The organism is Nostoc sp. FACHB-190, from assembly GCF_014696905.1.
GTDB lineage: Bacteria > Cyanobacteriota > Cyanobacteriia > Cyanobacteriales > Nostocaceae > Nostoc_B.
Window position 1 is genome coordinate 57,672 of sequence record NZ_JACJQW010000003.1, and the last position, 57,671, is coordinate 115,342.

A 57,671-nucleotide genomic window follows, 5' to 3' on the forward strand; every position below is an offset into this window, starting at 1 on the left:
AACTATTTGCCATTGCCTTACGGCATTCACAAAATATTTTCGATCAAGCTGATATTTATGCAGATATAATGATGCTAAAAATCACCCAAGGTGAAGATTTTAATGCTGCCATTACGGCTGGTTTAAAAGCTTTGGATACCTTGGGAATGAGTCTACCAACTCTATCCGTAGCAATTCAATCTGCCATTGATATTGAATTAAATAAGTTAGCCTCATTCCGTGCAACGGAGATTTATTATAATCTGCTGAATTTGCCTGTAATGACTGATCCTAATAAAAAAGCTTGTATGAAGCTTTTAAGTGTTTTATGTTCTATCACTTATCTCACAGGTAGCCATCAAATCAATCAATTAATCCGCTTATTAATGCTCAATACGTCCTTTGAGTATGGCAATTGTGAAAACTCTGGTATTGGTTACTGCTTTTATGGAATGGCACTGATTGAACAAGGAGAATATCAAACCGCCTATCAATTTGGCAAGCAAGCTCTAGAGCTTGATCAAAAGTTCAATCATCCGCAATATCTTGCCCAAAATATTAATATATTTTGCCATACGATTAATCCCTATATGAAACCGTTAAAAACTAATTTACCTCTCTATCAACGTTCATTTGATATTTGCAATGAATGTGGAGATTTAGTATTTGGTGTTTGGGCGGTTTTGTTCATGATTTGGACGATGTTAATTCAAGGCAAATGTTTAGTAGATATTCATACTGAAATGGAGAAATATACAGATTATGTAGAAAAAGTAAATGATATCAATATATTACAGGGGTTTCTCCAACAGCAACAATTTTTATCACATCTACAAGGGAGGATACATCACACTGAATTACTAGCAAATTGGGACAGTGAAGATATTAACTGTATTCAAATTTGGCGGAAAAATAATTTTCCTTCTGGCATCAATTGGTACTGTTTTTTGAGAATTCAGCTATCTTATATTTATGGTGATTATGTTGATGCAGTCAAAACTGCGATCGCTAATCAACAAACTCTGACTACTAATGGTAGTAGTTTCCCAATTATTCAATATCACTTTTATTATCCTCTGAGTCTCATTGCTCTTTACCCCCAAGCAACACCCGAAGAACAAAAATCTTACTGGCAAATTATTCTTCAACATCAACAACAGATTAAAATATGGGCAAATAATTGTCCCGAAAACTTTCTGCATAAATATAATTTATTAGCAGCAGAAATAGCGCGGCTATCTGGTAATATTTGCGAAGCTATTGACCTTTACGATCGCGCGATCGCAGGTGCAATTGAAAATGAATATCTCCAAGAAGCTGCACTGAGTAACGAACTCGCTGCTAAATTTTACCTCGACTGGGGTAAAGAAAAAATTGCTTCAGTTTATATGCAAACCGCTTACTATTACTATGCCAGTTGGGGTGCGATCGCCAAAACCGAAGATTTAGAATATCGCTACCCTGACTTGTTACGTCCCATTCTTCAACAGATTAACCCTACTCTCAACATCTGGGAAAATATCGAAAATTTGTTTGTCCCGAATCTCTCAATTCACTCTTCTACACAAGTCAATCAAGCTTCTAGCTCTAGTATTAATACTGCCCTAGATTTTACCGCCATCATCAAAGCTTCTCAAGCATTATCTAGCACAATTGATTTAGATGAACTGTTACAAAAACTCACAGAGATTATTTTGCAAAATTCTGGTGGCGATTACTGTGCTTTAATCTTGCCTGATAGCGATGGTAATTGGCATCTCAAAGCCATCGGCACACCTGAAAATACCCAAGTTTGTTTTGAACCTCTAGAAAATAATCATCATTTACCAATTAAACTGATCAATTATGTCAAAAATACTCAAGAAGTTGTCGTATTTGATAATCTGCAAACGGATTTGCCTGTTATTAGTGAATATTTAAATATCCACCGTCCAAAAAGTGTGTTGTGTTTACCAGTACTCAATCAAGGAAATTTGATTGGGGTTTTATATTTAAGAAACCAGTATACTAGTGAAGTATTTACACGCGATCGCATTCTCATTCTGGAAATTCTTTGCACCCAAGCAGCGATTTCTCTAGAAAACGCCCGCCTCCACGCCCAAGAACGAGAAAAATCTGAGCGTTTAGAAAAATCTCAACAAAGATTGCAAATCATCATTCAACAAACTCCAGTCGCTATCTTCGAGTGGAATACTCAGTTTGAATGTCAACATTGTAATCCAGCCGCCGAAAAATTGTTTGGCTATACACAAGCAGAAATTGTCGGCAATAATTTGCGGATAATTATCCCGGAAGAACATCATGTTTATGTAGATGATGTGACTGCTTCGATTTTAGCTGAACATGGTGGTTCTCACGCAATTAATGAAAATATTACTAAAGATGGTCGACGGATTATTTGTGAATGGTTTAATGCCCCAATGTTAGATGCTAATGGTCAGGTTTGTGGTGGAGTTTCAATTGGTTTAGATATTAGCGATCGCCAAAAAACAGAAGCAGCAATTCATAAAAAATCCCAAGAATTAGAAACAGCTTTACAAGAACTCAAACAAGCCCAAATTCAGATGGTACAAAATGAAAAAATGGCTTCTTTGGGTAATTTAGTCGCGGGGGTAGCCCATGAAGTTAATAATCCCATTGGTTTTCTCAATGCTAGTATTAACAATGCCCAAGAATATGTGCAGGATTTAATTGGGCATTTAGAACTTTATCAGCAATATTATGCCCAACCTGTTGAGGCAATTCAAGAAAATGCTGAAGACATTGATTTAGACTTTTTAGTTGCAGATTTACCTCATTTGCTAGATTCGATGACGGAAGCCATGCAGCGCATTAAATCAATTAGTATGAGTCTGCGGACGTTCTCTCGTGCTGACACCGATAGCAAAGTCATGGCTAATATTCACGAAGGTTTAGATAGTACCTTATTAATTTTAAAATATCGCTTAAAAGCTAATGACAAACGTCCTACTATTGATGTTCAAACAAATTATGGCAATATTCCTTTAGTTGAATGTTTTCCGGGTCAGTTAAACCAAGTATTTATGAATGTTTTGGCTAATGCTATTGATATGTTTGATGAAATGGCCCAAACGCACACATTTGCGGAATTACAAACTCATCCCCAACAAATTACCATCCGCACTCAAGTTGTTGCCCATCAAGTTTATATTCATATTCAAGATAATGGCAAAGGTATGGGTGCAGAAGTACAAGAGAAAATCTTTGAGCATTTATTTACTACCAAAGGAGTCGGTAAAGGTACTGGGTTAGGATTAGCGATCGCGCGGCAAATTATCGAAGAAAAGCACGGCGGTCAAATCACAGTCAGTTCTGTTTTGGGGGAAGGGACAGAATTTATCATCCAACTGCCAGTGTAAATTTTTACGTTACTATTGAGTAAGGTTGAGCGTTTGGGAATACTAAATCAAGACATTTTCAAGATTTAGATATTATGATTGACACGCTTGTGAAGATTCCCGGATATCGCATTAGTGAAGAACTCTACAATGGTTCGAGAACGCTGGTTTACCGCGCAGTCAGAGAAAGCGACTCAATACCAGTAGTCATAAAACTGCTGAAAAATCCTTATCCCAGCTTTAGCGAACTGTTGTTATTTCGCAATCAATACACTATTGGCAAAAATCTCAACTCACCTCTGATTATCCAAACCTATAGCCTTGAACCCTTACATAATGGCTATATGTTAGTTATGGAAGACTTTGGGGGAATTTCTCTCAAGGATTATTTCAGCAAAAATCAGGGTCTTGCATCTTTAGAAGAGTTTTTAATTTTAGCGATCGCACTCTGCGACACTCTCAACTTACTCTACCACGAGCGAATTATTCATAAAGATATTAAACCCAGCAATATCTTAATTAATCCTGAAACCAAGCAAATCAAATTAATCGACTTTAGTATTGCATCACTCCTACCCAGAGAAACCCAAACCCTAGTTAACCCCAACGTATTAGAAGGCACACTCGCTTATATATCTCCCGAACAGACAGGGAGAATGAACCGGGGTATTGATTATCGCACAGATTTTTATTCCTTGGGTGTGACTTTTTATGAATTCCTCACAGGTGAGTTACCATTCTCATCTAATGATGCGATGGAATTGGTACATTCTCACATTGCGAAAATTCCCCCATTATTACACGCAATTAATCGAGATATCCCCTCAGTTATCTCAGAAATCGTCAGTAAGTTGATGGCGAAAAATGCTGAAGATAGATATCAGAGTGCATTAGGATTAAAATTTGATTTAGAAAAATGCTTAACTCAACTAAGAGAAACTGGTGAGATTCAGAGTTTTGCAATTGCGAGTCGGGATTTGTGCGATCGCTTCATCATTCCTGATAAACTCTATGGCAGAGAAGGCGAAGTACAAACCCTCCTAGAAGCATTTGATAGAGTCAGCCAAGGCGCAACAGAAATGATGCTGGTGGCTGGATTTTCAGGAATTGGTAAAACAGCCGTTGTTAACGAAGTACATAAACCAATTGTTAGACAACGCGGCTACTTTATTAAAGGTAAATATGACCAATTTCAACGCAATATTCCCTTTTCGGCATTTGTACAAGCATTCCGCGATTTAATGGGGCAATTATTGACCGAAAGCGATGTACAAATCCAGCAATGGAAACATAAAATAGTAGAGGCTGTCGGGGAAAATGGACAAGTCATTATTGAAGTCATTCCCGAATTAGAAAACATTATTGGCAAACAAGCACCAGCTAAAAAATTATCAGGAGCCGCCGCCGAAAATCGCTTTAATTTATTATTTCAAAAATTCACCCAAGTCTTTACAACCCCTGAACATCCCCTAGTGATGTTTCTCGATGATTTGCAATGGGCTGATTCCGCATCATTAAAATTAATGCAGCTATTAATGGCTGATATTGGGTATCTTTTTATTATTGGTGCATATCGTGATAACGAAGTCCATTCAGGACATCCATTATTGTTGACATTGGGTGAAATCCAAAAGACACAAGCAACAATTAACACAATTAACTTAGTACCACTCAGTCAAGTGCAAGTGAATCAGTTAGTTGCTGACACACTCAAATGTTCAGAAGCTTTGGCATGGAATCTTTCTGTATTAATCTATCAAAAAACTCAAGGTAATCCATTTTTCGCTACCCAGTTTCTCAAGGCATTACATCAAGATAGACTGATTCAATTTGATTTTGAATTAGGTTGTTGGGAATGTGATATTTCCCAAGTAAAGGCGCAAGCGGTTACAGATGATGTTGTAGCTTTTATGAGTTGGCAATTGCAGAAACTGCCGCCCTCAACACAAGAAATCATCAAACTGGCAGCTTGTATTGGTAATTCTTTTGATTTAGCAACTTTAGCAATTGTTGCAGAACAATCTCAAATTGAAACAGCAGCTTGTTTGTGGAAAGCATTACAAGAAGGGTTGATTATACCCATTGGTGATGTTTATAAGTTTTATGTTGGGCAAGAAAATCTTGTAAGTATATCGGCAAATCAACAGACTGTTAATTACAAATTTATACACGACAGAGTACAACAAGCCGCTTATTCTCTAATTCCCGATGACCAAAAACAAGCAACTCACTATCAAGTCGGTCAACTGCTATGGAAAAACACAGATGTTGCAGCCATAGAACTCAAGATTTTTGATATTGTCAATCAGTTGAATAAAGGTATTGACATTATTATTCAGGCATCAGAATGCTATGAGTTAGCTGAATTAAATTTATTGGCTGGCAAGAAAGCCAAAACTTCAACCGCTTATAAATCAGCCGTTAAGTATTTGGAAGTAGGCATTAAACTATTATCGATAGATAGTTGGCAAAATCACTATCAACTTACTTTTGATTTATATCGAGATTGTGCAGAATGTGAATATTTTAATAGCAATTTTGCTCAGGCAGAAAAGTTATATGATATTGCTTTGCAGAATACTCCAGATGACATTCATAAAGCAGAGATTTATGCTAGTTTGTCAACTCTGCGGATTGTTCAGGGTGAAAATTTGGCAGCAGGTTTTGCAGCTGCACAGGAAGGATTAAGAGTGTTAGGTATTACAGTACCCGATCGCACTGCGCTGCCAACTGAGATTCAAGCTCAACTCGAAAAAGTACAAGCAAAATTAGCAACAATCGAACTTTCATCTTTGCTAGAACAAGCAAAAATGACCGCGACGCTGCAAAAAGCCCAGATGAAATTACTGTTGGGTATGTGTACTGCTGCTTACTTAATCGGTAATGAGGAACTTGGCTTTTTATCCAACCTCCTCATGTTGGATTTGTCATTGAACTATGGCGCAGCAGAAAGTTCTGGTTTTGCTTACTGTTTTTATGGGATTAGTTTGGTGAATCAAGGGGAGTATCAAAAAGCTTATGAGTTCGGTCAATTGGCCTCTGCGCTTGATCGTCAATTTGAGGCGTTACCGTTTATTGTCAAAAGTAACAATCACTTTTGTCATGCAATTAATCTTTATAGCAGACATATTAAGACAAATTTACCGATTTATGACGAATCATTCCGAATTTGTCAGGAAATAGGCGATCTGCTCTATGGTGTTTGGTCAGTTGTGTTTATTACTTGGACTCATCTGATTAAAGGCGACCCGCTCAACGAAGTATACGCTGAAACCGAGAAATATCACAGCTACGTCGAGCGAGTCAACGATCAAAATATGCTGTATATGTTTAGCTTGCAGAGAGAATTTCTGCTGCATTTGCAAGCTTTAACAGAAGTTACCGATTTGTTGGACGATGGGTTAGTAGATCGAACAACTCCCTACATTGAAGTTTGGCGACAAAAGCAGGTAACATATTGTATCAACTGGTATAACCAACTAAAGATTCAGTTACTCTACCTCTACGGTCGTTATACTGAGGCGATCGCTTCAGCAGCAGAAATTGAGCAAACGATGGGCGCGGCGGGAAATTTTTTCCCGATTATTCAATATCACTTCTACTACCCGCTCTCCTTAGCTGCTTTGTATCCTACAGTCACCGCAGAGACAAAAATCCAGTATTGGGGCATTCTACAACAACAACAGCAACTCTTAAAACGTCAGTCCGAGACTTGTTCTGCGAACTTTCTACATCGATATCTACTGCTTTCGGCTGAAATGGCGCACATTTCTGGTAATCCTTTAGAGGCGAGCGATTATTACGATCGTGCCATCTCATTGGCTCAAGAAAACGACTACCTCCAAGAAGAAGCACTAGCAAACGAACTAGCCGCTAAATTTTATCTAGATTGGGGCAAACAGCGTATAGCTCAAGAATACATGATTCAAGCCTACTATTGTTATGCCCGTTGGGGAGCAAAAGCCAAAGTTGCCGACTTAGAAAAACGCTATCCCCAACTACTTGCACCCATATTACAGCAAACTCGTGCGGCTTTTTCTACGAACGAAACTATCTTCACTTTGGGGACTGTCACATCTACACGTTCTTCCAGTTCTAGCACCAGTGTCTCAGATACCCTAGATTTAACCGCAATTCTTAAAGCCTCTCAAACTATCTCTGGGGAAATTGAACTAGAAAAACTACTTGCATCGTTGCTTTCCATCGTGATTGAAACTGCTGGGGCTGATAAATGCGTGTTAATGCTATTGCAAGACAACCATCTATTAATTCAAGGTGCAATTACCCAAGGAACAAACCCAGTCGTCTTGCAAAGTCTTGCGATTGAAGACAGCCAAGATATTCCCCAAAAACTCATTTACAAAGTCAAAAACAACCAACAAACTGTTGTTTTATTGGATGCGATCGCAGATATCACTTTCGCCAATGACCCCTATATTATCCGTCAACAGCCAAAGAGTATTTTGTGTAGTCCGATTTTAAATCAAGGTAAGTTGCTGGGGATTTTATATCTAGAAAATAATTTAGCAAAGGGGGCGTTTACGAGCGAACGCGTTGAACTACTCAACCTACTTTGCGCCCAAGCTGCTATTTCCCTAGAAAATGCCCAACTTTATCAACGTTCTCAGGAATATGCCCAACAGTTAGAACAAGCATTACAAGACTTACAACAAGCCCAATTACAAATGGTGCAAACTGAGAAAATGTCAGCCTTGGGTAACTTAGTCGCTGGTGTCGCCCACGAAATGAATAATCCTTTGGGCTTTATTGCAGCTACTCTCAAACAAGCTAAACCCACCTTTGCCGATATTATCGAACACTTAAAAATCTATCAAGAAACCTTACCCGATAAAACTGAAGAAATCCTCGACCACGAGGCAGAAATTGATTTGGATTATACCATAGAAGACTTGCCTAAAATGCTGGATTCTATGACAATGGCTTGCGACAGATTAAAAAATATCAGCACTTCCCTACGCACTTTTTCCCGTGCTGACAGAGATTACAAAGTACCATTTAATCTTCACGAAGGCATTGATAGTACAATTTTAATTCTCAAACATCGTCTCAAAGCCAACGAACAACGTCCGGCGATTGAAGTAGTAACTAATTACGCTAATTTACCTCAACTTGAATGTTTCCCTGGGCAATTAAATCAGGTATTTATGAATATTTTGGCGAATGCCATTGATGCTTTAGATGAATCAAATCACGGACGGAGTTTTGCAGAAATTCAAGCTCATCCTAACCAAATTACAATCACCACATCAATAGCAGATAAATTTGTCAAAATCTCCATTGCTGATAATGGTAAAGGAATGAGTGCAGAGGTAAAACATAAAATATTTGACCATTTATTTACTACCAAGGGAGTCGGCAAAGGTACGGGCTTAGGATTAGCGATCGCGCGGCAAATTATCGAAGAAAAGCACGGCGGTAAAATTACGGTTAATTCGATTTTAGGTGAGGGAACAGAATTTATAATTTCCCTGCCGATTATATAAAAAGGAATCAGAAGACAGAATTGGTGAATACTTCACTCATAAGATACACCTAGCTTGTCTAAGGATTCACTGATCTGTGTTGTTCACATCTCAAATAGGAATACCATATTGTCTGATTAATAAATTCAGTAATTCATAATCTCTTTAACTAATTATTAGTGATTAAACCTCTCACAAATGGGAATACTAAGTTTATCTAAACTTGCTGCGCGTGGTTTCATCCATGTAGAGAAGCAACCACCCAAAGAAACTAGAGGTATATATCAATGACTACTGAGTTGCAGACACCCGTCATTCCTGGATATCAAATTAGTTCTCAATTGTATGCAGGTTCTAGAACCATAGTATATCGTGCTATCCGTCAAGTTGATCAACTGCCAGTAGTCATCAAACTTCTCACTTCCGAATATCCGAGTTTTCACGAGTTATTGCAATTTCGGAACCAATACACAATTAGTAAAAATCTGCAAATTTCGGGTGTTATTCGTCCCTTGTCATTAGAAACTTATGGGCATGGTTATATATTAGTGATGCCGGATACGGGAGCGATCGCTCTAAGAGAATATATCAAAACCACGACTCTTTCTTTAGCGGAATTTTTAGCGATCGCGATTCAACTCAGTAATATTCTCCAAGATTTACATCAACACCGTGTAATCCACAAGGATATTAAACCTGCGAATATCCTGATTCATCCCCATAGCAAACAGATACAATTAATTGACTTTAGTATTGCTTCTTTATTACCGCGAGAAACTCAAGAAATCAAAAGTCCCAATGTTTTAGAAGGGACACTTGCTTATATTTCTCCAGAACAAACCGGGAGAATGAACCGGGGTATTGATTACCGCAGTGATTTTTATTCTTTGGGTGTGACTTTTTATGAACTGCTGACGGGGACTTTACCGTTTATCTGCGATGATCCAATGGAGTTAGTGCATTGTCATATCGCCAAAACTCTGATTTTGGGTAATCAAATAGATATTCCCCAGGTAATTGCAGATATTGTGCTGAAATTAATGGCGAAAAACGCCGAAGATAGATATCAAAGTGCTTTGGGATTAAAGCATGATTTAGAAACTTGCACTCAGCAATTACAAGATACTGGTACAATTACCAATTTTGCCATTGGACAACGGGATATTTGCGATCGCTTTCTCATCCCCGAAAAACTCTACGGACGTGAAGCCGAAGTTATCAGCCTGTTGCAAGCCTTTGAACGTGTCGCCAAGGGTACATCTGAAATGATGCTGGTTGCGGGATTTTCGGGAATTGGGAAAACCGCCGTCGTCAACGAAGTGCATAAACCCATCACCCGCCAGCAAGGCTACTTCATCAAAGGAAAATTTGATCAGTTTAACCGAAATATTCCCTTATTGGCTTTTGTCCAAGCTTTGCGCGATTTGATTGGGCAGTTATTATCAGAATCAGATACCCAATTAAATCAATGGCGCAGTCAGATTCTCGCGGCTTTGGGCGATAATGGACAAGTTTTAATTGAAGTGATGCCAGAACTCGAAAGAGTCATTGGTAAACAACCACCTGCACCAGAATTATCAGGAACAGCCGCCCAAAACAGATTTAACTTATTATTTCAGAAATTTATTGCCGTCTTTACGACCGCCGAACATCCATTAGTGATGTTTATTGATGATTTGCAATGGGCAGATTCCGCATCTTTGCAATTAATTAAACTGCTAATGGCAGATAAAAATTATCTGTTATTGTTGGGGGCTTATCGAGATAATGAAGTTTCGCCAACTCACCCGTTAATCTTAACAGTTGCGGAACTCCAGCAAGTTGGTAGAACTGTAAATACAATTACCCTTGCGCCTTTGACTTTGAGTGACACCAATCAGTTAATTGCCGATACACTGCATTGTACAACTGAGCGATCGCTTCCTCTCACAGAATTAATTATCCGTAAAACCAAAGGTAATCCCTTTTTCATTACCCAATTTCTCAAAGCCTTACACGAAGATGGGGAAATTAAATTTAACCGTGAACAAGGCTATTGGGAATGTGATATTGCTCAAATTAATGCCTTATCTCTCACCGATGATGTGGTTGAGTTTATGGCACAGCAGTTACAAAAGTTACCTGATGAAACTCAAAATGTTCTCAAGTTAGCTGCTTGCATTGGTAATTCTTTTGATTTAGCTACCTTAGCAATTGTTTCCGAACAATTACAAATGGAAGCAGCAACAGCCTTGTGGAAAGCTTTACAAGAAGGATTAATTCTGCCCCAAAGTGAAGTTTATAAATTTTATCTCAGCCACGAACAAGCCAATCAAAACACTCACAAAATTGAGAATTTAACTTATAAATTTTTACACGATCGCGTCCAACAAGCTGCTTATTCTCTCATTCCTGACCGCCAAAAACAAGCTACTCACCGCAAAATTGGGGCATTACTTTTAAATAATACCTTAGAATCAGAGTTAGACAACCGAATTTTTGATATTGTCAATCAACTCAATATCGGTATTGAATTAATTACAGAACTATCTCCAAGAGAACAATTAGCCGAGTTAAACTTGCGGGCGGGACACAAAGCCAAAGTAGCTACCGCCTACGCGGCGGCTGTGAGTTATTTAAACACAGGTTTAACACTGTTAACCGAAAATTGCTGGCAAAATCAGTATGAACTGACTCTGCAAATGTATGAATCTTTAGCAGAATCAGAATATTTAAATACTAATTTTGCCCAATCTAAATATTTCATTGATCAAACTTTGTTGTCTGCGCGTCAACCACTCGATAAAATCAAAGTTTATGAAATTCAAATCTTAGCTTACACCGCCCAAAATCAACTGCTAGAAGCTATCAATACAGGTAGGGAGGCTTTGAATTTACTGGGTGTTGATTTCCCAGAAGATTGTGATTTTGAGACAATGATTGCCGAACACCAACAACTCAAAATTATTTTAGGCGATCGCCCCATCGAATCTCTCGCAAATTTACCAATTCTCCAAGCACCTGATCAATTGGCAGCAATGCGAATCTTAGTAGGTTTATTTGCATCTGTGTATTTAGCCAAACCACAATTGTTACCTTTAAAGATATTCACAATGGTGAAAATCTGCATTCGATGTGGTAACTCTCCCCAAGCCGCCATCGCTTATAGTTTATATGGCTTATTTTTATGTGCGACTGGTGAAATTGAACGTGGCTATCAATTTGGGCAACTGGCAACTACTATTTTAGAGCAATTGCAAGCCAAAGAATTAACTAGTAAAGTAAATCTGACTTTTGCTTTATTTATTAAACATTGGCGAGATTCTTTACGTTCCACATTACCTGTATTTTTATCTGGTTTAGCCAGTGGTTTGGAACATGGTGATTTAGAATATGTTGGTTATTGTGCCAACTGCTATTGCCAATTTTTATTTTGGACAGGTGAACATCTAGAAATTGCCGAAGCAGAAGCCGATAAATATTGTCTGCTCATTGAAGATATTAAGCAAGAAGCTTCGTTAATTTGGGCAAATACTTGGCGACAAACAGTGATTAATCTGCGTGGCAAAGCCGAAAACGTGATGACGCTGGTTGGTACAAGTTTTGATGAAACTGTGACTTTACCTGCCTTAATTCAAAGTCGCAATGTCAACGGTATTTGCTATGTTTATCTTGCTAAACTCTTACTCTGTTATTTGTTTGGTGATATTGAAACTGCGAGAGAATACGCCAGCAAATTTGAAGAATATGAACAAGGGGCGGCGGGTTTATTAATTACTCCCCTGAAGAACTTTTATCAATCTTTGAGTTTATTGTCAGAATATTCTAGCCCAGATACTCTCACAACAACTGTAGATTTAGAGAAGGTTGCCAAGAATCAACAATCTATGCAGATATGGGCTGATCATGCCCCTGCGAATTATCTGCATAAGTTTCAACTAATAGAAGCAGAAACTTATCGGGTATTAGGCAAATATTATGAAGCCGGGGATTTGTACGATCGCGCGATCGCCCTCGCCCAAGCCAACGGCTACCTCCAAGAACAAGCCCTCGCCTATGAACTGGCTGCTAAGTTTTACCTCGCTTGGGGTAAAGAAAAAATCGCCACAACTTATATGCAGGAAGCTTACTACGGTTATGCCCATTGGGGTGCAGAAGCCAAAACCAAAGATTTAGAAAGTCGTTACTCTAATTTACTGCGTCCCATTTTTCAGCAAGCTACAGCAACTCTCAACCCCTTAGAAACCCTGGCGGCTGTGACGAGTTCTAATGTTTCATTTCATAGTGCCACTACTGCCTCTTCTAACACCAGTTTGAATCTAGCTTTAGATTTTGCCGCTATTATCAAAGCCTCGCAAAGTCTTTCCAGCACCATTCAATTAGATGATTTGCTGTCTCAATTAACACAAATTATTCTGCAAAACTCTGGTGCTGATCACTGCGCCTTGATGTTACCCAACCGTGCGGGAATCTGGCAAGTCAGGGCGATCGCCACAACCGACACCACAGAACTTTGTGCGGAACCTTTGGAGAACAATCCTAATTTGCCAGTCAAGCTGATACAGTACGTCAAAAACACCCAAGAAGTCGTAGTAGTTGACAATCTCAAAACTGATTTGCCTGTCATTGGTGAATATTTAACTCTGCACCAACCAAAGAGTGTATTGTGCTTACCAATTCTCAATCAAGGCAATTTAATTGGGATTTTGTACTTAAAAAATCAGTCTAGCAGTGGGGTGTTTACAAGCGATCGCATCTTGATTCTCAACTTTTTGTGTACTCAAGCCGCCATTTCCCTAGAAAATGCCCGCCTCTATCACCAAGCCCAAGAATATGCCCAACAGTTGGAACAATCCCAACTCCAAATAGTACAAAATGAAAAAATGGCATCTTTGGGTAACTTAGTCGCCGGGGTTGCCCATGAAGTTAATAACCCCATTGGCTTTCTTTACGGTAGTATCCGTAACGCCCAAGAATACACCCAAGATTTAATCGGACATCTAGAACTGTATCAACAACATTATTCTGAACCTGCTGCCCCAATTCAAAATAACGCCCAAAATATCGACTTGGAATTTTTAATCGAAGATTTACCCAAGTTGCTGCATTCCATGACAGAAGCAACGGAACGCATTAAATCTATTAGCAACAGTCTGCGTACCTTCTCCCGTGCCGATACAGTCAATAAAGTCATAGCTAACATTCATGATGGTTTGGATAGCACATTAATGATTTTAAAATACCGCCTAAAAGCCAATGAACAGCGCCCCGCCATCAATATTCAACAAGAATATGGCCATATCCCAGAAATTGAATGCTTTCCTGGACAGTTAAACCAAGTATTTATGAATATCTTGGCTAATGCCATTGATATGTTTGATGAGATGGCGCAAACTCGCACATTTGCGGAATTACAAACCCATCCCCAAGAAATTACGATCCGTACTTATGTCACTGCCAATCAAGTTTATATCCATATTCGAGATAACGGCAAAGGTATAAGTGCAGATGTGACAAATCGCATCTTTGACCATTTATTTACTACTAAGGGAGTCGGTAAAGGTACGGGCTTGGGATTAGCTATAGCAAAGCAAATTATCGAAGAAAAACACGGCGGTAAAATCACAGTCAATTCTGCTCTAGGTGAAGGGACAGAATTTATCATCCAACTGCCAGTGTAAATTTTTACGTCATCATAGAGGAAAGTTGATCCTTTGGGAATACTAAATCAAGACATTTTGAAGATTTAGTGATTATGATTGACACTCTTGTGAAGATTCCCGGATATCGCATCAGCGAACAACTCTATGATGGCTCCCGAACACTAGTTTATCGCGCAGTCAGAGAAAGCGACTCAACACCAGTAGTTATCAAACTGCTGAAAAACCCCTATCCCAGCTTTAGCGAATTGTTATTATTTCGCAATCAATACACTATTGGGAAAAACCTCAATTCATCTCTGATTATCCAAACATATAGCCTCGAACCCTTACATAATGGCTATATGTTAGTCATGGAAGACTTTGGGGGAATTTCCCTCAAGGATTATTTTGCCAAAAATCAAAATGTTGCATCTATTGAGGAGTTTTTAGTTTTAGCGATCGCACTCTGCGATATCCTAGACTTACTCTACCATGAGCGAATTATTCATAAAGATATCAAACCCAGCAATATATTAATTAACCCCGAAACTAAACAAGTTAAATTAATTGACTTTAGTATTGCATCATTATTACCCAGAGAAACCCAAACCCTAGTTAATCCAAATGTATTGGAAGGAACATTAGCTTATATCTCTCCTGAACAAACAGGGAGAATGAATCGCGGGATTGACTACCGCACAGATTTTTATTCCCTGGGTGTGACTTTCTATGAACTATTAACAGGAGAATTACCATTCCAATCTCATGATGCGATGGAATTGGTACATTCTCATATTGCGAAAGTTCCCACACTCATACATGAAATTAATCCAGATATCCCTTCAGTCATCTCAGAAGTTGTCAGTAAACTGATGGCGAAAAATGCTGAAGATAGATATCAGAGTGCGTTGGGATTGAAATTTGATTTAGAAAACTGTCTAAATCAACTAAAAGAAATTGGCGAAATCCAAAGCTTTGAGATTAGACAAAGAGATTTGTGCGATCGCTTCATCATCCCTGATAAACTCTATGGCAGAGAAACCGAAGTTCAAACCCTTTTAGAAGCCTTTGATAGAGTTAGCCTTGGCGCAACCGAAATGATACTAGTAGCTGGGTTTTCGGGAATTGGGAAAACAGCAGTTGTAAAAGAAGTACATAAACCCATTGTCAGGCAACGCGGCTACTTTATTAAAGGTAAGTATGACCAATTTCAACGGAATATTCCCTTCAGTGCTTTTGTGCAAGCCTTCCGCGATTTAATGGGGCAATTGTTGACTGAAAGTGATGTAAAGATTCAGGAATGGAGAAATAAAATATTAGATGCTGTTGGGGAAAATGGACAAGTAATTATTGAAGTCATCCCCGAATTAGAAATAATTATTGGCAAACAACCAGCAGCAGTAGAATTATCAGGAACAGCCGCAGAAAATAGATTTAATTTATTATTTCAAAAATTCACCCAAGTCTTTACAACTAAAGAACATCCTTTAGTCATATTTTTAGATGATTTACAATGGGCTGATTCGGCATCATTCAAGTTGATGCAGCTATTAATGGCTGATACCAGGCATCTTTTCATCATTGGTGCGTACCGTGATCATGAAGTTTATCCAGCACATCCATTAATGTTGACTTTGAGTGAGATCCAGAAAACACAAGCAACAATTAACACAGTTACTTTAGCAGCACTCAGTCAATCACAAGTCAATCAGCTAGTTGCTGATACCCTCAAATGTCCAGAAGAAATGGTATGGGAATTTTCAGTATTGATACATCAAAAAGCTCAGGGAAATCCATTTTTTACCGCACAATTTCTCAAAGCATTACATCAAGAAGAACTGATTAAATTTGATGTTGATTTAGCCTGCTGGCAATGTGACATTATACAGGTGAGGACTCAAGCAGTTACAGATGACGTTGTGGCTTTTATGGCATTTCAATTGAAAAAACTGCCACAAGCAACTCAAAATGTATTGCAGTTGGCTGCTTATATTGGTAATCAATTCGATCTATCCACTTTGGCTATTGTTTCAGAACAATCCCAAATTGAGACTGCTGCTGCTTTATGGAAAGCATTACAAGAACGGTTGATTTTACCAATTGGTAATATTTATAAGTTTTATGTTGGGCAAGAAACTCTAGTCAGTACACCAGAAAATCAAGAGATTGTTACATACAAATTTTTCCACGATCGCATTCAACAAGCAGCTTATTCCTTGATTCCCGATGACCAAAAACTTGCAACTCACCTGAAAATTGGACAATTATTACTGCACAGTTCCTCGGAAGTAGAACTGGAAGAAAAACTGTTTGATATTGTCAGGCATTTAAACCAAGGAATTGAGCTAATTACCCAACCGCAAGCACGGGAAGCACTAGCCCAACTTAACTTAAAAGCTGGGCAGAAAGCTAGAAATTCTACAGCTTATGTTGCAGCCAGAGTCTATTTGCAAACAGGGATTGATTTACTGACAGTCAACTGCTGGCAAGATCAGTATGAATTGACGATGAATCTCCATATTGCTGCTACCGAAGTTGCCTATTTGAATGCAGATTTTGATGGCATGGAGAAAATAGCAGCACTGGCGTTAAAAGAAGCTGAGACAATTTTAGACAAAATCAAAATATACCAAATTCAAATCGTCGCTCAGACATCTCAGGGCAAGATATTAGAAGCCATTACAGTAGGAAGAGATGCCCTATCTCAATTGGGGGTTGAACTCCCCACAGCACCTGACGAAGCCAAAATTAGCAAAGCCCTAGAAACCCTAGCTAACCTTCAAAGCGGTAGAGAGATTGAAGAATTAGTCAATCTACCTGTAATGAGCGATTGCCATACTCAGGCAGCTATGCAACTCTTAGGAACATTATTTTCGCCGATTCTACAGGCAATGCCGGGATTACTGCCCATACTGAGTGCAACGATGGTAAGTTTATCACTCCAGTTTGGGAATACACCAGGATCGACTGTGGGGTATATGATTCACGGTATGGTGTTGTGTGCCTTTTTGGGAGAAGTGAAAACAGGCTATAGCTTTGGGCGATTAGCAATAAACTTGCTCGATCAATTTAATGTCGGGGAATTCAAATCTAAAGTTCTACTGCTGTTTTCAGCCTGGGTTCAACATCATCGGGAATCTCTCAGGGTAACAACGCTGACGATGAAAGATGGCTATGTAACTGGTATAGAAACTGGTGATTTTCTCAACGCTGGCTACAACTCGCTCAATTACTTTATTGCCAAACTTTTTGCTGGGATAGAACTGGATATTTGGGAACCCGAAATAGCAGATTACAGGGCTGTCTTAGTGCAGATAAAACAACATTCTGCCCTGACTTATTTGGATATGATGCAGCAGACTGTACATAACTTGAAGGAAACCCGGATTCTGTCAGATTGTTTAGTTGGCAGCGCCTATGATGAAACGGTGATGATTCCTAAGCACTATCAGGACAAGGATCTCACCGCGATCGCTATTGCTTACACTTACAAACTGATGCTGGCATACTTTTTTGGTAACTACACCTCTGCCCTAGAATATAACACCCAAGCCAAACAGTATTTAATGGCAGTATCAGGGATGATTTTTATTCCCATGTTTCATTTCTATACAGCCCTGACGCATTTGGCACTGTTGTCTACACAGCCAGAGTCAGAACTAGATGAATTTCTCGCCTTGGTTGAAACCCATCAAACCACGTTGCAACAGTGGGCGCATTTTGCACCCATGAATCATCTCCATAAATGGTATTTAGTTGAGGCAGAACGACAACGGATTTTTGGCAATAAAGCGGAAGCAATTGAATATTATGATCGCGCTATTTCTGGAGCTAAAGAAAATGGCTATATCCAAGAAGAAGGACTAGCTAACGAACTAGCAGCAAAGTTTTATCTCAATTGGGGTAAACAGCATATTGCTCAGGAATACATGACCCAAGCTTACTATGCCTATGCTCGCTGGGGAGCTAAAGCCAAAGTTGCCGACTTGGAAAGACGCTATCCCCAACTGCTTGCTCCCATCCTCCAGCAAACCCGTTTTTCCTTATCCACTAACGAAACTATCCTCGCATTAGGGAGTGTCTCATCCAGCAGTTCCTCTAGTTCTAGCAGCAGTGTCTCCGATACCCTAGATTTGAAAGCTATCCTCAAAGCATCTCAAAGTATCTCCGGGAAAATTGAACTGGAAAAACTGCTGTCATCGTTGCTTTCCATCGTCATTGAAAATGCTGGGGCTGATAAATGTGTGTTAATGCTGTTACGAGACTCGCGCCTGCTGATTGCTGGCTCAATTACTCAGAGGAATGAGCCTGTTGTATTGCAAAACCTGGCGGTTGAGGATAGCCAGGAAATTCCCTTAAAACTCATTTACAAAGTCAAGCGCAATAGTCAAACTATAATTCTGCTGGATGCAACCGCAGATATCACCTTAGCCAACGATCCATATATTATTCGTCAACAGCCTCAGAGTATTTTGTGCAGCCCGATTTTACATCAAGGGAAGTTGCTGGGAATTTTATATCTAGAAAATAATTTAGTGACGGGGGCGTTTACAAGCGATCGCATCGAACTACTCAACCTCATCTGCGCTCAAGCCGCCATTTCCATAGAAAATGCCCAACTTTATCAACGTTCTCAGGAATCCGCCCAACAATTACAGCGATCGGTTGACGAATTGAGCGCCAGCAATTCTCGCTTTCATAACTTGGTAGATAATCTTCCTGGGGCTGTTTATCAAGTCCATTTGTCTACTAATGGTGAACAATCTTTACCTTATATCAGTGCAGGCTGTTATAAATTATGGGAAATACCAGTCCAGCAATTCAATACCAATGTCAAGACTCTCATTGATATAGTTCATCCAGAAGATATTGTGACTTTCCAACAGGCGCTAGGAGGCGCAATGACAACTCTGACTTCTGGGCAATGGTCAGGTAGAATTTTGACACCTTCTGGAATTGTCAAGTGGGTTCAGGCGGAAGGCTACATCCGCAAACTTGTGGATGGAAGTTTTGTTTGGGATTGCATTATGTTAGATATTAGCGAACGCAAACAAGCTGAATTGGCTTTGCAACAAGCTCAATTACAAATCGTTCAAAGTGAAAAAATGTCTGCCTTGGGTAACTTAGTCGCTGGTGTCGCCCATGAAATGAATAATCCTTTGGGATTTATTGCGGCAACTCTCAAACAAGCTAAACCCACCTTTGCTGATATTATCGAACACTTGAAAATCTATCAAGAAACTTTACCCGATAAGAGTTCAGAAATTCTTGATCACGAAGCAGAAATTGACTTGGAATATAGCATAGAAGACCTGCCTAAAATGCTCGATTCTATGACAATAGCTTGTGATAGATTGAAAAACATTAGCACCTCTCTACGTACTTTCTCCCGTGCTGATCGAGATTATAAAGTGCCATTTAATCTTCATGAAGGCATTGATAGTACAATTTTGATTCTCAAACACCGTCTCAAAGCTAACGAACAACGTCCCGCAATTGAAGTAATCACTAACTACGGTAATTTACCCCAAATTGAATGTTTCCCTGGGCAATTAAATCAGGTATTCATGAATATTTTGGCAAATGCTATCGACGCATTAGATGAATCGAATCACGGACGTAGTTTTGAGTCAATTCAAGCTCATCCTAATCAAATTATAATTACCACATCGATAGCAGAGAAAACTGTGAAAATCTCCATTGCTGATAATGGTAAAGGGATGAGTGAAGAAGTAAAACACAAAATATTTGACCATTTATTTACTACTAAAGCTGTTGGTAAAGGTACGGGCTTGGGATTAGCTATAGCAAAGCAAATTATCGAAGAAAAACACGGTGGTAAAATCACAGTCAATTCTGTTCTAGGTGAAGGGACAGAGTTTGTGATTTTCCTTCCTATCTCATAAAAGCATTTTGAGTATAACCAAATACCTTCCGTTGTGGATTTTGCTAATCATTCACAATGATGTCGCTTTTGATTAATCCTTTTTGTAAAGCCATCATCACAGCTTGAGTGCGATCGCTCGCCTCTAACTTTTGTAAAATAGCATGAATATGCACTCGCACTGTTCCTGGTGCAATATATAGTGCAGCTGCAATTTCTTGATTGGTTTTACCTGCTGCTAACAGCGATAAAATTTCTTGTTCGCGCCCAGTTAGGGGATTGGTAGGCTTTAAGATATTGTCTGTCTGGGGTGATGGTTCAGCCAAAACAGAAGAACGAATTTCTTTAGTTGCAGTTTCATCCCACCAAGAAGCGCCAGCCGCCACAGAACGCAATGCTAAAACTAATTTTTCCGCAGCAATGCCTTTAAGACAATAACCTTGAGCGCCTGCTTCAATTAACTTGAAAATTAAAGACTTTTGCGAGTGGGAAGTGAGAATTAAAATTGGCAATGCCGGATTTTGCTGCTTAATTTGTCTACAAGTTTCAATTCCACCAATTCCCGGTAAACCCACATCTAACAACACAATATCTAGAGGATGTTCTTTGACTAACTCAATAGCTGTTTCACCATCTTCAGTCTCAGCAATAATTTCTAACCCAGGTTCTTGCTGCAACCGTACTTGCAAACCTAAGCGAAAAAGCTCATCATCTTCAACTAACAAAATTTTGATGGGGGTAGAAGACATTTCACACAGGTAAAGGGAATAGATAAGACTTCGAGGTAACCGTGACTTCAGCCGCTAGGCGCAAGATGTGGATAAACAGGTAGTTTAAAAGCAAACACAGCACCAGTCGGCACTTTGTTTTCTGCCCAGATTATACCCCCGTGGGCTTCAATAATTTGCCGAGATAAATAAAGCCCTAAACCTGAGCCTTTGGCTTGACGGGTGCTATGTCCTTGATAAAATCTTTCAAATAAGTGAGAAAACTGTTCTGGTTGAATACCCGCACCCGTATCTAAAATTTTCACGACTTGATAAGAAGTTTGGGGTTCTAAAAAAACTTCCACCTTCCCACCACGGCGGGAATGATTAATAGCATTGACTAACAGATTATTAAACACACGATGCAGTTGCAACGCATCACCATACACCCACAATGATTGTCGCCAATTAGAATCACCATAACCGACCGACAGATGAACACGACGATTTGCCGCTAATTCCATCAAATCACCAGCCGCCTCCTCTGCCAAGATAGTTAAATCCACTGGTGCTAAGTCCAGTTTTAAACCTTCGGTATCGTTGCGATAAACATCTAAAAGCGTTTCTACCAATTGTAAGGAAGTTTGATGACTGCGTGCCATTGTTGATAAAACTTGTTGCTGCATTGGTACAACTGGGCCGAATTTTTCTTGTTGAAAAGCTTTGATAGTTTCAATTGCTCCTAACAACGGTGTTTTTAAATCATGAGTCAGCGTCGAAGCAAAATCTTCTCGTACCTTCACCAATTCCGCTTGCGATTCTAACTTGGCGCGAGTGAGAGCGATCGCCTCTTGAGAACGACGCAGGCGATCGCTTAAAATACCAGTCACAATCAAAGCCATCACTGCAATTAAGCGACTAGCGACCGTGGAGACTTTCACTAATTCATTTCCAGGTACAACCAAATTCAACAACGTCAAACACACCGCCACCAAAGTCGCTAAAAAAGTTGCCCTGCCACCAAACCAATAGTTTGTTAATAAAATTGCGCCTGTATAAAGATATCCAAAAACATATTCTGTTGGTGTTTTAAACTCCATCACCATCACACCAACAAATAGACACAATATAATAATAAATCTGCCTAATTCATAGCGTTGACTATTCTTTTGAGCTACAAATTTATCTGCGTTCATCGGCGTTCATCCTCTGCTATCGGCGGTTAATTCCTTGTTCCTGTATCCTCAACTGTGAGCATGGATATATTCAATATAGTACTAACGCAATAACTCTCTAAAACTCTTATAACTTCGTGTCCTTTGCGTCCTTTGCGGTTCGTTTTTTCTTAATTTTGCGTAAGTACTACAATATATATTCTTGATTAATACCTCATGACAATAGTTTATCTTCTCTGCGCTCTCTGCGTCTTGGCGGTTCGTTTATCATAAATTAACAGCGTTTAGAAACAAACTAAACGCTAGATATAGAAAAAAATAAACGCTGTATAAGTATAAATTTATATCCTCTATCCCTTGTTTTTCCCTCATAAAAAATCGATGATCTAAATTAATTCAATTAATTACAAATCGTCTAAATAATTAATATTTATGCTCCAAGGATGGATTCAAATTGGACTAACGCTACTGATTGTAGTAGCCATAACTCCATTTTTTGGGCGATATATGGCGCGTGTTTATCAAGAGCGCAGCACATTTCTCGACCCAATTTTAAACCCAATTGAACGCATACTTTACTCTTTAGTTGGCGTTCAGACTAAAGCAGAGATGACAGGCTGGCAATATGCCAGAGCCATTCTCTACAGCAATATCGTTATGGGTTTGCTCATATTCTTCATTCTCATGAATCAAGGATGGCTACCCTTTAACCCAACAAAAATCCCGGCACCAACTTGGGATACAGCCCTACACACAACAATTTCTTTTATTACTAACACTAACCAACAGCATTATTCTGGTGAAACATATTTGAGTTACGCCAGTCAAATGTGGGGGCTTGGTTATCACATGTTTACCTCAGCCGCCACGGGTTTAGCAGTGGGAATTGCCTTTATTCGTGGGTTAACAGGTAGACCATTAGGTAACTTTTATGTAGATTTAATTCGCTCAATTACGCGAATTTTATTACCTATTTGTATTGTTGGTGGAATTGCATTGATGGCGGCTGGTGTTCCCGAAACCTTAGCAGGGCCAGTTGTATTCCCCACCTTAGAAGATTCTAGTGTAAGTCAGGCGATCGCTCTCGGCCCCGTTGCCCATTTTGAAATCATCAAACAACTCGGAGAAAACGGCGGCGGCTTTTTTGCCATCAACTCAGCCCATCCCTTTGAAAATCCCAACGGATTTTCTAACTTAATTCAAATTGTGGCGATGTTATCAATTCCCACATCCTTGATTTATACCTACGGCTTATTTGCCAACAACACTAAACAAGCCTGGTTAGTTTACGGGATGGTGGGCGTAATTTACATCGTATTTATTATCATCACCGCCATTGGTGAATATAACGGCAACCCCGCAGTCAACGCACTCTTAGGTAGTACCCAACCCAACTTAGAAGGTAAAGAAGTCCGCTTCGGCTGGGCGCAGTCAGCCTTATTTGCCGTCAGTACCACCGGAACCATGTGCGGTGCAGTCAACAGTTTACATGACTCCTTTATGCCCAACGGTGGTTTTGTCACCCTCTCCAATATGTTTTTACAAATAATTTGGGGTGGACAAGGCACAGGTACAGCTTATTTATTTGCCTACCTCATCTTGGCAGTATTCGTCACAGGCTTAATGGTAGGACGCACACCAGAATTTCTCGGACGCAAAATCGAAAAGCGCGAGGTAGTACTAGCGAGTTTCTTGATTCTCCTAGTTCACCCCATCTCCATTATGATTCCTGCTGGTATTGCTTTAGCCTTCCCCGACCAACTAGCAGGAATCAGCAACCCTGGCTTTCATGGCTTTGCCCAAGTCCTTTATGAATATGCTTCGGCTGCGGCTAACAACGGTTCAGGCTTTGAAGGTTTAGGCGACTCCCAACCATCGCCCATCGCCATTGCAGCAGGCGCAAAAACCACAGCAACCGCCCTCTGGTGGAACCTCAGCACTTGCTTCAGCCTCCTCGCCGGACGCTATATTCCCATCATCGGCTTACTCTTACTCGCCGATAGTATGTCTCGCAAACCCCAAGTCCCTTTCACCGTTGGCACATTACGCACCGACACCGGACTATTTACAGGCGTAACCGCAGGCGTAATTTTAATTCTCGGCGCACTCACATTCTTTCCCGTCCTCGCCTTCGGCCCCATCGGTGAAGCCTTCTGGATAGCCAAAGGTATCGGCTAAGACAATACTCCTTTGCGCCTCCGCGTCTCTGCGTGAAAACATTCACTCTCTCTATGAAAACCAACACAACACCTCGTCTACCTCAAGGAACCCGTGACTCGCGCAAACATACCCCTAAATCAGATATGCGGGGACTCTACCAAAGAGCAATTAAAGAGTCATTTGTCAAACTCCACCCCAAAATAGCTGTTCGTAACCCAGTCATGTTTATCGTCTGGGTAGGAACAATTGTTACCTTTCTCGTTACCCTCGACCCCAATTTATTCGGCACAATTCAAGCAGATGTTAATCAACAACGCTTATTAAACGGTTTAATTACACTTATTCTGTTCTTCACCGTTGTCTTTGCCAACTTTGCCGAAGCCGTAGCCGAAGGACGCGGTAAAGCCCAGGCTGATTCCTTGCGCTCCACCCGTTCTGATACCGTTGCGAGTAAAATTCTTCCTGATGGTTCAATTCAAACAGTTAATTCTACAGAACTGCGACGTGGCGATTTAGTCAAAGTCGTAGCTAATAACATGATTCCCGCCGATGGCGAAGTGATTCAAGGTCTTGGTTCTGTAGATGAGTCAGCCATCACCGGAGAATCAGCCCCAGTACTCAAACAACCAGGTACAGATATTGCCAGTTCAGTTACAGGCGGTACGCGCTTGCTTTCTGATGAATTAACAATTCGGATTACTGCTGATCCTGGTAAGGGTTTTATTGACCGCATGATTGCCTTGGTAGAAGGCGCAGAACGCACCAAAACACCTAACGAAATTGCCTTAACGGTACTGTTAGCAGTATTAACCCAAGTCTTTTTAATTGTGGTGGCAACAATGCCGCCCTTTGTTAACTTTATTGCTAACTTTATCAGTACCATATTTGGTGCGGAAGCCGGTAACAGCTTACGGGCTGGTGCGAGTGTGGCGATTTTGATTTCATTATTAGTTGCTTTGATACCAACAACCATCGGTGGTTTACTCAGTGCGATCGGCATTGCAGGGATGGATAGAGTAGCGCAATTTAACGTGATTGCCACCTCTGGACGCGCCGTCGAAGCCTGTGGTGATATTAATACCCTAGTGCTAGATAAAACAGGTACAATCACCTTGGGCAACCGGATGGCGGATGAGTTTATCCCTGTCAACAGTTACACCATTGAAGATGTCGCCAGAGTTGCCCATGCTGCCAGTGTATTTGATGAAACACCAGAAGGGAGATCAATTGTCAAACTGGCAGATACTTATCGAGTGGGTGTAGATTTCGATATCAACCAAGCAGAAGGTGTAGAATTTTCTGCCAAAACCCGGATGAGTGGGACAAATCTCCCCAACGGTAAGCAAGTCCGTAAAGGGGCGGTAGATGCCATTAAAAGCTTTGTTCGCTCTCGTGGAGGCAAGATTGCTAGTGATGTTGATGCAGCTTATGAGCGAGTTTCGCGGTTAGGCGGTACACCCTTAGCCGTTTGTCAAGATGACCAAATTTTTGGGGTTATCTATCTCAAAGATATTGTTAAACCTGGTTTACGCGAAAGATTCGACCAACTCCGGCGGATGGGTGTCAAGACAATTATGCTCACAGGTGATAACCGCATTACTGCTGGTGTGATTGCTCAAGAAGCTGGTGTTGATGATTTTATCGCTGAAGCCACACCAGAAGACAAAATTGGTGTAATTCGTGCCGAACAATCTCAAGGTAAGTTAGTAGCGATGACCGGAGATGGTACTAATGATGCACCCGCATTAGCTCAAGCCAACGTGGGTTTAGCCATGAACTCTGGGACACAAGCTGCAAAAGAAGCCGCCAACATGGTGGATTTAGATTCTGACCCCACCAAGTTAATTGATTTGGTAACTATTGGTAAACAGTTATTAATTACCCGTGGGGCGTTAACTACTTTTTCTATTGCCAATGATATTGCTAAGTATTTCGCCATTATTCCCACTATCTTTGCGGCGGCGGGAATTGGCGCACTCAACATTATGGGATTGAAATGCGCCCAATCAGCAATTATCTCAGCCCTAATTTACAACGCCCTAATTATTCCGGTACTGATTCCTTTAGCACTAACGGGAGTCAAATTCCGTCCCCTGACAGCAGATCAATTATTAAGACGCAACATTTTCATTTATGGTTTGGGTGGAATTGTTGCACCTTTTATTGCCATCAAATTAATTGATGTCATCCTACCTTTGTCTTGATCAGAGGGAGTAGGGAGTAGGGAGTGGAGAGTAGGGAATGTGATGTTTATGTATAGCATTTCCTCGTCTGTTGAGAGACCATTTATAGCAATCATAAATCATTTGTGAAACTTTCTCTCTTCTTTTTATTCTCTTTCTTTGTGTCCTTTGCGTCCTTTGCGGTTCGTTTCCATATCTATGTTTTTCACGACTCCTACACGGATTGCTATATCTATTTCCATCTGCTTCCATCTTTCTTGTACCTCACCATCATAAGAACCACTATATTTTTGAGTGGAATAGTTGTATGCAATCTTTTCGTTTACCTCAAATATTGACAGAAATAATTGATTTTACTGCTGATTACCGCATTCCAAAACTGCCTTTGTATATATTTTTGGGAATGTGTTTAAACATCGTGCTTGCGCCTGTTGTTTATGCTGCCACCGGAGAAAGTTTTTCCCATGTTCAAGCTTGGTCACTAGGTCTGTTAGGACTAGTAACTTTGAGCCTTTCTACTTATTTATTTTTTGTTATGTTTGTCCCGGAGAAATTCTAATGAGTTTTGCACGCGAAGTTAACAGAGCCATTCGTTCTACTTTAGTTCTTTGGATAATTGGCGCTATTATCTATCCCTTGACGATGATTAGTATTGGACAGATTATTTTGCCATTTCAAGTCAATGGTAGTCTGATAAAAAATAGCCAAGGTCAAGTAATTGGCTCTAGTTTAATTGGTCAACCTTTCACTTCCGAAAGATACTTTAATAGTCGTCCTAGTACCACCAGTTACAGTACTGCTGACCCAAAAAAAGATGATGCTGGAGTATTAAAAACAGGGGTTTCTGGAGCGAGTAATTTAGCACCAAGTAATTCAGCATTAATTGAACGTATCAAAGGTAAAGATGATCCTGACCCCAGCCAACGTGTTGAAGGTGATTTAAATCGGTTAAAAAAAGCAGGTATTCAACCTACTGCCGATTTAGTTTACACTTCTGGTTCTAGCCTCGACCCCCACATTACCCCGGAAGCTGCCAAAGCACAAGTTAACCGTGTAGCCAAAGCGCGAGGACTACAACCCCAACAGTTAGAAACTTTGATTGCTCAAAATACCGATGGTCGCTTTTTGGGAATTTTTGGTGAACCGGGAGTTAATGTTTTGAAATTGAACTTAGCTTTGGATGCTTTGAAATCTTCAAGGTAGTCAGATTTTATAAAAATATTCATGGGAGCATCCCACTTTTTTATATGTCATTGCGAGGAACGAAGCAATCGCAAAATACTCCCATTCTGAACGAGTCCATGAGATTGCTTCGTCGTTCCTCCTCTCTGCGAGACGCTACGCGTAGCTTGCTTCTCCGAAGGAGTACGCAAAGACAATTATCCTCTATATTAAAAATAAAAACTGGGATGCACCCAACATTAATTTAATGAGGCGATCGCACCTACTAAATTTGGTTGCGATCGCCTCATTATTTTATACTTAACCCAACGACTTTAATTAACTACGTGCATCATCAATTAAGCAAGCCTGAAACTTTTCTTGCTTGGCTTTTGGGCTATTGATTAGCAAGTCACTAATTAAAGTGTTAGGTGTAATATCACCTCTGAGGTTAAGCCACAGTTCACCTAATACAGCATTGGTGCATTTAACCTCTGTCTTATCTCCAGCATCAGCAACAAGAGATGACAAGGCTTGATCGATTTCCTTGAGAGTAAGTTGGCGACCAATATTACTCGCTACTAATGCTTGAATTGGTGATTTGTTTAAGACATCAAGCAAAGCAATGGCTTCAGTGAAATATTCCTCTGCTGTGCCTTGATAGCAAGTACCATGCTTAATCCATTCATGTCTTTGCAAGTTAGAAGCGGTTCCTGGCATTACTGCTTGTAGCTTTGTCCAAGTTTCTGGTGAAAGTTCTTTCTCTACAGCTGGCAACTTTGACCAATCACTAGTTTTATCAAAATTGATATCACTTTGACTGACTCCACAGTAAATATTAGATGCTGGCTGAGGCCACAAACCATGTAAAACGAAGTGAGTAGCTTCGGGACGGTCTGGGTGTTGTGCTAAATTTTTACACTCAGCTTTGTCGGGTTTGCTTTCACAAAAAGCAGGTTGCCAACTTACTGCTAGTAAATAGTCATTACCCACAGCTACAGGAATTACAGGAGGGATGTTTCCTGTAGTATCAGTAGATACACCATTAGAACTAACGCAACTAATAGCAACCCAACGCTGAGAAGGGCTGGCACCAGCAATTTCCAGCAGGTAGTGAGTCGGGTTATCCTTATTTTGATCAACGATTTGATAAGTTTGTCCCGGCTGTAATCTGACATCACCAGGGTTTGTGCCTTTTTTAATCGAGCTTACGGCTTCACAAGCATCAACAGCCGTGGTGAATTGACCTGCTGAGGAACTTACAGCTAGAGCCGGAGAAGACCATAAAAGACACGAAAATGCTAACAAAACTACTAACGCCAGCCTTTGTTTGAGCGATCGCAGCATAGAATACTCCTTATATCCATACCTAAATATTCATAGGCGCAAAATGTTTTTCCTGATTTTAGTTAGTAATACGCTTGTAGTATTTTTTGTCTCTAAAATCGGCTCCATTATAAGCGCATACAAAGAAAATCTATAAGTGGTAATACTTAAATTAAAATAAAATCATTAACTCTATATATAGTGTTGAGTTGCTGGATTAGATGACAAATTAAAGAATTTAGAGTTTTATTACTGTGTAAAAATATTAGCCACGATTACTTATTCTTGATTGTGCATCTGAGTTAATCTGGCTAACTTATTTCTGGAAATTCCTAATGTAAAAACTTGTTGTTCTTTAGTCCTTGAGTGTATTTGTAGTTCAAAATTTTGAATAAAACTTCTAAACTTCAGGAACTCAAACCCGCGACTTTTGTAACAAAATTCAATTTGATGGTTAAATCAATGTTTTCAACAAAACGGCTCAATAGACGGTTTATGCGTTGGCTACTGGCAGAAAACCGCCGAGAGAAGGAAGGGCCTTACCATAAAGAAGAAGCACACCGCCAGCATCCTTGGTGGCAGGTTATGTGCTTGACGGGTGTAGACTATTTTTCTACCCTTGGTTATCAACCGGGAATTGCTGCCTTAGCGGCTGGTGCGCTTTCTCCTATTGCTACCTTCATTTTGGTTTTATTGACACTTTTTGGTGCATTGCCAATTTACCGCCGCATTGCTGCTAAAAGCCCACATGGTGAAGGTTCGATTGCGATGTTGGAGCATTTATTATCTTGGTGGCAAGGCAAATTACTGGTATTGTGTCTACTTGGCTTTGTGGCAACCGACTTTATTATTACTATTACTCTGTCGGCGGCTGATGCCACAGCCCATATCATCGAAAATCCCCTAACACCACATTTGCTGCACAGTCAAGGTATTGCTATTACACTCATATTAGTTGCTTTACTGGGTGCAGTTTTCTTGAGAGGTTTTAAAGAAGCAATTGGGATTGCAGTATTTTTAGTGGCAGTTTATCTGCTGTTGAATTTGATTGTAATTGGCATTGGTTTATATCAGATAGTAATTCACCCAGAAGCGATCGCCAATTGGCAAACGGCACTTTTCGCGCGAAATAACAATTTCTTTGTCCTCATCGGCTTGGCTGTCTTGTTATTTCCTCGCTTGGCTTTGGGTTTATCTGGATTTGAAACTGGTGTTACCGTGATGCCCTTAGTTCAAGGTGGTAGTAACGATACCCCAGAAATGCCCAGAGGCAGAATCCGCAATACCCGCAAGCTACTAACGGCTGCGGCGGTAATTATGAGCTTCTTTTTGCTCACCAGCAGTCTTGTCACTACAGTTTTAATTCCAGCCGCAGAATTTGCCACAGGCGGAAAAGCCAATGGACGCGCCCTGGCTTATCTGGCACATCTTTATTTAGGCAATGGCTTTGGTACAATTTACGATTTAAGCACTATTTCTATTCTGTGGTTTGCTGGGGCATCAGCAATGGCAGGACTACTAAATATTGTGCCACGTTACTTACCACGCTATGGAATGGCACCGAGTTGGGCGTTATTGAATCGCCCACTTGTATTAGTATATACAAGCATTGCCTTCGTAGTTACAATTATTTTCCAAGCTAATGTCGAAGCGCAGGGTGGTGCTTATGCTACAGGTGTGTTGGTATTAATTAGTTCTGCTGCCTTTGCTGTGACTTTATCAGCCCACCGACACAATTCCAGACAGGGGCGAATTGTTTTTGCTTTGATTACCCTGGTCTTTATCTATACAACAATTGTCAATATCATTGAGCGACCAGAAGGGATTAAAATTGCGGCGTTCTTCATTGGTACAATCATTGTAACTTCCCTGGTTTCCCGTGTTTGGCGCTCAACGGAACTGCGAGTAGAACAAATAGAAGTTGATGAAAATGCCCGTGAATTTATTGCCGAAGAAAGTCAAGGCGCAATTAGAATCATTGCTAATCGCTTAAATGTAGGCAATGAACAAGAATATTTATTAAAAGAAAAAGAGGTACGGGAAGACAACCACATTCCGCCTACAGATCCGGTGCTGTTTTTAGAGATTTTGGTATCTGATGCGTCAGATTTTACTGATGTGATTAGAGTCAAAGGCGTAAAAGTTGGGGATTATCGAATTTTACGGGCGGAAAGTGCCGCAGTTCCAAATGCGATCGCTGCTTTGTTGCTTTACATTCGTGACCAAACTGGTAAAATTCCTCACGCCTACTTCGGTTGGGTAGAAGGAAATCCCATCCAGTACTTACTAAGGTTTATCTTGTTTGGTGAAGGTGACATTGCTGTAGTTACCCGTGAAGTTCTACGTCGCGCTGAAAAAAATTCCCACAGGCGACCGGGGATTCATGTTGGTGGGTAATATATGAACAGCAGGGACAAGGGAGACAAGGAAGATAAGGGAGACAAGGGAGATAACCCGGATTTCTCACCACACCTTTCAAAGCCTGTGCAGGGGAGCAGGGGAGCAGGGGAGCAGGGGAGAATGAAGGTACTCTCTCCCCTGCCCTTCCGCACCTCTGCCCCTCTGCCCCATCAAACGCCTGAAGCTTGTGAGAAATGCGGGATAAGTAGATGTGCAGTTAGTCAAACTATCACATAGATTCTGGTTAATATTCAGCCATAACAGTGATATGTGGCTGATGCAGTAAGACGAAAATCAAGGGTTTCAGCGTGTAGGGGTGTATGTCTGCAAAACCCTTACACCCCATACCCTAAAACCCGAAACCCAGTCTCCCCAGACAATCTTTGTGCATAATTCCTACGATAGTTTGACGGGAGTAAGAATTTTTTTCTAGTACTAATGCTTATCCATACAAAATGTGCAAATAGTTAAACCAGCACAATCATTTTGTCTAACCGTCTAGCCACCGCCATGATGAAGATGATAGTTTCAGTGGAGACAGGGCAAGATGTATATTAATCTTTTTATCAGTTCTATCTTAGGAATTTTCACTACATTACTGTTAGCATTTGGCGTGTTGCAATGGTTTCATATCCCTGCTGGTAACTTTCTTGATTGGATAATTGGCGGTGCAAGTTTTTGGTGGTTGTTAGTAATTGTAACTGTCCCTTGGAATGTCCATTTTCAAGCTAAAGAAGTTTTAGCAGAAGCAGCACAATCTTCTGAAAAAGGCATTCCTGTAGATGAAAAACAAATCAAATATGTGCAATTATTAGCCAAGCGATCGCTGTGGCTGGCTATTGCTTTACATATATTTTCTGCCATTGGACTTTACATTCTCGCCGCCACGGGAATTAGTGCGGTAGGTTATATCAGTTCCGGTGCAGCTTTATTATTAACAATTTTGCGTCCCGCTATTCGCGCTTACGAATATTTATATGCAAGGCTAACTATGATTAGCCAAGAATGGAAATATCCCCGCGAAGATATTTATGAACTGCGTAATCGTTTCTCGGAATTAGAACAAAAAGTCCAATATATACAAGAACAACTCAACCCAGAAGAATCATATTCTTTACCAGCTACCCAACAGCGTTTTGCTGACGAAACTCGCAAAGAACTGTCCAGAATTTTAGCGAATTTAGAAGAATTACGCGCCACAAATCAAACAGAACATGAACGTTTAGCCAGAGAAGCCAGAAATGCGATCGCGCAACTTTCCACTGACGGACAATTTCTCGATCATGTCCGCGAAATTATCCGCTTTTTCAAAACAGCTTAGTTAACAGGACGGTTGAGATGGGTGTCAGGGTGTCAGGGTTTAAGGGCTTTGAATACATATAATACAATACGGTTCAGTTAAGAGAATAGTAGGTTGGGTGTAGCGATAGCGTAACCCAACAAAGTCTTGAAAATGTTGGGTTCCGTTCCTCCACCCAACCTACACCAGTCTGTGAAAGCATCCTCAAAACTAGTCTGTTTACTCAGCACTCAGCACTTTCTCTTATTGTTCTAACTTACATTCCAATGCCTTCTTTTGCATGGTTTTAAATATGTTGTAAAAACCGTTAGCGCGGGAAGGTGTCAAACTCACATTTAAACCAGTTTCTTGAATAAAATCTGGTGTTAATTGGACAATTTCTGTAGGACTTAGCCCGTTTAATCCTTCAATTAACAGCGCCACTAGCCCCTTAGTTAACTGAGAATCAGATTCTCCTTGAAATACCACTTTTCCATCATTTAAGGCGGCGGTAACATACACCTGAGACACACAACCAGGAACTTTATTTTCTGGTACTTTATCAGCTTCGGGAAACTCTGGAAGTTTTTGGGCATACCAGATCAGTTGTTCATAACGCCGCTTCGGATCAGATGCACGTTGAAAGCGTTGGACGATTTTAGCCAAAGCAGGTGGTAAAGAATCTAAACTAGAAGACATAACAGAAGCTGTAAATAATTCGGTCTCACCTTGAGTTTAAATTATCTGGTGGGCGATCGCGTTCACTATGAGCAAGTTAATCACTCAACTCTGTAAACCAGAGATTCTGAGTTAGATATCTACTTTTTAAATGGCTCAGGTCGGATTTGAACCAACGACCCCAGGCTTATGAGTCCCGTGCTCTAACCAACTGAGCTACTGAGCCAAACAGTTCCACATTAATTCTTAATATAGCATACACAGTTGTTGATGGCTAGTCTGTTAGGCAATTAATTTCCATCCACAAGCTACTTTAGCAGTTCACCCATCCAAGCAAAAGAGGGATAAAAACTCCCTCTTCTGACAAGAAAATAACTGGGTTGGATGCAGACAAGAACTAAATGCGGTTTTGTTGTGGTAGGAAGGCAATTGGGTTAACTGCGCCCTTACCTGATGGATGAATTTCAAAGTGAGTGTGTGGCCCAGTACTGAAACCAGTGCTACCCATTAAAGCAATAGTTTCGCCTTGACGCACTTGCTGACCGGCACGCACCAGAATCTTGCTGTTATGACCATAGCGGGTCATACTGCCATCAGGGTGACGAATATCCACGAGATTACCGTAACCACCTCTATTCCAGCCAGCTTTTTCAATCACACCATCAGCCGAGGCATAAACTGGTGTACCAGTTGCGTTAGCAACGTCAATACCTTTGTGCATTCTTCCCCAGCGCCAACCGTAGCCAGAGGTAAATACACCTTTGGCTGGCCAAATATAAGCTACAGAGGAGGTAGAAGGCGGAGGAATGGTCTCATCAATTGGTTTGGGCAAGTATTGATCTACTGCTGCCAAAGGTGGCAATTGTGGCGATACTTTAGTTCCCCGCATTCTTCTAGGAGAATCAGCCGCATTGATTCCAATGGGTGGTACTGTTACCCTAGCGCGATTAGGTAAGAACTCTGGGTTAATTGGCTCGTCAGTAGTGCTGCGAATAGCACTAAATTCGGGCTTAACTGGTTGAGCGTTGTAGCTAGGTAAAATTGGTGTTGGAACAGGGATGGGTACAGCAAAGGTCTTATTTCCAGAGACTGGCTTAGTAACTGCTAAGTTGTTAGGAACAGCTACAGGAACTGGAATCGAAATGCTGTTTTTGTCTGTATCAGTAATCGCTTGGGCAACTACATTACCAGTATTACCAGACTCTTGATTGCGGTATTTTTGCTGTAGTCTTTGAATTTCAGCCTGCAAACTCTGAAGACGCTCGTTGTTTCTGCCTCTTGCTACTCTTTGAGTTTGGCTACCTGACTGTAATTCAGTAAAGACTTTGGGTACGGGAGTATCACCACCTACACCGTTAACAGTATTTGTCTGTGTTTGGTTATTTGTTGCTGTGTTTGGTTTGACAGTGTTGTTGTTGACAAAAACTGGTGAAACTGGTGCTAAAGGTACGTTAGGGTTACTGCTGGCAGTGTTAACAGGTACACCAGCAATTTTGACATTGTTGGTCAACTGTACATTAGGCTGATTAACGGCCACAGGTATGGAAATTGCACCATTACGGTTAGCATTTGCCGATGGCAGTATGATTTTTTGATTGATTTTGAGCTGATTGGGATTGCTGATATTGTTGAGTTTGGCTAGTTCTGCAACCGTGGTGTTGTATCGGTTAGCGATCGCAGCTAGAGTATCTCCTGGCTTAACTTCGTAAGCAGTACCAGTATCCGTTGGTGCGGTAATTTGTGGTGTAGCAGGTACAGATGTTGTTGCTAGTGGCTGTACCGATTCACTTGGGAGTTTTGGTTGCTTAACTTCAGGAAAGAACTTGGTTTTGTCTTCATCAACCAATCCAGGTAACTGTTGCCCAACTTCTTGACTGATGCTTTGAGGTGGTAATTTCTCTGCTACAACTACCTCTTGCTTCAATGCAGGAGTTTTGGCTAAATTTTTTGACTCCCCAGACCGTAACTCCGCCAGACTTGCTCTTAAACGGTTCGATTTTGCTTGTAAGTTATATAAGGCAAATTCTTGCTGTGCTTTTAATTTAGCTTTGACTTCATCGTTAGCAGCTTTGATCTCAGATGCGTCGTTAGCTGTTAGATTTTCCTGTGCTTCGCTATCTTTGGCATTTTTCTCGGCTGCTGTTTGGGCAACATTCTCTGGTGTTGGAACTTCCACAGGCATTCCATTTGCTGCCACTTGCAATTTAGCTTCAAGCCCAGGCAACTGAGAAATTGCTGTTGGTTCCACAATGACAGGATTTTCTGGCATGGTTGCTGCGGAGACTAGTTGGCTCTCCAGCGTCGCGGGAACAAACTTCATTTCAGTGTCAGGAGCAACAGGCAAGTTTGAGGCTACTTTTTGGCTGCCTACAGGTGCTGCTGCTTGAGCTTGATCGCTTTGTCGAGTCACGAAAAGGCTGGTCGCTCCAACTGAAATAGCCAAGCCAATCATGGCTGCTTGTGTGCTAACTCGACGATTAGCCTTGGAATTTACCACACTTAACTGCTCACTAGGGACACCATCATTGCTGGGGGTATTTTTCAGCACAGCTTTTACTCTTTTTTTCAATGCTCGTTTCAAAGACGACCTCCTATGATCACTAGCGCTTAACTGACCTCGATTTTGCAGTCGGAATACTAGTCAATGATTTAGATCACATCTGACGATAGACCTGGATCACATTCACCAGAGATACTTAGGCAAGATTAACCTGCTTCTCTGATTTAGACAAGTTTACACCTGTTAGCAGAACATAAAGTTGCTGTGCTTACTTGTCCGCTCCACTCCTCACACCCTAGAACTTTCGCTCTTTACATTATTCGCTGGGATTGGAAAGTTGATATTAGCCGAATCTGCTTTATATTGTCAGCAATTTTAGTTGCTATTTTTTTTTTAAAGCGATGCCTCCTGCTGTAAATATCTTCAAGGTTTTTTTTACCAATCCGTCTTCCCAACAGGAGACTTTACGTTGATTCTTCCCTAAAAGACAACCGTACAAACTCTCCAGTACTTTTGTCCTCCTGAAATATACCTATTCAGACAAAATAGTACAAATGCCTTATCCGTATGGATTTGCAGCCCTTTATTTTTGGAAATCAAATAAATCTAATTCATCAAAATCTATCATTCAAATTTGGTATATTTTCAAAATTAATATAGAAATTTCTTATATAAAACTTGTCTGGTGAACCCGTTTTTTAAGTTGTTTCACTGCTTTTTTAAAATTCAAAGTATAAAAAGTGCAATTATTTTTCGTTGGTGACAGAATTATTATCTGCTAGAAATGCCGTTGCAATTTGATTTTTAGGGTTACATGAGTATTTGTACTTATAGAAAGTCTGTTCAAACACTACATTAGATAACCGAGTTGTCGCCTGGCTTCAAACAGGCCAATGGCAACGCTGACTGACAGATTCAGGCTCCGAACCCCTGGCTCAAACATTGGAATATAAAGGGTTTTATCACAAATTGATAATGCTTCTGGTGACAAACCAGTGGTTTCGCTACCAAACAGTAACCAATCATTTGCATCAAACTGAAATTGAGTGTAATTACTACTTCCCCTCACAGAAAAACCCAGACATCTACCGCCGCGCTGTTGATGAAAGTCTTGAAAAACTGCCAGGGATTCATGATAGTGGAGTTTGACATAAGGCCAATAATCTAAACCGGCTCGTTTGAGGTAGCGATCGCTAATTTCAAAGCCCAAAGGCCCCACTAAATGTAATTCTGTACCTGTTGCTGCACAAGTACGCGCTATATTGCCTGTATTAGGGGGAATTTGCGGATTGACTAAAACAACTTGGGGCATCTGCTATGGAACTGCGCTTTTGTATAAAAAGTTATATTGACAATAAAAAATCTACCAAAAGGTAGAGGTTATCTATAGGTTTTCTTAATAACCATTTTGTAGTTTACATCGATTAGTTTTTTAAAACAAAAAAATTGCTACATTTTCTCAGAATTTTTGGAAAATGTATCTGACTAACTGGCCAATACAACTATTTTGTCCTTAAAAAACTAGAAACCAGACCCAAACTCATTCTTTGGCTATTTTTTGGAAAATCTATCGGATGTATGAAACCATTAACGATGGTTTTGGGCTAGTGGGATTTTCCTGGCTGGGTATTTGTCATTAGTCATTTGTCCTTGGTATTTACAAATGACTAATGGGATTGAATCACCTGAAGTTATCTTTATGCCAGTAAGGAAGAACACAATTTATGTTCTAGTTCCATTTCTCGTTCTTTTGTCGCCACAATTGCCTGAGAAATAACGCGCTGACAGTCAAAACCGACGCTATGAAGTTGTAGCCATTGCTGGGCTTCATTGCCTTCACGGAGAATTTTATGCAATGGTGACAAGAAACAGCTAAAGCCTTGTTGTTTAGCGATCGCCCAAACTTCTTGATATAGTTCCGCAATCCAATCTCTGGCTAAAATAATTCTGCCATCTTGCCAATGTTGTAGTTGAGCATCCAAACTGGCACTAGCGGCTGCTATTTCATTGTTAGTGGTCAGTGCAATTAATTCTTCTGGTGATAATTTACTGTTAGTTAAAGGATCTAAATCTGGGTTATTAATTATCTGCAATAAACGTGCTTCTAACAATGCGGTAATTGCGAGTAAAGCAATGGGGTCTGTGACTAAATCACAAATTCGCAATTCCAGACGATTGAGATCATAAGGGCGGCGATCGCCATTTGGTCTAACCGATACCCATAAATGCCGGACATTTTGCATTGTTCCAGCTAATAACTGCTCTTCTACCCATTGAATATGATGGGCATGGCTGGTAAATAATGGTACGTAGGCGGGAGTTTGGGGAAATAAACCCCAACGAGTCGAGTGATAGCCAGTGGTTTGACCATTGAAAAAGGGTGATGAAGCACTCAGGGCCAGAAATAAGGGTGCTTCTAAGCGAATAAATCGACAAGCCCGCATTAATGTTTCTGGGTCGCTAATACCTACATTAATGTGTACGCTGGCAGTGACGACATTTGTGCCGTAGGTCTGCTCAATATAATCATGATAGGGATTGCTGGGGTCAGAACGAAAGAAGCGATCGCCCCCACTTAAAGACAAAGTACTTCCAGGTATCAAAGTGTAGTTACCCAAACGCTGGAGGTATTTGCGTAATTCTCGACGCGGACTTAGTAAAGCACACAACAGATTTTCGTAACTTGTGGATGGCTTTGTTATGTATTCCACGTTGCGACTGTCTGGTTCTCGCATAAACCCATTTAAGTCCGCAACAATCTTATCGGAGAGACCAACAATTTCACCTTGAGGTGTGCCAGTGTACATCTCAATCTCAAAGCCCTTTAGCAGTACCACTTAATTCTCCTTGGCTCTCCCAGCCTTTTAATTGTATCGAATTAGACTATTTTTTGGTTTAAACTTGCCGTTCTGGAAACGTTAAGAATCTTTTAGCAGAAGATGAACCACGGTAAACGATTTGTTTCATCCCTTAGTAATTACTTAAAATAAAAGTATCAATTTTATTTCTATCTTGGTATGGAGATTCACATACTACATTAGGGTGAAAAAACCGTACTTGATTTTCTACCTTATTTGCAAGTTGAACTGAGTAATTACACAATAGAGTAAATCTCGCCAGAGATAACTACTACCAACGATACATACTACTGGATAACCGACGCACAAAACTACTCAATAACGATAATTTTTAACACCGAGCTAATTAATTTTCAGGGCTTTTGACTTGTGCGCTAAGTGCCATTAATTTTACTTTATGACTTACGCAACAGTCATATTTTTTCTGTAGAGTGTGTGACGCAACAAAAGTATTTGAACGTAGTAATGAAGCTTATAGCGTCACGCACCAATGCTTAATTTTGACACTTGCATCAGTCCGGTTACTTTTTACTCAGCACTCAGAACTTTTTCGGTAATACTTGTCATACTGAGGGGTAAAAATTAACGTGCTAAAATTTCCACTCAGGTTTTTGCCAGAATTTAGATATGGAACTAATATTTTGATTTGGGAAATATAAGTAGGATGTGTTAGCGACAGTGTAACGCATCTAGCACAAATTTTTAGGTGCGTTACGGCTTAAGCCTAACACACCCTACATATACTGAGCGAGTCAAGATTAACGTGCTAAAATTTCCACTCAGGTTTTTGCCAGAATTTAGATATATAAGCTTTGCTTTTAATGCAAATAAAAATCAAGAAAATAGTAGATATTGCGATGAGTTTTTTATTTTAATATATTATTTATTATTTTTCTGCTTATTGATAACTTATGAGAAAAAATCTTATGTTAATTGGATTACAAACAAATATTTGATAATTGTGCAGAATCATATATACAAAGATTTTTCTATATGTAATATCTAAAAACAAAAGGTAGATAAGCTACATTATCATAATAGTTTTTCTGTTAAAGCCGGGATTTTTATAGCTTTCTATTATTTTTTTTGACAATTACTAAAAAAATCCTTAAGCTAATAGATAGATGGCCAACTATCAACCAAATAACTCCGATTTTGTGAGGTAAATTCAAAATCGTTGTTATAAAGTATCAGCATGAACAAATGAATTGAACTGAATCATTGACGATAAATAGTAACTTCAACAAATTGAGCTTAAACAAAGCTAATGCCTGATTTACTGGATGGCGCTACGCAGTTTTGAAAATCATCCATTCAGGTAGGAATGTTTGTAGTGATGGTCATGCTTGTCTGTTAAACATGAAACTTTGGCTAAGGTGCAGGAAACTATGCTTGATTTTTTTACATCGTTGAACGACCATAATCTACCCTATCCAGATACGCTACATCCCATTGTTGTTCACTTTGTAATTGCAATGGTATTGTTTGCATTTTTCTGTGACTTAGTAGGTTATTTTACTGGCAAGGCTCGCTTATTTGAGGTGAGTTGGTGGAATATGTTTGTTGCTACGATCGCCATTTTCGTAGCGATTATTTTTGGACAATTTGAAGCTGGTTTAGCCCAGCCTTACGACGTAGCTAAATCAGTTTTAAATATTCATACCCTGATTGGTTGGTCACTGTCTGGCCTCATCGCCACAATTACCGCCTGGCGCTATGTACTTCGTTCGCGTAACCCGCAAAAATTACCAGTTCATTATTTAGCCGTGGGATTTGTCTTAGTGGCAATTGTCGGCTTGCAAGTTTATTTAGGTGATGAATTGGTTTGGGTATATGGATTGCACACAGTACCAGTTGTTGAAGCTGTTAAGGATGGGATGCTGCCATGAATTCAGAACTAATTAATCAATTAAACGTAGAAATAGGCGCGAACGGATTACCTTACACTCTGCCTATTCACCCAAATTTGGTGCATCTGACCATTGGTCTATTCATCATTGGTATTACCTTTGATATCGTCGGTGTTTTGTTCCCCATGCAAAAATGGGTGTTCAAATTTTTGGCAATTACTGTTGAACGAGCCAACTTCTTTGATGTGGGTTGGTACAACATGGTTGCGGCAACTGCCATCACCTTTTTTACTGTAGCTGCTGGCTTTTACGAAATGTTCTTAGCCTCTCCACCAACAGATATCAAGAGTGCATGGGGAATGCCAGCAATGGAAACCATGCTGTGGCACGGTATTGGTGGTGTTGTCCTCCTCGCTTTATTTGTTGGGATGACCATGTGGAGAGGATGGCAACGCTTTTCTTGGAGTAAGGATTACGACGTAGAAGTGCAGTGGAGCTATTTATTTGCGGGAGTCGCAATTATGTTTTTGATGTTCCTGCACGGCACATTAGGAGCGCAGTTAGCTGCTGAATTTGGCGTTCACAACACCGCAGATAGACTACTGAAATTAGGCGAAGACCTGAACACAATGCTCAAATAACTTTTGTCATTCGTCCTTTGTTTTTTGTCATTTGTTAATGACTAATGACCAATACTTCGGCTTCGCTCAGTACAAGTGACCAATGACTAATGACTCATGACTCATGACCAAAACCCATGAAACTCTCAAAGATTTTAAGTGTATTAACATTAATTACTGGTGCGATCGCAATTAGCATCACCAGTATCTGGATAGGTAAACAAGCCTATTCCTGGCTACCTCCCCAAGCGGCGGCCGAATCTCATCTGATTGACGATTTGATTAGTTTTTTGGTGACATTAGGTGCATTTATTTTTCTGGGTGTCACCAGCACTTTGATGTATTCTGTGATTTTCCATCGTGCTGAAAAAGGCGACCTCAGCGATGGCCCCCACATTGAAGGTAACGTCACTTTGGAAGTTGTCTGGACAGCCATCCCCATTATGTTAGTACTGTGGATTGCTGGCTATAGCTCCCAAGTTTACGAACAAATGGGTATTCAAGGCCCCACCCAACTAGTGCATTTGCATAACCCCGTGGGGATGGAATCAGCTTATGCTGCACCCCAAGAAGGTGTAATCAGTGAACCTGTAGAAAAAATTGATGTCATCGCCAAACAATGGGCGTGGGTATTTCATTACCCTGAAAAAGATGTTACCAGTACCGAATTGCATTTACCAAGCGATCGCCGCGTGCGTTTAGCACTGCAATCAGAAGACGTACTGCATGGCTTTTATATCCCAGCATTCCGCCTCAAACAAGACATCATTCCCAACCATACCATCGACTTTGAATTTACCCCCATTCGCCAGGGTCAATATCACCTCACCGACTCCCAATATAGCGGCACTTACTTTGCCACCATGCAGGCAAACGTAGTTGTGGAATCTGACGAAGACTATCACAAATGGTTGGCTAAAATCGCCACACACAAACTCTCCCCCGCCAATAACCAAGCTGCTTCTGAATACGCCCAAACAGCCAATGAACCCGTGAAAAATGGTTGGGATACCGTCGTACCCGCCGCACCTCCTTTGGTTAATTATTCCGGTTGACAGCAAACTAATTCCCTGCACCCTCAAATCCTTCACACCCCTGTTTCTTCAAAAGAACAATGACTAACATCCCTATTGATGGTCTCAACCTACCGGTTGGGAAACCACACCACGAAACCCCAGGAGGCTGGAAACAATATTTCAGCTTTAGCACCGACCACAAAGTCATCGGTATTCAATACCTTGTTACTTCCTTTTTCTTCTTTCTCATCGGCGGTATCTTCGCCATGATTCTCCGGGGAGAATTAATCACCCCCGAAGCCGACTTAATTGACCGCACCGTATATAACGGTATGTTCACCATGCACGGCACAGTCATGCTGTTCTTGTGGACATTTCCCTCACTAGTAGGTTTTGCTAACTACCTCGTCCCCTTAATGATTGGGGCGCGAGACATGGCCTTTCCCCGCCTCAACGCCGTCGCCTTTTGGATGGTTCCCGTAGTCGGGATTTTGTTGATGTCCAGCTTTTTTGTCCCTGGTGGCCCTGCCCAAGCAGGTTGGTGGGCTTATCCTCCCGTCAGTTTGCAAAATCCCACAGGCCACTTGATTAACGGTCAAGTTTTGTGGCTGTTGGCAGTCGCCATCTCTGGTGTCTCCTCAATTATGGGTGCTGTCAACTTTGTGACCACCATCGTCAAGATGCGTGCGCCCGGTATGACCTTCTTTCGGATGCCTTTGTTTGTCTGGGCAGTCCTCAGCGCCCAAATCATCCAATTGTTTGGTTTACCAGCCCTGACAGCAGGCGCAGTCATGTTGTTACTTGACCTCACCGTTGGTACTGGCTTTTTCAACCCCAGCAACGGCGGCAACCCAGTCATGTTCCAGCATTACTTCTGGTTCTATTCTCACCCGGCTGTGTATGTGATTATCTTGCCAGTTTTCGGTATCTTCTCCGAAATCTTCCCTGTCTACTCTCGCAAACCTTTATTCGGTTACAAAGTCGTTGCGATTTCATCACTGTTAATTGCCGTCGTCAGCGCCATTGTTTGGGTACACCACATGTATGTCAGTGGTACTCCTGCTTGGATGCGGTTGATTTTCATGTTAACCACCATGTTTGTGTCTGTACCGACTGGTATTAAGGTATTTGCTTGGGTAGCGACAATTTGGGGTGGTAAGTTGCGCCTCAATACACCCATGTTATTTGCCTTGGGTGGATTAATCATGTTTGTCTTTGCTGGCATCACAGGGATTATGTTGTCTTCTGTACCTGTGGATGTTCACGTTAACAATACCTATTTTGTCGTGGGACACTTCCACTACGTCCTTTTCGGTACAGTGACAATGGGCTTGTATGCTGCTATTTATCACTGGTTCCCCAAAATGACCGGGCGGATGTACTACGAAGGCTGGGGTAAATTACATTTCTGGTTGTCATTTATTGGTACTAACCTCAACTTCTTACCCATGCACCCACTAGGTCTGCAAGGGATGTTACGCCGGGTTTCTTCCTACGCGCCAGAGTATGAACAGTGGAATATCGTTGCCAGTCTGGGTGCATTTTTGTTAGGTATGTCTACCTTGCCATTCATCTTCAACATGGTGATTTCTTGGATGCAAGGCGAAAAAGCACCTGATAACCCTTGGCGGGCAATTGGTTTAGAGTGGTTAGTTTCTTCACCACCACCTGTTGAGAACTTTGAAGAAATTCCTGTAGTCATCTCTGAACCTTACGGTTACGGCAAATCAGAACCTTTGGTAGCAGAAGAGAAGGGTGTAGGGGTGTAAGGGTATAGGGGTGTAGGGAATTAACACCCCTTAAACCCTTACACACTTAAACCCTCAAACCCTCACACCCCTATTTCTCTAACGAACGAATCAGGAAAAACAATAACTTCCCAACTGATTCGCATTGATTAACGACAGGAATAATAATTTGTGATGAGGCTAGTTCAACACGAATAGATAATAACAAATGTGTTTCTAGCTCTTTGAGGGAACCTTGGGCGATGTATAAAAATTGAATATACTCGCCACATGTTCTTCTTCCATAACCTTCAGCAATATTAGCTGGAATTGATGACGCATCTCTACGAATTTGAGCAATCATTCCATAAGTTTCTTCTTTGGGAAATGCTTTTGTTGCTTTGTAACACAATTCAGCAACATTCATGGCTTCTTGCCAAACTTTCAAATCTCGATAAGACTGCATTAACTGTTCTGATATTTAGTGCTACTTCGTTTTACTCCACAGTCAATGGAAGTGCCTAGCAGTTTTTACACCCATATACCCTCACACCCTTACACCCTCAGATCCCTATGGACAGTTCTCTAGATTCCTATCAGTTGCAGAATCACTCTCATCATAGCGGTGAGCATGGACATGACGAAGAAGGCAATAAAATGTTTGGTTTTATTGTTTTCTTACTGTCGGAAAGTGTGATTTTCTTGAGTTTTTTCGCCGGCTATATTGTCTATAAGTTGACAACTCCTAATTGGCTACCGGCTGGTGTGGAAGGATTAGAAGTTAGAGAACCAGCAATTAATACTGTTGTGTTGGTTGCGAGTAGCTTTGTAATTTATTTGGCAGAACGCGCCCTACAACGTCAAAACTTATCAGGTTTTCGGATGTATCTGCTGGCAACAATGGCAATGGGCAGTTACTTCTTAGCCGGACAAGCTATTGAATGGAGTCACCTAGCTTTTGGTTTCACTTCTGGAACTTTTGGCGGGATGTTCTACCTGTTAACTGGGTTCCACGGTTTACACGTTTTAACAGGTATTTTGTTGCAATTAATGATTTTGATTCGTTCTTTCATTCCAGGTAATTACGAATCTGGCCACTTTGGTGTGAATGCTACTTCACTATTTTGGCACTTTGTGGATGTGATTTGGATTGTCTTGTTTGTTCTGCTTTACATTTGGCAGTAAATATTAAGTTTGTCTAAAAACAAAGCAAATTTTCAGGGGAAGAGTAACATAACTCATCTTTTCCTCTGTTTTTCATTTTGAGATATTTTCAAAGAGTAATAATTCAGCACTCAGGAGCCAGAATTCAGAATTTATAGCGTTTACTAGTTGAATGAAGGACGAATCTATCTGCGTCCATCTGCGTTTATCTGCGGTTAATTATTTTTGTCTGTATCTTGCTAGGTTAAGAAAGGCTATAAAAGTACTTCAGTTAAGAGAATAGTAAGGTTGGATGTAGCAATAGCGTAACCCAACATTCACGCATACTCTGTTGGGTTCCGTTCCTCCACCCAACCTACACCTATAGATTTTGATTCCTGAATTCTTACCTCAAAAGCATTTTATGACTTGGAAGAAAATTATGTCACTCTATCTGTGTATAGATGTGAAAAAGTCTCTTTTCAAGATAAAACTTGAAAGGCTGAATGTAGAAAATTGAATTTTACTGAGCTAAAAATTCTCAACAGATACAACTTCCCCAAAAATATTTAATTTACAAATGGCAATCCAATCTTTAGTCGCCAGCCCAATTATTGCATTTACTATTCTGCTCACAGTCATTTTTACTGTACCACCGATATTTGAAAAATTGCGATTGCCGGGATTGGTGGGTTTGCTAGTAGCAGGTGTTATTTTAGGAGAAAATGGTTTAAAGTTACTTAATTCCGAATCTGACACCATCAAACTGCTATCGGATATTGGCAAGATTTATTTGATGTTTGTTGCAGGTTTAGAAATTGACTTAGAGCAGTTTCGCAAAACTAGAAATCGTTCTATTGGATTTGGGGCTCTGACTTTTTTAGTGCCGTTAATAGCTGGTGTTTTAGTTGGGCGGTTATTTAATTTTGGTTGGAATTCTGCTTTTCTGATTGGTTCTTTGCTGGCATCCCATACTTTATTGGCTTATCCAATTGTTAGTCGGTTGGGTGTGGTCACAAATGAAGCGGTGACTGTAACAATTGGCGCAACAATTTTTACTGATACAGGTGCTTTGTTGGTATTAGCCATTTGTGTGGGGATTCATGGTGGAGAATTTACAGCCTTGAGTTTAGCCACACTTTTGGGTGGATTAGCTATTTATGCGGTTGTGGTTTTGTTTGGTTTTGACTGGGCTGGTAAGGAATTTTTTCGGCGTTCGGGAGATGAACAAAGTAATCAGTTTTTATTTATTTTACTAGCATTATTCTTGGCTTCTGTGGGAGCGCAAGTGATTGGAGTTGAGAAAATTGTTGGGGCATTTTTAGCAGGTTTAGCTGTTAATGATGTTTTAGGACGTAGCCCAGTTAAAGAGAAAATTGAGTTTATTGGGAGTGTTTTATTTATCCCATGTTTCTTTGTCGATATGGGGTTGCTGATTGATATCCCAGCATTTCTCAAGACTCTAAGTTCGGTTTGGTTGACTGTGGTCATCGTCATAGCTTTAATTAGCAGTAAATTTATTGCGGCATTTTTAGCAAAATTATTTTATCGCTACAATACGGCAGAAATGCTCACAATGTGGTCGTTATCTCTACCGCAGGTAGCAGCTACATTAGCGGCGGCATTAGTGGCTTATCAAACTGTTAACTCTGCTGGGGAAAGGTTAATCAGTGAAGGTGTTTTAAATAGTGTGATTGTTTTGATGCTGGTGACTGCTATTTTAGGGCCAGTAATTACTTCTAGGTTTGCCACAGCTTTACAAGTTAGTGATGCAGATTTAGAAACAGATAGTCTGGCAACTTGGTGGGAAAGTCCTGAAACTGAGGTAGAAGAAAAACCACATCAATTTACTGTAGTAGTGCCGATTTACAATCCTCAAACCCAGCGTTATTTAATAGAAATGGCGGCATTATTGGCGCGTCATGAAGGGGGGAGAATTGTCCCATTAGCGATTACTAAAGCTTTGATTCAGATGGATGATCCGCAATTGGTGACGGCGCTAGACCAAAGTCAAAAAAGATTGAAGATGGCGCAAGAAATCAGTCAAGAATTTGATGTGGAAGTATCACCAGCAATTCGTATTGATGATGATGCAGCTTTGGGAATTAGTCGTGCGAGTCGAGAACGCAATGCGAATTTAGTGGTGATGGGTTGGTCACAAACAACAGGGTTTCGCGCTCGTTTGTTTGGGAGTGTGATTGATAGTGTGTTTTGGTCTTCACATTGTCCCGTGGCGGTGACACGTTTATTGAGTAGTCCAACCAGTATCCAAAGAATTCTGGTACCCGTTGGTGATTTGACGCGACAAACTATTGGTGCTGTTAGGTTCGCACAAATTGTAGCTGATGTGAATCAGGCAGAGGTGGTATTGTTGCATGTGAGCGATCGCAAAACGCCCCCATCTGTAGTAGAAAAATTTACATCACAATTATCTGAAATTACAGCAAAAGGTCAGTTACAGGTGAAAACTAACATCCAAACAGTTAAAGGCGATGATGTCGCTAGAGTAATTATTCGAGAAGCTCAAGCCTTTGATTTAGCAGTGTTGCGTTCTGTGCGCTATCGCACCGCCGGCGGTTTAGGTGTGAGTCAAGTAACAACCCAAATTTTGAAAGAATTGAAATGCTCAATTGTATTACTAGGAGAGCCTCACTCATAAGCTCTGCTCAATCTAAATACAGCGTATCTTGATTTTATTCACAAACCACAACTTATGACGGGTCTAATCCTTGATTCCTCAGAAAGGTTTACCCCAGCAAACCTTTAATCGTTCCCTTGCTTGAGGCTGGGTATTCAGGTAATCTTTTAACCAGTTGCATCCCCGTGCTAATAACCCATCTAATTCTTCAATCCTCCAAATCAGCACCTGATTTTGGTCAGGATAATTACCCTGAACATGGGCGAGAATATATTTACCATCTGGGCTAAAACTTACTGGCGGTATAAACGTAGATGAATACTTATACTGTGCAAGCTGCCTACCCGACACATCCCAAACACGATATATTTTATCATCTGAAGCTGTGATAATTCGCTGACCATCCGGGCTAAAAATAGCAAATGCAACCATATATTGATGTGGTATTTCAACTAATTGTTGACCTGAAGTATTCCAAATAATCACTCTATTGTCTGGGGAAGTAGTAATAATTAGTTTTCCATCTGGACTAAAGCTAGGGTTAGAAATATCTTGATTCGCCGGAAATTCTGATAATTTTTGACCAGATGTATTCCAAATGCTTGCTATATTTCCATGAGTCGTAATAATACGCTCACCATCTTGGCTGAATCTAGCACCTAAATAACTATTTTCACTTCCGGGAAATTCTACTATTTTTTCACCGGAAATATTCCACAAGCTAGAGTAGTTTTTGCCGTTATCATCAGACATAGCCATAATATATTGACTATTAGGACTCCAATTAATACCTCTGGCTGGAAATTTAGCTAGAAGCTTACCATCATTTGACCAAATTTTAGTTTTACTATCGTTACTTGTAGTTAAAATATACTTACCATTAGGGCTAAAAGCAGCAAATTCTAACTCTTTTTCATGTCCCGCAAGCAATAATAACTGTTTTCCAGATGTATTCCAAACACGAGCAGTTTTATCATTTGATGCTGTGACAATTAGTTTGCCATCAGGACTAAAATTAGCACTACTAACTATACCTGAATGTCCTGTAAATTTTGCTAACTGCTTACCAAACTTATCCCAAAGTAATACAGATTTCCAAGTTGGGGTAACAATGTATTTACCATCAGGACTCCAGCTTGCTCCCGTAATAGCATCTTTTGATTTGATAGTTACTGGTATTCTATCGGATAAATCCCAGATACGAACAATTCTATCGTGCCCAAAAGTAACAATATATTTTCCATCAGGACTCCAACGGGGACTTGTTTGATTTCCTGTCAATTCGGTGAGTAAATCGCTTGATAAATCCCATACTTTTACAGCTTCATTTCTTATATTCCACACTTTTATAGTGTCATCGGTAGTAAAAAAACGCTGACCATCTGGACTAAATTCTGCATCACTATTCAGTACTTGATCATTTTTTATTTCTCTGATCAGCCTACCAGATAAATCCCAAATCTGAGTTTTTTCAGATGTTGATACAAAAATACGCTGACTGTCGGGGCTAAATCCAGCATCCATAATTGACCATTTGTCATCTCTTTTAAATCGCGCAATTTGTTTACCTGAAATATCCCAAACATAGGAGTCATTAGAGTTAGTTAAGATATATTTTCCATTGGGACTCCAATAAGCACTTTTAACAGCCTTTGAATCTCCTCTTAGCGTTACTAATAGCTGTCCCGATGTATTCCAAATCCGGGCAGTCTGATCATCAGAAGCCGTAAGAATATAGTTACCATCAGGGCTAAAACTAGCACTATTAACTCTATCTTGATGTTGAAGTTTTAGTAATAAATTACCGGATAAATCCCAGATATGAGCTATTTTGTCATCAGAATTGTTAACAAGAGGCTTTCCGTCTGTACCTGGTGCTGGTAGCCTGTCAGAAGTAGTAATGATACGTTTTCCATCTGGGCTAAAGCTGGCGCTAATTAGATATTCTTGATGTTTAAGTATCGCTAATTGTTTACCTGAAGTATTCCAAATCCGAGTGGTTTTATCTACACTAGTGGTAAGAATATGCTTTCCATCTCGACTAAAATCAGCACTATTAACCTGTTCTTTATGTCCTTTAAGTTCTGCCATCAGCTTACCCGAAGTATTCCAAATGCGAGCGGTTTTATCTGCGGAAGTGGTGATCAGATACTTGCCATCGTGGCTCCAGTTCACACTTGTAATAGTATCTTTATGAGCAACAAATTGCTTAACTTCACGGATATTTTCGAGTATTGTCTGCAAGGCTAAAATCGGAATACTTGCAGGATATTTTTCGAGAGAACGTCCAGCTTTTACTAGTTCTTTTAACTTTTGTCCTGCATCTACTGCTGTCACTAAAGATTCAATTTGTTGGGTTTTAAACTGTTGTAGTGCTACAACTCCTGCTTGTTCTAATCTTGTGCCTTCCTGGGCTTCTCGTAATTGATTAGTTGCAGATGTAAAAGCGATAGTTGCTCCGATAAGAGAACAAATCAGAACTCCACCACCGATACGAATTTGTTGTTTGGCTTGATGTTGTGCCGTAGTTAAAGTCTCGTTAGCTTGTGCTAAAATGTGACTCTCTTCTTCTTGAAATGCTAATGCTGTAGCTATTTCTTGTTTTTCCCATTCTTGACTAGCAGTTAAAAACTGGTAATCTTGCTCAGTTAAACTTTTATTAGCCGCCCAATTTTTTGCATCTTCTAATGCTAACCCTTGCAATAATCTAGAATTATCTTGACAGCTTGAAGCAAACCAAGCTGATAATGCTTCTGAATAAGGTCTTAAATCAGCAAGTGCTTTTTCTACCCAGTTTAAATCAAAAACACTTGCATAAATGCGATTATAAACCCTTAAATATCCTTGCTGTTCTACGACTAATCCAGATAGCCGTAATTCTATTTGTTCTGGGCTGTCCGAAGCAGGTATTTGTCCTAATTGTAAAATTTTCTGATATAAACCCAGCAACGCACTTGTATTATGTTTGCTCACCAAAATTCTATCTTTGATGGTTTTTAAGTGGGGTGGTTCATCTTGTGATTCCCAGTTGGCAATTATTTGTTGTGTAACAATATTTTTCACCCATTCGGCTTCTGTAGCTTTGCTCGTTACTTGTGGGGAACTTACTAACAAATCACATAATTTTTGTGTAAGGAATGGTTGTCCTCCAGTCCATAATAAAACTTCTTGTAAAATAGCTTGTGGATTTTTAAGCCCTTTTAACCCTGATGCTAAAGGTGGAATTTCATGTATTTGAAAACCATTAAGTTGAATTGCACGACCGATATTAAAGGGTGTTCTTACTTTATCTGCAATTAGATCGCTGGGTGTTGCTACTCCGAGAAGCACAAAAGTAATCCGATTAAACTCGCTATTAAGATTACGTTTTTCATAACAACTTCTCATCCAGGCAAAAAAATCATCAACCTTAAAGTCTAAGCTTAAAATACTATCAATTTCATCAATAAAAACAACTATTTTAGTTTTGAATTTTTCTAACAAAATTTTTTCAATAAATATATCCAAACGCTGTATTGGCGATAGTTCGGAGTTTTCTTTCCACCATGTTCTAATAAATTCGCTGGGGTTAGCTATTTCAAAATTTGCCACTAATGTGTAAACAATACCTGCATACCACTGTTCCGGATTTATATCTTTACTACCGCGTCCAGAAATATCAATTGTAGTACAAGCGATTCCTTCTGCTTGCAGTCGTTTTATTGTGCGAACTTGCAAGCTAGTTTTACCCATTTGTCGGGAATTAAAAATATAACAAAAGTTACCAGCTTTCAGTTCATTGTAAAGGTCGAAATCTGCTTGTCTAACTACGTAACAGGGAGCATCTGCTGTAAGACTTCCACCAACTTTATAGGAAAAATTGTTGCTCATTATCTGATAATAAGATAATTAATTTGTAGGGTGTATAAAAGCATAGCTTGACACGGCGGATTATATGGTAATACAGTTCAGTTAAGCAGAAAAGTAGGTTGAGTGGAGCGATAGCATAACCCAACAAAGTATGTACGGATATTGGGTTTCGTTCCTCAACCCAACCTACGCCAGAATTAGTTTTTAGTCTTAACTGAACTGTATTGAATTATATGGTGGTGCGTGACGGTAAATAAATTATTCGTTTTCTGCACATATAATTTATACCTTTACACACCATATAGCTATATTTAATTTTGGTGCATTAAGGAATCAAATTGTTTTCTGTTTTTATTCATTAACAACGTTAATTGTTGTTTTTGTTCGTCAATTAACCCTACTGCTGGATTATCTGGGGTAACTCTTTTGATAAGTTGCGATCGCTCTTTTTCTAAACCTGCTATTTTTTCAGATACAGCATTTAAGATCAGGTTTTCTAATGTTCCTTTATATGGTTGGGGTTGTGAGTTAGCTAGTTGTTTGTACAAATCCTGAAGTTGAGCATCAAATTTACCTATTGCTGGGTTCTGAGGTGTATATCTTGCTAAATTTAAAGCTCGCTCGACTTCCATTTTGGCGATCGCATCTAAAGTCCGACCAGTTGTCAATTGTGGTGCTGGCAAGGATACACCCAATTGTGATAATTCAGTTCTGACGTTATCTAACATCTCTTGATATCTGGCATCCATCATCCCAGTTCCGAAAACTCCATTTAAACTTTGCTGCAAAATATTTTCTGCTGCTTTGTAATCTGAAATAGCACTTTCTTTATCACCTAAATCTCGGTATAGATTACCTCTTAATAAGTACTCGTCAACATTGGAACTACTATCACCAATTAATTGATTCAAATCTGAAATTGCTTTCTGTTTTTCGCCTAACTTTTCATAAGCCCTAGCCCTATTCCAATATGCACCACTACTAAAACCAAGCTTGCCTGTATTTTGTCTAATGACTTCGGTATAGTCTGCCACTGCGGCTTTGTAATTCCCAATTGCAGCGTAAGCATTTGCACGATGATAGTAGGGTTCTTCAGCTTGAGGATTTAGCTGAATTGCCTGGGTGAAAGAAGAAACCGCAGCGAGTGAGTCTTTTTGGCAGTCTTCTTGAAAGTGTCCCATGCCTATGAAATCATTTACTGTATTCAGATGTGGTGGCTTGATAGTTTGACAGTCAGTAGAAGCATTAGAAGCTGGTATTTGTGCAACTAATGGTATGGAAAAACCTAGCAGCAAAATAGATGATGCGTAAGCTAATAAGGAAGGTGTAGAAAAGGTAAATTTCATAATTATATAATCCAGAAATATTTTCAGTTAAAGTAGGACTAGGGTTCAGAGATTACATCTCGAACCTTATTCCTACTAATCCGATTTAACCTGGACTACACTTGAGTTTCTGTAGGAGTATATCGAGTACGTATCGACTTTGTAGTGAGATTGAATATTTTAAAATTTCGCCAAAAAAACAAATTTAGCAGTTGTAATATCAGAAATGCCACGTTCAGTTAGAGTACGTCCTGAATTCATATCACAGGTAAAGTCAGCACTACCGCGTAATGGCTATATTCGTCAAACTGATTTAGCAGAACATTTGCAAATATCTCAATCTACTATCAGTAGTTTTCTTAATGGTAGAGCAGTAGATTACCTTAACTTTAGAGAAATTTGTCGTGTTTTAGGACTGGAATGGCAAGATATTGCTGATTTAACTACTGATTTGACAGTGGCAAATGGGAAAGATATATTTTCCTCAGCCACAGAAAATAACAAAGAAACTCAAGAAATAGGTTTATCCCACTCTCTAGAGTATCCATCTGGGCAAGTGCCATTAGATTCGCTATTTTATATTAAGCGATCGCCAATCGAAGAACGATGTTACGAACAAATTCATAAACCCGGTGCTTTAATTAGAATAAAAGCACCCAGACAAATGGGTAAAACTTCACTTTTGGCAAGAATTATTGATAAATCACATTCTCAAGGGGATTGTGCTGTCATTTTAGATTTCCAACTTGCAGCACAACAGGTTTTTGTCAATTCAGATAAGTTTTTGCGTTGGTTTTGTGGCAGTGTTGGTTTAGCTTTAAATATCCCGAATCAAGTTGATGAATATTGGGATTTAGCAGAAATTGTGGGTAGTAGTATGGCATGTAAAGCCTATTTTGAAGAATATCTACTACCTACAATTAATCAGCCGCTAACTCTTGGTTTAGATGAGGTTGATAAAGTTTTTGAATATCCAGAAATTTACCGAGATTTTTTTGGACTGCTACGCGCTTTACACGAAGAAGGCAAACGGCGCGAAATTTGGAAAAAACTGCGATTGGTAATTGTACACTCTACAGAAGTTTACGTTCCTCTTGATATTAATCAATCACCATTTAATGTAGGTCTGGCTGTAGAATTGCCTGAATTTAATAATCAACAAATTTTAGATTTAGTTCAAAAGTATCAACTTGATTGGGATGAAACAGAAGTTGATAAATTAATGATGCTAGTGGGTGGACATCCATTTTTAGTGCGTCTTACTCTTTATAATATAGCCAATGGAAATGTTACTTTAACACAGATACTAGAAAATCACATAAGTTCATCGAGTATCTACGCAGACCATTTACGTCGTCAAAGTTTAATTCTTACGCAGCAGCCGGAATTAGCAAATGCAATGAAAGATTTAGTTATTAATAACTCTGCAAAAATACCGACAGTAACTAAATTTAAATTGCACAGTATTGGACTGGTAAAATTTCAAGGAGATAGCGTATTACCACGCTGTAATTTATATAGTCAGTATTTTCAAATCAATTTGTAAACAAACAAATGTTTTGTTGACCAAGAGAAGACTTCAGGAATACTGGGAGCAAGAATTTAAGAGTGGTTGCCGAGATACCTGCAAACTGCTGTATGTTAAAAGTTAAATTTCTATCGTTGGTCATACCTCAGTGGATTCCCCAAACTGAATCTATATTAGATAACCTAGTTAATATGTTGTCGTGAGCAGAAAGCTTAGATATTTTAGACTTGTGTACGCTCCACACCACTAGGAAGTTAAATTCAATGCAGATTTTTCAAGTTTGGAATCAATTAACCAGGTGGAAGTTTAGTAAATTCTTGAGTCAGACAGTGGCTTTAGGAGTTGGTGCTAGTGTTTTGTTATTCAGTGCTAGTGCTAATGCTGCTGAACAAGTGATTTTAAAGTATGGTAGCTTTCAAGGGCCTGTTTCGGTTGCAGAATTGAACGAGTTTGTGCAAACAGGTAAGACTACCCCAACAATTAGCAATTATTTGCAAGCGGCTAAACAAGACCCAAATGTAGCGCGTAAAGCCTTAGTCGCAGGTATTAAAGCTGAACCTGCTTATTTAAATAGCTTGCTGTCTGGCTGGACAGGGCCGATTTTACTAGCTCAAGTTGGGGATGTGGTGCATCCGCCTGGGGGAGATTTAGATGCACAGGCGCTAGAAACATCTTTAAATAAATCTATTCAACAAGATGGGGAAATTACTTTGTTAGGCGCAATTCGTCATTATCCAGATCATACTGTGGAAATAGAAGGCGATCGCCTCATCCCGGTTTATGAAAGACTCAGTAGTTTGGCGAAAATCCTTTAAGTACTGAGTTTTCAGGAAGGATCTAATTCTAGAAATAAACAAATCTTCAACCCACTCAACCGAGTTTTACCTGTATGAACGCAGGTTACAACCGCTAATTTCGCTTAAACAACCAAAGCTTATCGACATACGACCTTGGTAATAGTTAGAACCGATAAAGGATGGTCAATTTATTTGTATACCACTCCTTATATTTACATTCAGTTCTAACGAGAAAATGTCATGACTAAGGAAATAACCTACCTAGAGTTATCAGAAGATAGTGGAAGTTCCCACAAGTTTTATGAGGTGATTGTTGAAGATACTCAAGTAAGCATCCGCTACGGTCGTATTGGTGACGCGGGACAAACCCAGACGAAAACTTACCCGACATCAGAAAAAGCAAAAGCAGAAGCGGCGAAAAAAATTAACGAAAAGTTGAAAAAAGGCTATGAAAAAGCGGTGATGGGTGTGCGTCAAAAGCGTCCTGTGACTCGCCGCGAAGTGACTAGTACGGCTTCGACAGCTAAACAATCACCAATTTTGTGGAAGTTTGCAGCTAATTCCGCCGCTTTTGGGATTTTTATTGATGCTAACCGTTGCTGGTTGGGTAATCAAGCAGGTCAAGTTTTTGCTTTGAACCATGAAGGTAAAGTGAGCAATCAGTTTAAGCTACCTGATGGGGTGAAATGTTTAGTTGCTGATGATATCTGGATTTACGCTGGCTGTGATGATGGTAATGTCTACGATTTGACTGGGAAGTTACCCCGCGTTGCTTACAAAATTGATGAAAATGTCGATATATTCTGGCTTGATATTAAAGATGGTTTATTGGCTGTCTCTGATGTCAATGGTGGTGTGACAACTATAGATCATGATGATGAATCACAATGGACGCGGTTGAGTCAAGGTAATTCTGGCTGGATGGTTCGCTGTGATGAAGCGGGAATTTATCACGGTCATAGTCAAGGAGTGACTATGTACGATAACAAAGAAGGTCGAATGCTGTGGCATCAAAAAACCGCCGGGAGTGTATTATTTGGTTGGCAAGAAGCATCCACAGTTTACGCTGGTGCAAGCGATCGCAAAATTTATAGTTTTAGTAAGCAAGGTCAACCACTAACAGTATATAAGTGTGATTCCTCAGTTTATTCTTGCGCTACAGCCCAAAATGGTAAATATGTGTTTGCTGGTGACAATAATTCTTCGATTTACTGCTTTAACCAAGCCGGGGAAAGACTGTGGAAGTTGGGGACTGGTTGCGGTTCTGCTTTATCTATGCAGTTTTACGAATCTCGAATTTATATTGTTACTACCGATGGGACTTTAGCTTGTATTGATGCTAGTGAAGATGCGATCGCCTCTGCTCAAGCTGGTACAATTCCTGAAGCAACTGTGATTAAAGCGCCAAAAACTGAGGGAGTCACACCTTCGGCTGTTCTGGAAACTACCACAGATACAAGTGGTGGGGTAATTGTCGAGTGTTTTCAAGATGGCAGTAAACTGCGCGTCAGAGTTATTTCCCCAGGCTACAATTCTAACTGGAATGTGCAGTTTCCCAAAGATATTCGCCAAGCAGGCGATCGCTATCTTGTCCAAGAAATCCGCGAATCAGCTAGAGGCGGCTTTTATCGCGCCTATGGCGATATTAAAAAGATTAATAATTAATACCAAGTTGCAAGTAATCTTGGGTGGGAGTGGGGAGTAGGGAATAGGGAGTATATACTGCGGGGTATGTATCAAAAACCCTTTCATCCACACCCTTTCACCACTCAACCCCATTTAAATTAGTACACCCAGATCATGCTTCTTTCCTACTCCCCACTCCCCATTCCCTACTCCCTACTTACACAAATAGATTCAGGAATCAAACCGTATTCCTATAGTCTCTACGTTTTTTAATCAACACGTTGAATACCAACGTGCTGGGTAAAGACAAACCAATCTTTCGAGAAACCTTTAAACTCAATATCCTTCAGATTAAATTTGAGATGATTATCCTGGAGGGTAAATTTCACAATATTATTGTTGTCTGGCTTATCGGTGAATAAAATTAATTCTGTACCGCCTGGAATTGCCTGCTTGGATTGATCATTCAGCACCTTAGAATCTACAGGTTGGCGCTTAATGATGGTATCTGCATTAAACACCAGTTTGAGGAAACCTTGTTTATTGCCGACAGACTGGCGATCTACAATTATATTTACTGTATTTTTGGCTTGTTGTTTAGTGGCGATCGCTTGAATATTTGTCACAGGCGTAATTTCATCTGGGATAATTTTGGCGTGTTTGCCAAAGGCATACCAGTTACTACTAAAACCCTTAAATTGAATATCTTCTAAAGATAATTTATAGTAATCAGAATGAGCCGCCGGGATTTCGTAAGACTTCAACACCAGTAGAGTCCCAAGGGGAATATTTTGTTGTT

At 40.1% G+C, this 57,671-nt stretch carries 30 protein-coding genes and 1 tRNA gene (2 of these 31 cut by a window edge); 19 read left to right on the forward strand and 12 right to left on the reverse strand.

Going from position 1 to position 57,671, the window contains the following annotated elements; genetic code table 11:
* The 4 genes from H6G28_RS05000 to H6G28_RS05015 form a co-directional block, all read left to right on the forward strand.
* A protein-coding gene (locus tag H6G28_RS05000; protein WP_190669369.1) for an AAA family ATPase crosses the window boundary here: on the forward strand, positions 1 to 3,359 show its 3' portion. Its footprint begins 2,452 nt before the window's first position; the window shows 3,359 of its 5,811 coding nt (coding positions 2,453–5,811); the start codon falls outside the window, past its left edge; it ends in the stop codon at positions 3,357 to 3,359.
* Between the two features lie 74 nt (positions 3,360 to 3,433).
* The gene (locus H6G28_RS05005; RefSeq protein ID WP_190669371.1) at positions 3,434 to 8,842 is read left to right on the forward strand and encodes a trifunctional serine/threonine-protein kinase/ATP-binding protein/sensor histidine kinase; all 5,409 of its coding nucleotides are present in this window, start codon (positions 3,434 to 3,436) and stop codon (positions 8,840 to 8,842) included.
* A 266-nt stretch (positions 8,843 to 9,108) separates the two neighbouring features.
* A complete protein-coding gene (locus tag H6G28_RS05010) occupies positions 9,109 to 14,481 on the forward strand; it encodes a trifunctional serine/threonine-protein kinase/ATP-binding protein/sensor histidine kinase (RefSeq protein WP_190669373.1) in 5,373 nt (1,790 codons plus the stop codon).
* A 74-nt stretch (positions 14,482 to 14,555) separates the two neighbouring features.
* Positions 14,556 to 20,348, forward strand: coding sequence for a trifunctional serine/threonine-protein kinase/ATP-binding protein/sensor histidine kinase (locus H6G28_RS05015; protein WP_190669375.1), 5,793 nt, complete (start codon positions 14,556 to 14,558; stop codon positions 20,346 to 20,348).
* Positions 20,349 to 20,391: 43 nt separating this feature from the next.
* Here H6G28_RS05015 and H6G28_RS05020 read toward each other — a convergent pair whose 3' ends face one another.
* On the reverse strand, positions 20,392 to 21,075 hold the full coding sequence (locus H6G28_RS05020) for a response regulator transcription factor (RefSeq protein WP_190589673.1): 684 nt from the start codon (positions 21,073 to 21,075) through the stop codon (positions 20,392 to 20,394).
* Positions 21,076 to 21,122: 47 nt separating this feature from the next.
* Positions 21,123 to 22,229, reverse strand: coding sequence for a sensor histidine kinase (locus tag H6G28_RS05025; protein ID WP_190669377.1), 1,107 nt, complete (start codon positions 22,227 to 22,229; stop codon positions 21,123 to 21,125).
* 411 nt (positions 22,230 to 22,640) lie between these two features.
* Here H6G28_RS05025 and kdpA point away from each other — a divergent pair, with 411 nt between their 5' ends.
* The 4 genes from kdpA to kdpC all read left to right on the forward strand — a co-directional run bounded on the left by kdpA (position 22,641) and on the right by kdpC (position 27,754).
* Positions 22,641 to 24,386 carry a potassium-transporting ATPase subunit KdpA gene (kdpA, locus tag H6G28_RS05030; RefSeq protein ID WP_190589671.1) on the forward strand — a complete coding sequence of 582 codons (1,746 nt, stop codon included), beginning with the start codon at positions 22,641 to 22,643 and terminating at the stop codon, positions 24,384 to 24,386.
* A gap of 53 nt (positions 24,387 to 24,439) precedes the next feature.
* Positions 24,440 to 26,572 (forward strand): potassium-transporting ATPase subunit KdpB, encoded by a 2,133-nt coding sequence (gene kdpB / locus H6G28_RS05035; RefSeq protein ID WP_190669379.1) that lies wholly within the window; start codon positions 24,440 to 24,442, stop codon positions 26,570 to 26,572.
* A gap of 286 nt (positions 26,573 to 26,858) precedes the next feature.
* On the forward strand, positions 26,859 to 27,110 hold the full coding sequence (locus tag H6G28_RS05040) for a potassium-transporting ATPase subunit F (protein WP_190669380.1): 252 nt from the start codon (positions 26,859 to 26,861) through the stop codon (positions 27,108 to 27,110).
* Positions 27,110 to 27,754: a K(+)-transporting ATPase subunit C gene (gene kdpC / locus H6G28_RS05045; RefSeq protein WP_190669385.1), complete on the forward strand. Its 645-nt coding sequence runs from the start codon at positions 27,110 to 27,112 to the stop codon at positions 27,752 to 27,754. Before H6G28_RS05040 ends, kdpC begins: the two co-directional genes overlap by 1 nt.
* A gap of 297 nt (positions 27,755 to 28,051) precedes the next feature.
* Here kdpC and H6G28_RS05050 read toward each other — a convergent pair whose 3' ends face one another.
* Positions 28,052 to 29,059 carry a ribonuclease T2 family protein gene (locus tag H6G28_RS05050; protein ID WP_190669387.1) on the reverse strand — a complete coding sequence of 336 codons (1,008 nt, stop codon included), beginning with the start codon at positions 29,057 to 29,059 and terminating at the stop codon, positions 28,052 to 28,054.
* 429 nt (positions 29,060 to 29,488) lie between these two features.
* Here H6G28_RS05050 and H6G28_RS05055 point away from each other — a divergent pair, with 429 nt between their 5' ends.
* Positions 29,489 to 31,435, forward strand: a complete 1,947-nt coding sequence (locus H6G28_RS05055; protein WP_190669389.1) for an APC family permease — start codon at positions 29,489 to 29,491, stop codon at positions 31,433 to 31,435.
* 550 nt (positions 31,436 to 31,985) lie between these two features.
* Complete coding sequence (locus H6G28_RS05060) at positions 31,986 to 32,759, forward strand: hypothetical protein (RefSeq protein WP_190589660.1); 774 nt, start codon at positions 31,986 to 31,988, stop codon at positions 32,757 to 32,759.
* A gap of 222 nt (positions 32,760 to 32,981) precedes the next feature.
* On the opposite strand, the gene H6G28_RS05065 is transcribed toward H6G28_RS05060, so the two are convergent.
* The 5 genes from H6G28_RS05065 to gshA all read right to left on the reverse strand — a co-directional run bounded on the left by H6G28_RS05065 (position 32,982) and on the right by gshA (position 38,732).
* Positions 32,982 to 33,416: a SufE family protein gene (locus H6G28_RS05065; RefSeq protein WP_190589659.1), complete on the reverse strand. Its 435-nt coding sequence runs from the start codon at positions 33,414 to 33,416 to the stop codon at positions 32,982 to 32,984.
* 131 nt (positions 33,417 to 33,547) lie between these two features.
* Positions 33,548 to 33,621, reverse strand: a tRNA-Met gene (locus H6G28_RS05070).
* A gap of 171 nt (positions 33,622 to 33,792) precedes the next feature.
* Positions 33,793 to 35,976, reverse strand: a complete 2,184-nt coding sequence (locus H6G28_RS05075; protein WP_190669391.1) for a peptidoglycan DD-metalloendopeptidase family protein — start codon at positions 35,974 to 35,976, stop codon at positions 33,793 to 33,795.
* A gap of 769 nt (positions 35,977 to 36,745) precedes the next feature.
* Positions 36,746 to 37,207 (reverse strand): tRNA (cytidine(34)-2'-O)-methyltransferase, encoded by a 462-nt coding sequence (locus tag H6G28_RS05080; RefSeq protein ID WP_190669393.1) that lies wholly within the window; start codon positions 37,205 to 37,207, stop codon positions 36,746 to 36,748.
* A gap of 385 nt (positions 37,208 to 37,592) precedes the next feature.
* Positions 37,593 to 38,732, reverse strand: a complete 1,140-nt coding sequence (gene gshA, locus H6G28_RS05085) for a glutamate--cysteine ligase (RefSeq protein ID WP_190669396.1) — start codon at positions 38,730 to 38,732, stop codon at positions 37,593 to 37,595.
* 1,409 nt (positions 38,733 to 40,141) lie between these two features.
* Here gshA and H6G28_RS05090 point away from each other — a divergent pair.
* From H6G28_RS05090 to ctaD, 4 genes are all read left to right on the forward strand, one after another.
* Entirely contained in the window at positions 40,142 to 40,642 is a 501-nt protein-coding gene (locus H6G28_RS05090; RefSeq protein ID WP_190589655.1) for a DUF2231 domain-containing protein, read from the forward strand.
* The gene (locus H6G28_RS05095) at positions 40,639 to 41,244 is read left to right on the forward strand and encodes a DUF2231 domain-containing protein (RefSeq protein ID WP_190589654.1); all 606 of its coding nucleotides are present in this window, start codon (positions 40,639 to 40,641) and stop codon (positions 41,242 to 41,244) included. The genes H6G28_RS05090 and H6G28_RS05095 overlap by 4 nt, the downstream gene beginning before the upstream one ends.
* A 116-nt stretch (positions 41,245 to 41,360) precedes the next feature.
* Positions 41,361 to 42,278 (forward strand): cytochrome c oxidase subunit II, encoded by a 918-nt coding sequence (locus tag H6G28_RS05100; RefSeq protein WP_190589653.1) that lies wholly within the window; start codon positions 41,361 to 41,363, stop codon positions 42,276 to 42,278.
* Positions 42,279 to 42,337: 59 nt separating this feature from the next.
* Positions 42,338 to 44,008, forward strand: a complete 1,671-nt coding sequence (gene ctaD, locus H6G28_RS05105; protein ID WP_190589652.1) for a cytochrome c oxidase subunit I — start codon at positions 42,338 to 42,340, stop codon at positions 44,006 to 44,008.
* A 70-nt stretch (positions 44,009 to 44,078) separates the two neighbouring features.
* On the opposite strand, the gene H6G28_RS05110 is transcribed toward ctaD, so the two are convergent.
* Entirely contained in the window at positions 44,079 to 44,432 is a 354-nt protein-coding gene (locus H6G28_RS05110; RefSeq protein WP_190589651.1) for a four helix bundle protein, read from the reverse strand.
* A 107-nt stretch (positions 44,433 to 44,539) separates the two neighbouring features.
* On the opposite strand from H6G28_RS05110, the gene H6G28_RS05115 reads away from it, so the two are divergent.
* Together H6G28_RS05115 and H6G28_RS05120 are read left to right on the forward strand one after the other, a co-directional pair.
* On the forward strand, positions 44,540 to 45,151 hold the full coding sequence (locus H6G28_RS05115; RefSeq protein ID WP_190589650.1) for a cytochrome c oxidase subunit 3: 612 nt from the start codon (positions 44,540 to 44,542) through the stop codon (positions 45,149 to 45,151).
* Positions 45,152 to 45,689: 538 nt separating this feature from the next.
* Positions 45,690 to 47,768 (forward strand): cation:proton antiporter domain-containing protein, encoded by a 2,079-nt coding sequence (locus tag H6G28_RS05120; protein WP_190669398.1) that lies wholly within the window; start codon positions 45,690 to 45,692, stop codon positions 47,766 to 47,768.
* A 78-nt stretch (positions 47,769 to 47,846) separates the two neighbouring features.
* Here the strand turns inward: H6G28_RS05120 and H6G28_RS05125 are convergent, their stop codons facing one another.
* Both H6G28_RS05125 and H6G28_RS05130 read right to left on the reverse strand, forming a co-directional pair.
* Positions 47,847 to 51,617: a WD40 repeat domain-containing protein gene (locus H6G28_RS05125; RefSeq protein ID WP_190669399.1), complete on the reverse strand. Its 3,771-nt coding sequence runs from the start codon at positions 51,615 to 51,617 to the stop codon at positions 47,847 to 47,849.
* Between the two features lie 290 nt (positions 51,618 to 51,907).
* On the reverse strand, positions 51,908 to 52,942 hold the full coding sequence (locus tag H6G28_RS05130) for a tetratricopeptide repeat protein (protein ID WP_190669401.1): 1,035 nt from the start codon (positions 52,940 to 52,942) through the stop codon (positions 51,908 to 51,910).
* 205 nt (positions 52,943 to 53,147) lie between these two features.
* Here H6G28_RS05130 and H6G28_RS05135 point away from each other — a divergent pair, with 205 nt between their 5' ends.
* The 3 genes from H6G28_RS05135 (at position 53,148) to H6G28_RS05145 (ending at position 56,911) form a co-directional block, all read left to right on the forward strand.
* The gene (locus tag H6G28_RS05135) at positions 53,148 to 54,467 is read left to right on the forward strand and encodes an AAA-like domain-containing protein (protein WP_190669403.1); all 1,320 of its coding nucleotides are present in this window, start codon (positions 53,148 to 53,150) and stop codon (positions 54,465 to 54,467) included.
* Positions 54,468 to 54,712: 245 nt separating this feature from the next.
* On the forward strand, positions 54,713 to 55,264 hold the full coding sequence (locus H6G28_RS05140; protein ID WP_190589648.1) for an alpha/beta hydrolase: 552 nt from the start codon (positions 54,713 to 54,715) through the stop codon (positions 55,262 to 55,264).
* A gap of 222 nt (positions 55,265 to 55,486) precedes the next feature.
* Entirely contained in the window at positions 55,487 to 56,911 is a 1,425-nt protein-coding gene (locus H6G28_RS05145) for a WGR domain-containing protein (RefSeq protein ID WP_190669405.1), read from the forward strand.
* Positions 56,912 to 57,141: 230 nt separating this feature from the next.
* Here H6G28_RS05145 and H6G28_RS05150 read toward each other — a convergent pair whose 3' ends face one another.
* Positions 57,142 to 57,671 carry the 3' portion of a hypothetical protein gene (locus H6G28_RS05150; RefSeq protein WP_190589646.1) on the reverse strand. Its footprint extends 85 nt past the window's final position, so the window shows 530 of its 615 coding nt (coding positions 86–615); its start codon lies off the right edge, out of view; it ends in the stop codon at positions 57,142 to 57,144.

What these genes read in the sequence shown, in the direction of transcription:
- H6G28_RS05005 (WP_190669371.1), top strand. Translation starts at nt 3,434, where the DNA reads ATGATTGACACGCTTGTGAAGATTCCCGGATATCGCATTAGTGAAGAA.
- H6G28_RS05010 (WP_190669373.1), top strand. Translation starts at nt 9,109, where the DNA reads ATGACTACTGAGTTGCAGACACCCGTCATTCCTGGATATCAAATTAGT.
- H6G28_RS05015 (WP_190669375.1), top strand. Translation starts at nt 14,556, where the DNA reads ATGATTGACACTCTTGTGAAGATTCCCGGATATCGCATCAGCGAACAA.
- H6G28_RS05020 (WP_190589673.1), bottom strand. Translation starts at nt 21,075, where the DNA reads ATGTCTTCTACCCCCATCAAAATTTTGTTAGTTGAAGATGATGAGCTT.
- H6G28_RS05025 (WP_190669377.1), bottom strand. Translation starts at nt 22,229, where the DNA reads ATGAACGCAGATAAATTTGTAGCTCAAAAGAATAGTCAACGCTATGAA.
- kdpA (WP_190589671.1), top strand. Translation starts at nt 22,641, where the DNA reads ATGCTCCAAGGATGGATTCAAATTGGACTAACGCTACTGATTGTAGTA.
- kdpB (WP_190669379.1), top strand. Translation starts at nt 24,440, where the DNA reads ATGAAAACCAACACAACACCTCGTCTACCTCAAGGAACCCGTGACTCG.
- H6G28_RS05040 (WP_190669380.1), top strand. Translation starts at nt 26,859, where the DNA reads ATGCAATCTTTTCGTTTACCTCAAATATTGACAGAAATAATTGATTTT.
- kdpC (WP_190669385.1), top strand. Translation starts at nt 27,110, where the DNA reads ATGAGTTTTGCACGCGAAGTTAACAGAGCCATTCGTTCTACTTTAGTT.
- H6G28_RS05050 (WP_190669387.1), bottom strand. Translation starts at nt 29,059, where the DNA reads ATGCTGCGATCGCTCAAACAAAGGCTGGCGTTAGTAGTTTTGTTAGCA.
- H6G28_RS05055 (WP_190669389.1), top strand. Translation starts at nt 29,489, where the DNA reads ATGGTTAAATCAATGTTTTCAACAAAACGGCTCAATAGACGGTTTATG.
- H6G28_RS05060 (WP_190589660.1), top strand. Translation starts at nt 31,986, where the DNA reads ATGTATATTAATCTTTTTATCAGTTCTATCTTAGGAATTTTCACTACA.
- H6G28_RS05065 (WP_190589659.1), bottom strand. Translation starts at nt 33,416, where the DNA reads ATGTCTTCTAGTTTAGATTCTTTACCACCTGCTTTGGCTAAAATCGTC.
- H6G28_RS05080 (WP_190669393.1), bottom strand. Translation starts at nt 37,207, where the DNA reads ATGCCCCAAGTTGTTTTAGTCAATCCGCAAATTCCCCCTAATACAGGC.
- H6G28_RS05090 (WP_190589655.1), top strand. Translation starts at nt 40,142, where the DNA reads ATGCTTGATTTTTTTACATCGTTGAACGACCATAATCTACCCTATCCA.
- H6G28_RS05095 (WP_190589654.1), top strand. Translation starts at nt 40,639, where the DNA reads ATGAATTCAGAACTAATTAATCAATTAAACGTAGAAATAGGCGCGAAC.
- H6G28_RS05100 (WP_190589653.1), top strand. Translation starts at nt 41,361, where the DNA reads ATGAAACTCTCAAAGATTTTAAGTGTATTAACATTAATTACTGGTGCG.
- ctaD (WP_190589652.1), top strand. Translation starts at nt 42,338, where the DNA reads ATGACTAACATCCCTATTGATGGTCTCAACCTACCGGTTGGGAAACCA.
- H6G28_RS05110 (WP_190589651.1), bottom strand. Translation starts at nt 44,432, where the DNA reads ATGCAGTCTTATCGAGATTTGAAAGTTTGGCAAGAAGCCATGAATGTT.
- H6G28_RS05115 (WP_190589650.1), top strand. Translation starts at nt 44,540, where the DNA reads ATGGACAGTTCTCTAGATTCCTATCAGTTGCAGAATCACTCTCATCAT.
- H6G28_RS05120 (WP_190669398.1), top strand. Translation starts at nt 45,690, where the DNA reads ATGGCAATCCAATCTTTAGTCGCCAGCCCAATTATTGCATTTACTATT.
- H6G28_RS05125 (WP_190669399.1), bottom strand. Translation starts at nt 51,617, where the DNA reads ATGAGCAACAATTTTTCCTATAAAGTTGGTGGAAGTCTTACAGCAGAT.
- H6G28_RS05130 (WP_190669401.1), bottom strand. Translation starts at nt 52,942, where the DNA reads ATGAAATTTACCTTTTCTACACCTTCCTTATTAGCTTACGCATCATCT.
- H6G28_RS05135 (WP_190669403.1), top strand. Translation starts at nt 53,148, where the DNA reads ATGCCACGTTCAGTTAGAGTACGTCCTGAATTCATATCACAGGTAAAG.
- H6G28_RS05140 (WP_190589648.1), top strand. Translation starts at nt 54,713, where the DNA reads ATGCAGATTTTTCAAGTTTGGAATCAATTAACCAGGTGGAAGTTTAGT.
- H6G28_RS05145 (WP_190669405.1), top strand. Translation starts at nt 55,487, where the DNA reads ATGACTAAGGAAATAACCTACCTAGAGTTATCAGAAGATAGTGGAAGT.